The sequence below is a fragment of the Protofrankia sp. CiP1_Cm_nod1 genome (genome assembly GCF_920888515.1).
GTDB lineage: Bacteria > Actinomycetota > Actinomycetes > Frankiales > Frankiaceae > Protofrankia.
This window is the reverse complement of the sequence record NZ_CAKKTM010000355.1, coordinates 1-48,488: the sequence shown is the minus strand read 5'-3', so window position 1 is coordinate 48,488 and position 48,488 is coordinate 1. Positions and strand designations below refer to the sequence as shown.

At 71.2% G+C, this 48,488-nt stretch carries 53 protein-coding genes and 4 pseudogenes; 42 read left to right on the top strand and 15 right to left on the bottom strand.

Features of this window, described 5'->3' with window-relative positions; translation table 11 throughout:
• Positions 1–188 (bottom strand): annotated as a pseudogene (locus NBX02_RS16065) (DUF3043 domain-containing protein); the annotation flags it as partial.
• The gene (nadA, locus tag NBX02_RS16060) at positions 188–1,432 is read right to left on the bottom strand and encodes a quinolinate synthase NadA (protein ID WP_250285803.1); all 1,245 of its coding nucleotides are present in this window, start codon (positions 1,430–1,432) and stop codon (positions 188–190) included. The gene nadA and the pseudogene NBX02_RS16065, both read right to left, overlap by 1 nt.
• Positions 1,433–1,936: 504 nt before the next feature.
• Between nadA and NBX02_RS16055 the strand changes: the two genes are divergently transcribed.
• Positions 1,937–2,320, top strand: a complete 384-nt coding sequence (locus NBX02_RS16055) for a HesB/IscA family protein (RefSeq protein WP_250285802.1) — start codon at positions 1,937–1,939, stop codon at positions 2,318–2,320.
• A 410-nt stretch (positions 2,321–2,730) separates the two neighbouring features.
• Positions 2,731–3,711: a carbohydrate kinase family protein gene (locus NBX02_RS16050; protein WP_250285801.1), complete on the top strand. Its 981-nt coding sequence runs from the start codon at positions 2,731–2,733 to the stop codon at positions 3,709–3,711.
• A gap of 8 nt (positions 3,712–3,719) precedes the next feature.
• On the opposite strand, the gene NBX02_RS16045 is transcribed toward NBX02_RS16050, so the two are convergent.
• Both NBX02_RS16045 and NBX02_RS16040 read right to left on the bottom strand, forming a co-directional pair.
• Positions 3,720–4,001, bottom strand: a complete 282-nt coding sequence (locus tag NBX02_RS16045) for a sulfurtransferase TusA family protein (RefSeq protein ID WP_250285800.1) — start codon at positions 3,999–4,001, stop codon at positions 3,720–3,722.
• A gap of 75 nt (positions 4,002–4,076) precedes the next feature.
• Positions 4,077–5,225 carry a cysteine desulfurase family protein gene (locus tag NBX02_RS16040; protein ID WP_250292017.1) on the bottom strand — a complete coding sequence of 383 codons (1,149 nt, stop codon included), beginning with the start codon at positions 5,223–5,225 and terminating at the stop codon, positions 4,077–4,079.
• Positions 5,226–5,443: 218 nt separating this feature from the next.
• On the opposite strand from NBX02_RS16040, the gene NBX02_RS16035 reads away from it, so the two are divergent.
• The 5 genes from NBX02_RS16035 to NBX02_RS16015 all read left to right on the top strand — a co-directional run bounded on the left by NBX02_RS16035 (position 5,444) and on the right by NBX02_RS16015 (position 9,473).
• Entirely contained in the window at positions 5,444–5,701 is a 258-nt protein-coding gene (locus NBX02_RS16035) for a type II toxin-antitoxin system Phd/YefM family antitoxin (protein WP_250286164.1), read from the top strand.
• A complete protein-coding gene (locus NBX02_RS16030) occupies positions 5,686–6,120 on the top strand; it encodes a PIN domain-containing protein (protein WP_250286166.1) in 435 nt (144 codons plus the stop codon). Before NBX02_RS16035 ends, NBX02_RS16030 begins: the two co-directional genes overlap by 16 nt.
• Before the next feature lie 272 nt (positions 6,121–6,392).
• A complete protein-coding gene (gene ctaC / locus NBX02_RS16025; protein WP_250286168.1) occupies positions 6,393–7,349 on the top strand; it encodes an aa3-type cytochrome oxidase subunit II in 957 nt (318 codons plus the stop codon).
• Positions 7,346–9,022, top strand: a complete 1,677-nt coding sequence (ctaD, locus tag NBX02_RS16020) for an aa3-type cytochrome oxidase subunit I (protein ID WP_250286170.1) — start codon at positions 7,346–7,348, stop codon at positions 9,020–9,022. The genes ctaC and ctaD overlap by 4 nt, the downstream gene beginning before the upstream one ends.
• 49 nt (positions 9,023–9,071) lie before the next feature.
• Positions 9,072–9,473, top strand: a complete 402-nt coding sequence (locus tag NBX02_RS16015) for a cytochrome c oxidase subunit 4 (protein WP_250292015.1) — start codon at positions 9,072–9,074, stop codon at positions 9,471–9,473.
• A 136-nt stretch (positions 9,474–9,609) separates the two neighbouring features.
• On the opposite strand, the gene trpD is transcribed toward NBX02_RS16015, so the two are convergent.
• Together trpD and NBX02_RS16005 are read right to left on the bottom strand one after the other, a co-directional pair.
• Entirely contained in the window at positions 9,610–10,767 is a 1,158-nt protein-coding gene (trpD, locus tag NBX02_RS16010; RefSeq protein ID WP_250292012.1) for an anthranilate phosphoribosyltransferase, read from the bottom strand.
• Between the two features lie 110 nt (positions 10,768–10,877).
• The gene (locus NBX02_RS16005; protein WP_250286177.1) at positions 10,878–11,297 is read right to left on the bottom strand and encodes a hypothetical protein; all 420 of its coding nucleotides are present in this window, start codon (positions 11,295–11,297) and stop codon (positions 10,878–10,880) included.
• Between the two features lie 441 nt (positions 11,298–11,738).
• On the opposite strand from NBX02_RS16005, the gene NBX02_RS16000 reads away from it, so the two are divergent.
• From NBX02_RS16000 to NBX02_RS15990, 3 genes are all read left to right on the top strand, one after another.
• Positions 11,739–12,143 (top strand): Fur family transcriptional regulator, encoded by a 405-nt coding sequence (locus NBX02_RS16000; protein WP_250286184.1) that lies wholly within the window; start codon positions 11,739–11,741, stop codon positions 12,141–12,143.
• Positions 12,144–12,312: 169 nt separating this feature from the next.
• Entirely contained in the window at positions 12,313–12,747 is a 435-nt protein-coding gene (locus tag NBX02_RS15995) for a rubrerythrin family protein (RefSeq protein WP_250286179.1), read from the top strand.
• Between the two features lie 253 nt (positions 12,748–13,000).
• On the top strand, positions 13,001–13,597 hold the full coding sequence (locus tag NBX02_RS15990) for a DUF3501 family protein (RefSeq protein WP_250286181.1): 597 nt from the start codon (positions 13,001–13,003) through the stop codon (positions 13,595–13,597).
• An 88-nt stretch (positions 13,598–13,685) separates the two neighbouring features.
• Here NBX02_RS15990 and NBX02_RS15985 read toward each other — a convergent pair whose 3' ends face one another.
• Positions 13,686–14,846: a cytochrome c oxidase assembly protein gene (locus tag NBX02_RS15985; RefSeq protein WP_250292010.1), complete on the bottom strand. Its 1,161-nt coding sequence runs from the start codon at positions 14,844–14,846 to the stop codon at positions 13,686–13,688.
• 116 nt (positions 14,847–14,962) lie between these two features.
• On the opposite strand from NBX02_RS15985, the gene ctaE reads away from it, so the two are divergent.
• The 6 genes from ctaE to NBX02_RS15955 all read left to right on the top strand — a co-directional run bounded on the left by ctaE (position 14,963) and on the right by NBX02_RS15955 (position 21,211).
• A complete protein-coding gene (ctaE, locus tag NBX02_RS15980) occupies positions 14,963–15,601 on the top strand; it encodes an aa3-type cytochrome oxidase subunit III (RefSeq protein WP_445548468.1) in 639 nt (212 codons plus the stop codon).
• Positions 15,602–15,606: 5 nt separating this feature from the next.
• Positions 15,607–16,410, top strand: coding sequence for a cytochrome bc1 complex diheme cytochrome c subunit (gene qcrC, locus NBX02_RS15975; protein WP_250281702.1), 804 nt, complete (start codon positions 15,607–15,609; stop codon positions 16,408–16,410).
• A complete protein-coding gene (gene qcrA / locus NBX02_RS15970; RefSeq protein ID WP_250281700.1) occupies positions 16,407–17,615 on the top strand; it encodes a cytochrome bc1 complex Rieske iron-sulfur subunit in 1,209 nt (402 codons plus the stop codon). The genes qcrC and qcrA overlap by 4 nt, the downstream gene beginning before the upstream one ends.
• Positions 17,612–19,216, top strand: a complete 1,605-nt coding sequence (qcrB, locus tag NBX02_RS15965) for a cytochrome bc1 complex cytochrome b subunit (protein ID WP_250281698.1) — start codon at positions 17,612–17,614, stop codon at positions 19,214–19,216. The genes qcrA and qcrB overlap by 4 nt, the downstream gene beginning before the upstream one ends.
• A gap of 263 nt (positions 19,217–19,479) precedes the next feature.
• Complete coding sequence (locus NBX02_RS15960; RefSeq protein WP_250281695.1) at positions 19,480–20,346, top strand: ATP-binding cassette domain-containing protein; 867 nt, start codon at positions 19,480–19,482, stop codon at positions 20,344–20,346.
• A 94-nt stretch (positions 20,347–20,440) separates the two neighbouring features.
• Positions 20,441–21,211, top strand: a complete 771-nt coding sequence (locus NBX02_RS15955; RefSeq protein ID WP_445548470.1) for an ABC transporter permease — start codon at positions 20,441–20,443, stop codon at positions 21,209–21,211.
• 168 nt (positions 21,212–21,379) lie between these two features.
• On the opposite strand, the gene NBX02_RS15950 is transcribed toward NBX02_RS15955, so the two are convergent.
• On the bottom strand, positions 21,380–23,059 hold the full coding sequence (locus tag NBX02_RS15950) for a DEDD exonuclease domain-containing protein (RefSeq protein ID WP_250281691.1): 1,680 nt from the start codon (positions 23,057–23,059) through the stop codon (positions 21,380–21,382).
• Positions 23,060–23,306: 247 nt separating this feature from the next.
• A complete protein-coding gene (locus tag NBX02_RS15945) occupies positions 23,307–23,672 on the bottom strand; it encodes a VOC family protein (protein ID WP_250281688.1) in 366 nt (121 codons plus the stop codon).
• A 260-nt stretch (positions 23,673–23,932) separates the two neighbouring features.
• On the opposite strand from NBX02_RS15945, the gene NBX02_RS15940 reads away from it, so the two are divergent.
• Together NBX02_RS15940 and NBX02_RS15935 are read left to right on the top strand one after the other, a co-directional pair.
• On the top strand, positions 23,933–24,331 hold the full coding sequence (locus NBX02_RS15940; RefSeq protein WP_250281686.1) for an HIT family protein: 399 nt from the start codon (positions 23,933–23,935) through the stop codon (positions 24,329–24,331).
• 503 nt (positions 24,332–24,834) lie between these two features.
• On the top strand, positions 24,835–26,154 hold the full coding sequence (locus NBX02_RS15935) for an NYN domain-containing protein (protein WP_250281685.1): 1,320 nt from the start codon (positions 24,835–24,837) through the stop codon (positions 26,152–26,154).
• 397 nt (positions 26,155–26,551) lie between these two features.
• Here NBX02_RS15935 and NBX02_RS15930 read toward each other — a convergent pair whose 3' ends face one another.
• On the bottom strand, positions 26,552–27,151 hold the full coding sequence (locus NBX02_RS15930) for a PIN domain-containing protein (protein WP_250281683.1): 600 nt from the start codon (positions 27,149–27,151) through the stop codon (positions 26,552–26,554).
• Positions 27,152–27,155: 4 nt separating this feature from the next.
• Positions 27,156–27,680, bottom strand: a complete 525-nt coding sequence (locus tag NBX02_RS15925; RefSeq protein WP_250281680.1) for a helix-turn-helix domain-containing protein — start codon at positions 27,678–27,680, stop codon at positions 27,156–27,158.
• A 495-nt stretch (positions 27,681–28,175) separates the two neighbouring features.
• Here NBX02_RS15925 and NBX02_RS15920 point away from each other — a divergent pair, with 495 nt between their 5' ends.
• From NBX02_RS15920 to NBX02_RS15855, 14 genes and pseudogenes are all read left to right on the top strand, one after another.
• Complete coding sequence (locus NBX02_RS15920) at positions 28,176–28,355, top strand: trypco2 family protein (protein WP_250281678.1); 180 nt, start codon at positions 28,176–28,178, stop codon at positions 28,353–28,355.
• A 60-nt stretch (positions 28,356–28,415) separates the two neighbouring features.
• Positions 28,416–29,253, top strand: a pseudogene (locus NBX02_RS15915) (IS5 family transposase).
• A 36-nt stretch (positions 29,254–29,289) separates the two neighbouring features.
• Entirely contained in the window at positions 29,290–29,736 is a 447-nt protein-coding gene (locus NBX02_RS15910; RefSeq protein ID WP_250281676.1) for a hypothetical protein, read from the top strand.
• Entirely contained in the window at positions 29,718–30,695 is a 978-nt protein-coding gene (locus tag NBX02_RS15905) for a hypothetical protein (protein WP_250281675.1), read from the top strand. Before NBX02_RS15910 ends, NBX02_RS15905 begins: the two co-directional genes overlap by 19 nt.
• A gap of 143 nt (positions 30,696–30,838) precedes the next feature.
• Positions 30,839–31,135 carry a helix-turn-helix domain-containing protein gene (locus tag NBX02_RS15900; RefSeq protein ID WP_250292008.1) on the top strand — a complete coding sequence of 99 codons (297 nt, stop codon included), beginning with the start codon at positions 30,839–30,841 and terminating at the stop codon, positions 31,133–31,135.
• A 36-nt stretch (positions 31,136–31,171) separates the two neighbouring features.
• Positions 31,172–31,561 (top strand): annotated as a pseudogene (locus NBX02_RS15895) (NYN domain-containing protein); the annotation flags it as partial.
• Between the two features lie 90 nt (positions 31,562–31,651).
• Positions 31,652–31,852 carry a type II toxin-antitoxin system VapB family antitoxin gene (locus NBX02_RS15890; protein WP_250292006.1) on the top strand — a complete coding sequence of 67 codons (201 nt, stop codon included), beginning with the start codon at positions 31,652–31,654 and terminating at the stop codon, positions 31,850–31,852.
• A complete protein-coding gene (locus tag NBX02_RS15885; RefSeq protein WP_250292004.1) occupies positions 31,849–32,286 on the top strand; it encodes a PIN domain-containing protein in 438 nt (145 codons plus the stop codon). The genes NBX02_RS15890 and NBX02_RS15885 overlap by 4 nt, the downstream gene beginning before the upstream one ends.
• Positions 32,287–32,455: 169 nt before the next feature.
• Positions 32,456–32,983 (top strand): ATP-binding protein, encoded by a 528-nt coding sequence (locus NBX02_RS15880; protein WP_250292003.1) that lies wholly within the window; start codon positions 32,456–32,458, stop codon positions 32,981–32,983.
• Positions 32,984–33,142: 159 nt separating this feature from the next.
• Complete coding sequence (locus tag NBX02_RS15875) at positions 33,143–33,478, top strand: XRE family transcriptional regulator (protein ID WP_250292001.1); 336 nt, start codon at positions 33,143–33,145, stop codon at positions 33,476–33,478.
• Between the two features lie 129 nt (positions 33,479–33,607).
• A complete protein-coding gene (locus NBX02_RS15870; protein WP_250281663.1) occupies positions 33,608–33,904 on the top strand; it encodes a helix-turn-helix domain-containing protein in 297 nt (98 codons plus the stop codon).
• Between the two features lie 323 nt (positions 33,905–34,227).
• Complete coding sequence (locus NBX02_RS15865; RefSeq protein ID WP_250291999.1) at positions 34,228–34,458, top strand: hypothetical protein; 231 nt, start codon at positions 34,228–34,230, stop codon at positions 34,456–34,458.
• A gap of 149 nt (positions 34,459–34,607) precedes the next feature.
• Positions 34,608–34,814 (top strand): helix-turn-helix domain-containing protein, encoded by a 207-nt coding sequence (locus NBX02_RS15860; RefSeq protein ID WP_445548469.1) that lies wholly within the window; start codon positions 34,608–34,610, stop codon positions 34,812–34,814.
• A gap of 395 nt (positions 34,815–35,209) precedes the next feature.
• Positions 35,210–36,250, top strand: coding sequence for a hypothetical protein (locus tag NBX02_RS15855; protein ID WP_250291998.1), 1,041 nt, complete (start codon positions 35,210–35,212; stop codon positions 36,248–36,250).
• Between the two features lie 94 nt (positions 36,251–36,344).
• On the opposite strand, the gene NBX02_RS15850 is transcribed toward NBX02_RS15855, so the two are convergent.
• A complete protein-coding gene (locus NBX02_RS15850; protein ID WP_250281657.1) occupies positions 36,345–36,752 on the bottom strand; it encodes a type II toxin-antitoxin system VapC family toxin in 408 nt (135 codons plus the stop codon).
• Complete coding sequence (locus NBX02_RS15845; protein ID WP_250291996.1) at positions 36,749–36,979, bottom strand: FitA-like ribbon-helix-helix domain-containing protein; 231 nt, start codon at positions 36,977–36,979, stop codon at positions 36,749–36,751. Before NBX02_RS15845 ends, NBX02_RS15850 begins: the two co-directional genes overlap by 4 nt.
• A gap of 196 nt (positions 36,980–37,175) precedes the next feature.
• Between NBX02_RS15845 and NBX02_RS15840 the strand changes: the two genes are divergently transcribed.
• From NBX02_RS15840 to NBX02_RS15795, 10 genes are all read left to right on the top strand, one after another.
• Positions 37,176–37,730: a Uma2 family endonuclease gene (locus tag NBX02_RS15840; protein ID WP_250291993.1), complete on the top strand. Its 555-nt coding sequence runs from the start codon at positions 37,176–37,178 to the stop codon at positions 37,728–37,730.
• A gap of 256 nt (positions 37,731–37,986) precedes the next feature.
• Entirely contained in the window at positions 37,987–38,385 is a 399-nt protein-coding gene (locus tag NBX02_RS15835) for a hypothetical protein (RefSeq protein WP_250291992.1), read from the top strand.
• Positions 38,386–38,683: 298 nt separating this feature from the next.
• Complete coding sequence (locus NBX02_RS15830; protein WP_250291990.1) at positions 38,684–39,610, top strand: hypothetical protein; 927 nt, start codon at positions 38,684–38,686, stop codon at positions 39,608–39,610.
• A 104-nt stretch (positions 39,611–39,714) separates the two neighbouring features.
• The gene (locus NBX02_RS15825; RefSeq protein ID WP_250291988.1) at positions 39,715–40,851 is read left to right on the top strand and encodes a glycosyltransferase family 4 protein; all 1,137 of its coding nucleotides are present in this window, start codon (positions 39,715–39,717) and stop codon (positions 40,849–40,851) included.
• A 184-nt stretch (positions 40,852–41,035) separates the two neighbouring features.
• Complete coding sequence (locus NBX02_RS15820; RefSeq protein WP_250291985.1) at positions 41,036–41,758, top strand: hypothetical protein; 723 nt, start codon at positions 41,036–41,038, stop codon at positions 41,756–41,758.
• A gap of 61 nt (positions 41,759–41,819) precedes the next feature.
• Complete coding sequence (locus NBX02_RS15815; protein WP_250291983.1) at positions 41,820–42,587, top strand: metallophosphoesterase; 768 nt, start codon at positions 41,820–41,822, stop codon at positions 42,585–42,587.
• Positions 42,588–42,954: 367 nt separating this feature from the next.
• Entirely contained in the window at positions 42,955–43,389 is a 435-nt protein-coding gene (locus tag NBX02_RS15810) for an SRPBCC family protein (RefSeq protein ID WP_250281644.1), read from the top strand.
• Positions 43,390–43,395: 6 nt separating this feature from the next.
• Entirely contained in the window at positions 43,396–44,610 is a 1,215-nt protein-coding gene (locus tag NBX02_RS15805) for an ArsA family ATPase (protein ID WP_250291981.1), read from the top strand.
• Positions 44,607–45,326 carry a hypothetical protein gene (locus NBX02_RS15800; RefSeq protein WP_250281640.1) on the top strand — a complete coding sequence of 240 codons (720 nt, stop codon included), beginning with the start codon at positions 44,607–44,609 and terminating at the stop codon, positions 45,324–45,326. Before NBX02_RS15805 ends, NBX02_RS15800 begins: the two co-directional genes overlap by 4 nt.
• Entirely contained in the window at positions 45,323–46,312 is a 990-nt protein-coding gene (locus NBX02_RS15795) for an ROK family glucokinase (protein ID WP_250291979.1), read from the top strand. Before NBX02_RS15800 ends, NBX02_RS15795 begins: the two co-directional genes overlap by 4 nt.
• 65 nt (positions 46,313–46,377) lie before the next feature.
• On the opposite strand, the gene NBX02_RS15790 is transcribed toward NBX02_RS15795, so the two are convergent.
• Complete coding sequence (locus tag NBX02_RS15790) at positions 46,378–47,643, bottom strand: ornithine cyclodeaminase family domain (protein WP_250281635.1); 1,266 nt, start codon at positions 47,641–47,643, stop codon at positions 46,378–46,380.
• Between the two features lie 59 nt (positions 47,644–47,702).
• A pseudogene (locus NBX02_RS15785) lies at positions 47,703–48,488 on the bottom strand (hypothetical protein); the annotation flags it as partial.

The following is a 48,488-nucleotide window of genomic DNA, read 5'->3' as shown; positions in this document are numbered from 1 at the left end:
GCCCGTGCCTGGCTGCGTTTCGGGGTGGGACGGCCTTTCCCCACCCCGCCCCCCGGCCGGTTCCCGGGCTCGGCGTCGGCGGGGGGAGCGGAGCCGGCGGTGGCCACCGGTGTGCCCGCGGTGCCCGCGGTGCCCGCGGTGCCCGCGGGATCGTCGGGGACGGACGTGCGTCGTTTCAACAGGGCCATCAGGGCAGTGCCAGCATCTGGTCGAGGGCCTTCCGGGCGTGTGCCGCGACGTCGGGGTCGACCGTGATGCGGTTGACCGTCTCGCCGCGGACCAGGGACTCAAGGGCCCACACGAGGTGGGGCAGATCGATACGGTTCATGGTGGAGCAGTAGCACACCGTACGATCCAGGAAGACTACGGTCTTGTCAGGGTGCCGGTTGGCCAGCCGCTGCACCAGGTTCAGCTCGGTGCCGACGGCGAACCTGGAGCCGGGCGGGGCGGCATCCACCGCCTTGATGATGTACTCCGTCGAGCCGACCAGGTCCGCGGCGGTGACGACCTCGTGCCGGCACTCGGGATGCACCAGCACGGTGACGCCGGGTATCCGGGCGCGTACCTCGTCCACGCAGCCGAGGCTGAACCGGCCGTGCACCGAGCAGTGCCCCTGCCACAGGATCATCCGGGCGTCCCGCAGCTGTTCGCGGGTGATGCCGCCGCCGGGGCGGTGCGGGCTGTAGACGACGCAGTCGTCCAGCGACATGCCCATCTCCAGCACGGCGGTGTTGCGGCCGAGATGCTGGTCGGGCAGGAACAGCACCCGCTCGCCGCGCCGGTCCGGCCCGAACGCCCAGTCCAGCGCCCGGCGGGCGTTGGAGGACGTGCAGATGGTGCCGCCGTGCCGCCCGGTGAACGCCTTGATGGCGGCGGAGGAGTTCATGTAGCTCACCGGCACGGTGCCGTCGGCGAGGCCGGCGTCTGCGAGCGTCTCCCAGGCCTGTTCGACCTGTTCGGCCGCGGCCATGTCGGCCATGGAGCAGCCGGCGGCGAGATCGGGCAGGATCACCTGCTGGTGGTCGCCGGTGAGAATGTCGGCGCTCTCCGCCATGAAGTGCACGCCGCAGAAGACGATGTGCCCGGCCTCGGGCCGGGCGGCGGCCTGCTGGGCGAGCCTGAACGAGTCGCCGGTGACGTCGGCGAAGGCGATGACCTCGTCCCGCTGGTAGTGGTGGCCGAGGACGAAGACCGAGTCGCCGAGGGCGGCTCTGGCCGCCCTGGCCCGCTCGACGAGCGTCGGGTCGGACGCGGGCGGCAGCGCGCCGGGGCAGTCGACCCCGCGCTCGCTGCCGGGATCCGAGCCGTGCCCGAGCAGCAGCAGCTCGAGCGGCCCGGCCAGGGAGCGGGGGCGCGGCGGGGACGGCGGCGTGACCGGAGGTGTTCCCGGCGCCGCGACGCCGGCGCGCTCGAGCGCGGGATGGGTCGTCATGCTCGCTCCTGAGGTCGACCGGCCGTGGCGTGGCCTGGCCGCACGCATGGGGACGTATGGTCGGTAAGACTCTAACTCGCCGCGGCCCTGTACCGCATCGTCTGGGACCTTCTGCCGTACCGCGCGGGACGAGTTCGTGATCACGCCGCGGGCCGCGTGCTTGGTCATGCGCGGACGATCTGCGTACGATGGGAAGGCAATCGCGGCGGGCGGCGTTCCAGCCAGACGTGTGCAACGGCTTGCTGGTGGCGGCCGCCGCTGGTAGTGACTCTGGTAGTGACTGCTGTCGCGATGGCAGGAACGGCGACCGTGCATGAAGGGTGGCGTCGCAGGCATCCCATGTTGTTGCCTACAGTGATGCGCACATCTCGGATGCGCATGTATTGCGAGTAGCCGAATACCTGGCATCCCTGCACACGTATCCAACCGGCCGAAGGAGGAGCGACAGTGGCTGTCGTCGTGACTCCCCACGCCCCAGGGAATATTCACTAGGGAGCAGCCTCCATGACAGTCCAGGACACGACGACCGATACGGCGACCGGCGTGGACACAGCGACTCGTCCGAACACCGTCATCCTGACCGACGTGGCCGCGCACAAGGTGAAGAGCCTGCTCGAGCAGGAGGGGCGTGAGGACCTCCAGCTGCGGATCGCTGTCCAGCCCGGCGGCTGCTCCGGCATGCGCTACCAGCTCTTCTTCGACGAGCGGCAGCTCGACGGCGACATCGTCCTCGACTTCTCCGGTGTCAAGGTCGCGGTCGACCGGATGAGCGGCCCGTACCTCGGCGGGGCGACGATCGACTTCGTAGACACGATCGAGAAGCAGGGCTTCACGATCGACAACCCGAACGCGGCGGGTTCCTGCGCCTGCGGCGACTCCTTCCACTGATCCCACTGATCCCACTGATCCCTGTGATTCCCGCGGTCCCTGGTGCCCGCTGATTCCAGGGGCCGGGGGCCAGGCGTTGGTCCCTGGGGCCGGCCGGCCGTGTTGTCGCGGTCGCGGCCGGGGTGGCGGTAGGCGTCCGTCGCCGAGGTGACAGCGGACGGACGGGCCGGGGTGCCGGACACCTCCGGGCTACCGACGGTATCCGTTCGGTGCGCCGTTGGTTGTGACGTGTGGCCGGCTGGGCGCTCCCAGCCGGCCACACGCCTGCCGTGCCCACCCGTGCCGGCGGTCGTCCTGGCCTCGTCCTGGCCTGCTGCCCGTGTTTCACCGTGCGGGAACGCCGGCCAGGCACGGGCGGATGCCGGGTGGACCCGGCGGTTTCGGGTGATGGCCAGGTAGAATCACGCATCGTGCCTATTGCCGTTACGGGTTCCATCGCGACCGACCATCTCATGCGCTTTCCGGGCCGGTTCGCCGAGCAGCTGCTGGCCGACCAGCTGGACAGGATCTCCCTGTCGTTCCTTGTCGACGACCTGGTCATCCGGCGCGGGGGAGCGGCCGCCAACATCTGTTACGGGCTCGGACGGCTGGGCCTGCGTCCCGTTCTCGTCGGGGCGGTGGGCGAGGATTTCGCCGGCTACCGGTCCTGGCTCGACCGCAACGGCGTCGACACGAGCTCGGTGTATGTGAGCGAAGTCGCCCACACCGCCCGTTTCGTGTGTACCACCGACGACGATCTCTGCCAGATCGCCTCCTTCTATCCCGGCGCGATGAGCGACGCCCGGCTGATCGAGCTGCGCCCGGTCGCCGACCGCCTGGGCGGCCTGGACCTGGTCCTGATCAGCCCGAACGACCCGGAGGCGATGCTCCGCCACACCGACGAGTGCCGCGAACGGTCCATCCCGTTCGCGGCCGACCCCTCCCAGCAGCTCGCCCGGATGGACGGCCCACAGATCCGCCGGCTGGTGGACGGCGCGGCCTGGCTGCTGTGCAACGAGTACGAGAAGGGCCTGCTGGAGAGCAAGACCGGCTGGTCGGACGCGCAGGTGCTCCAGCGGGTGGGCATCCGGGTCACCACCCACGGCGCGGACGGCGCTGCCATCGAGGCCGTCGGGCAGGCGCCGATCCGGGTGCCGGTCGTGCCCGCCCGGATCACCCCGGATCCGACCGGCGTCGGGGACGCCTTCCGCGCCGGCTTCTTCGCGGGGCGCGCCTGGGAACTGTCCTTGGAGCGCAGCGCGCAGCTTGGCTGCCTGCTCGCCACGCTGGCGCTGGAGACCGTCGGCACCCAGGAGTACGAAACCGTCCCGGCCGAGCTGGTCAAACGCCTGTCGGAGACCTACGGCGCGGACGCCGCCGCGCAGATCGCCTCCCACCTGCCCACGGCCTGACCGGGGGCTCAGGCGAGGCGGCGGACGAGGTAGGCCGTCCCGCCCGTGGGCAGCGGCCGGGTCGCGACCAGCTCGTGGGAGCGCATCCGGCACCAGGCGGGGACGTCGAGGTCCGCGGCCGGGTCGTCCGCCCACAGCACCAGGGTGGTGTCGCGGTCGAGCTCGCCGATGCGGCGGGCCAGCTCGATGACCGGCAGCGGGCATCGGCGGCCCCGCGCGTCCACGGTGAACGCCGCCGTGTCCCAGCGGGCGTCATCCGTGTTACTCGTTCTGTCCGCGTTCTTTGTCATGTTTCCGCTGTTCGGCTGTTCGGCTGTTCGGCTGTTCGGCATGGGCTGGCTTGTCCGGCGCGGGGCGGCCGCGCGTCACAGCCCGGCGGCCCCGGCCCGTTCGCGGACGCGGGCGACCGCGTCCGGCAGGACCGCGAGCAGGGCGTCGACGTCCGCGCTGTCGGACTCCCGGCCGAAGGAGACCCGGACGTTCCCCTGCGTCAACGCGCCCATCGCGGCGAGCACGTGGCTCGGGGTGAGCGTGTCGGAGGTGCAGCTGGAGCCGCTGCTGACCGCGATCCCCGCCCGGTCCAGCTCGTGCAGCAGTGACTCGCCGTCGACGTAGAGGCAGGAGAAGGTGAGCAGGTGCGGCAGCCGGCCGGCCGGGTCGGGGTCGCCGAGCACCTCGACGTCCGGTATCAGCTCGGGCAGCCGGGCCCGCAGCCGCCGCACATAGCCGGCCAGGCGCGGCCCCTCGGTGACGATCTCGTTGGTCCGGGCGTGCAGGGCCGCGGCCGTCGCGACGATCCCCGCGACGTTGGGGAAGCCGGCGACCCGGCCGCCCTCGCGCTCGTCCGCGGGCAGCGGGCTGACCCACCGGCGTCCGGTGCGCACCACCAGGATGCCCACGCCCGCCGGCCCGCCGAACTTGTGCGCGCTGGCGCTGAGCAGGTCGGCGCCCAGCGCCGTGACGTCCACCGGGATCCGGCCGAGCGACATGGCCGCGTCCACGTGCAGCGGGACGCCCGCGGCGTGCAGCACCTCCGCGGCCGCGGCCACCGGCTGGATGGTGGCGACCTCGTGGTTGGCGTGCTGCAGGCTGGCCACCGCCGTGTCCGGCGGGGGGGTGAAGCCGGCCGGGTCGACGCGGCCGAACCCGTCCACCCCGACGGTGCCGACCAGGCCGCCGGCGTGCTCGTGCCACGCGGCGGCGTGCAGGACGCAGGAGTGCTCCACCGCGCTGACCAGGATGCGGCTGCCGGCGCGGCGGCGGGCCCGGGCCGCGCCGAGCAGCGCGAGCTGGGCCGCCTGGGTGCCCGACGCGGTGAAGCTGACCTCGTCAGGCCGGGTGCCGATCACCCCGGCGACCGTCTCCCGGGCGGCGTCGAGCAGCATGCGGGCCCGCCGGGCGTCGCGGTACAGCCGGGCCGGGTCGGCCCACCCCTCGTCGATCGCGGCCAGCAGGGCCGCCCGGGCCGTCGGATGCAGAACGGCCGTAGAAGCATGATCGAGATAGGCCGGCACGCCTCCCACGGTATGCCGAGTGTCGAGGTCGCCGAGGCGTGTCATTGCCCGTAGCCCGTAGCCCGTAGCCCGTAGCCCGTAGCCCGTAGCCCGGCGATCGGTGGGCTCACGTCCGTCGGGCTCAAATGTAACCACGGTCCAGTTGCATTTCCGCGGGTGGTTACGTTTCCTCTCAGCAGCCACGTGCCTGTATCTGATTTTCAGATATGTTGGTGGTCATGCGCACTGTAACGGCGACCGAGGCGTCCCGCGGGTTCTCGGATCTGCTTGACGCGATCGAGGCCGGCGAGACCATCACAATTACGCGAGGTAACCGTACAATCGCGGAAATTAGGCCGGCGCGTCGGCGGACCGGAGCCGACCTTCGAGCCGTGCTTGTCGGCACCACGCCACCGGATGACACCTTCGAGGCGGACATCGCGGAGGCGGTCGGTCACCTGGCCGTGGACGAGGGCGACCCGTGGGCCGCCGCCTGATCCTCGACACCAGCATCCTCATCGCCTACGAGCGGGGAACGGTCGACCGCGCCGCCCTGGACGACGACGAGCTCGCGGCCGCGGCCGTGTCGATCGCCGAGTATCGGGTGGGGATCGAACTGGCCGACACCGCGGCCAGGGCCGCCCAGCGTTCACGGGCGCTGGCCGCCATGACGTCCGTGCTGGACGTGCTGGACTACACGCAGAGCACGGCAGCTCACCACGCCCGTCTCATCGTGGCCGCGCGCCGGATCGGACGGCGTCGCGGCGCCCACGATCTGATCATTGCGGCCCATGCGGCCGAGACCGGACGGATCGTCCTCAGCCATGACGCCAAGGCCCGTTTCGCCGATCTTCCTGGCGTCCTCGCGGTGGAGGCACAGGCGTCCTCCGGCCACGGATTCGGGAAGCCTCCGTAGCCGCGGGCTGCGGCGGGCCGTTTGTCGCACCGCAAGCCGGCGGCGGAGCGAAAAGGTGCTCCGGCGGGTTGTCCGGGATGCCTTCGCCGGCGCGGGAGGCGCTCCGGGCGGCCTTCCTCGGGGCGGAAGGGGTCACCTCCTGAGGCTCTGGCGTGATGCCGGACGGGTAGCTGGGATACGCTCCTGCCGCAGCATCTACAGCTTGTCGAAGAGCCCTGCGCCAGGCCCGGTTGGTTCGCCTGGGCCGGCGCATTCGTGGGAGGCAGGACCTGGTGACCCGATCCTTCGGCCGACCTCGGCCGTTGCCCGCCGATGTCGAGGAAGCGGCCGCCTCCGACGCTGCCCGGGCGGGGAGCACGAACCGCGCGCGAGGTTCTGATCACCGCGCCGCCCGCGCCCGTCCGTGGCGCCGCCGCCTGGCCCTGATGGCCGGGCTCGCGCTGCTTGTCATGACCGCGACCGGGTGTGATGTTCCCAACTTCGGTTTCCCCGACGGAGTGACGGACCAGACACCGCGCATCCTGAACCTGTGGCAGGGCTCCTCGATCGCGGCGCTCGCCGTGGGCGTGTTCACCTGGGGCCTGATCTTCTACGCGATCACCGTGTTCCGGAAGCGGTCGGACGACCTGCCGCGGCAGGTCCGCTACAACCTGCCGGTCGAGATCCTCTACACGGTCGTGCCCCTGGTCATCGTAGCCGGGCTGTTCTACTACACGGCCCGGGACGAGATCGAGATCAACCGGCTGCCACCCGACCCGGACGTCACGATCAATGTGATCGGTTTCCGTTGGAACTGGCAGTTCCGCTATCTCGACACCGGCCGCGACGGCACCGCCCCGATCGAGGTCACCGGCAAGCCCGGGGAGCCGGCCGTCCTGGTGCTCCCGCAGGGCCGGACGATCCGTTTCATCGAGACCTCGACGGACGTGATCCACTCCTTCTGGGTGCCCGACTTCCTGTTCAAGCGGGACGTGATCCCCGGCCGGATCAACCAGTTCCAGCTCACGATCACCAAGACCGGCACCTTTGTGGGCCGTTGCGCGGAACTGTGCGGGGTCGACCACGACCGGATGAACTTCTCCGTCAAGGTGGTCCCCGGTGACGAGTACGACCGGTTCATCGCCGAACGGACCCGCCCGGTCTCGGACGTGACCCCGGCCACAGTCACCGCCGCCGGGGCGCCCGCGCAGACATCCGCCGTACCGAACACCTCCGGGAGCCGACAGTGACACTGGTGCACGAGCCGCCGGCCGGCCACGTCGAGGATCTCCACACCAGGCCGCGGACGAACCTGCTCGGCTACCTGCGGACGACGTCCCACAAGGACATCGCCGTGATGTACGGCGTGACCGCCTTCGCCTTCTTCCTGTTCGCCGGGATCATGGCTGAGCTGATGCGGATCGAGCTCGCCCGGCCCGGTCTGCAGGTCCTGTCGAACGAGCAGTTCAACCAGCTGTTCACGATGCACGGCACGCTGATGCTGCTGATGTTCGCCACGCCTATGGCGTTCGCGTTCGCGAACTTCCTGATACCGCTGCAGATCGGCTCGCCGGACGTGGCCTTCCCCCGGCTGAACGCGCTGTCCTACTGGTTCTTCCTTTTCGGCAGCCTGACCGTCGTCGCGGGATTCCTGACCCCGGGTGGCGCGGCGGACTTCGGCTGGTTCGCCTACGCGCCGCTGAACAACTCGGTCTATTCACCGGGGGCCGGTGCCGACCTGTGGATTCTCGGCCTGGCGCTGTCGGGCCTGGGCACCATCCTCGGCGCGGTCAACATGATCACGACGATCCTCTGCCTGCGGGCGCCTGGGATGACGATGTTCCGGCTGCCCATCTTCTGCTGGAACTTCCTGATCACCTCGATCCTGGTGCTGGTAGCCTTCCCGGTCCTCACCGGCGCGCTGCTCGGGCTTGAGGCGGACCGCCGGCTGGGCGCGCACATATTCGACGCGGCCAACGGCGGCGCGATCCTGTGGCAGCACCTGTTCTGGTTCTTCGGCCATCCCGAGGTCTACATCATCGCCCTGCCGTTCTTCGGCATCATCAGCGAGGTGCTGCCGGTCTTCTCCCGCAAGCCGCTGTTCGGGTACAAGGGCCTGGTCTTCGCGACGGTCGGTATCGGCGCGCTGTCGGTGGCGGTGTGGGCACACCACATGTTCGCCACCGGCGCCGTCCTGCTGCCGTTCTTCGCCTTCCTCTCCTTCCTCATCGCGGTGCCGACCGGCATGAAGTACTTCAACTGGATCGGCACCCTGTGGCGCGGGCAGATCACCTTCGAGACGCCGATGCTGTTCGCGCTGGGCTTCCTCGTGACATTCCTCTTCGGCGGTCTCACCGGTGTGCTGCTGGCCAGCCCGCCGATCGACTTCCACGTCAGCGACAGCTACTTCGTGGTCGCGCACTTCCATTACGTCGTCTTCGGCTCGGTGGTCTTCGCCGCGTACGCCGGGATCTACTTCTGGTTCCCCAAGGTCACCGGGCGGCTGCTCGACGAGAAGCTCGGGAAGATCCATTTCTGGACGTTGTTCTTCGGCTTCCACCTCACCTTCCTGATCCAGCACTGGCTGGGTGTGAAGGGCATGCCGCGCCGGGTCGCCGACTACGCGCCCACCGACGGTTTCACCACCTACAACACGATCTCCACGGCCGGCGCGCTCCTGCTGGCCACCTCGACCCTGCCGTTCATCTACAACGTCTGGCGTTCGTACAAGAAGGGCGAGCTGGCCGTCGTGGACGACCCGTGGGGCTACGGGAACTCCCTGGAATGGGCGACGTCCTGCCCGCCGCCGCGCCACAACTTCCGCTCGCTGCCGCGTATCCGCTCGGAACGGCCGGCCTTCGACCTGCACTATCCGCAGGCGGCGGGCCGAGTCGACTACCACGCCACACCCGAAATCAGATAGCCGGCCCGTGGGCCGGCGGGAAAGCAGCTGAAAGGGAGGAGCAGTAGCCATGAAGATCGAAGGCGTGGTCTTCCTCGTGTTCACGATTTTCTGCGCGGTGGTCGACGTGGTCTACTGGTTCACGTCACAGGATCCGACCGGCACCGTCGCGTTGGCGCTGTGCGGCGGCCTCGGCCTGCTGGTCGGTGGCTACCTGCTGTTCACCGCCCGCCGGATCGGGGCGCGCCCGCAGGACCTGCCCGACGCCGAGGTCGCCGACGGGGCCGGGGAGCTCGGGCACTTCACCCCGGGCAGCTACTACCCGGTCTTCATCGCCCTCAGTGCCAGCCTGGTCGGCCTCGGCATCGTCTTCGGTGTCTGGCTCGCTCTGATCGGCGGGCTGCTGACGCTGTTCTTCGTCACAGGCCTGCTGTTCGAGAACCTGTGGCAGCCACCCGTCCCCGAGGACTGATCGACAGGTTCCCGGTGGGCCGGACAGCGGCTCACCGGGCCCACCGGGAACAGGGCCCGGGTGCCGGTCGCGCCCACGCGCGGACGGCGACGAAGCTGCGACAGGGCCGGCCCGCCCTGTCCTGTGGGCGCTGGCCTCAGGCGCTGGTGGACGCGGCGGCGACAGCCGCCTGGCTCGTCCTGACCCAGCGTCCCAGCGCGGCTTCTGCCGCGCCGGAATCCAGCGACCACGCGGCCCGGCCGAGCTGACGCTGGATCTGCTCGCCCACCGGGGCGGCGGTCGGCCCGGTGGCGGCGACCAGAGCCGCCGCGGCGGCCAGCAGGACGGCGTCGCGCACCAGCCCGCGACGCCCGGCCAGCAGGACACGGGCGACCTCGGCGTTGTGGGCGGCGTCACCACCCCGCAGTTCCGCGGGGTCGCCGGGCTGGATGCCCACCGTCCGTGGGTCGAAGATCTCCTGCCGGACCGTGCCGCCCCTGACCACCCACACCGTCGACGTGGTCGCCGGCGTGAGCTCGTCGAGCCCGTCGTCGCCCCGGAACACCAGGCCACGGGTGCCACGCGCGGCGAGCACGCCCGCGACGACCGGGGCCAGCCGCGGGTCGGCGACCCCGATGGCCTGGGACGCGGGCCGGCCCGGGTTGGTCAGCGGCCCGAGGATGTTGAAGAAGGTGGGCACGCCGAGCTCGCTGCGCGTCCCGGCCGCGTGGCGCATGGCCGGATGGAAGACCGGGGCGAAGCAGAAGGCCGCGCCGGCCCGGGCCAGGCAGGTGCCGACGGCGGCCGGCGGCAGGTCGATGACGACGCCGAGCTCCTCCAGCAGGTCGGCCGTTCCGCACAGCGAGGACGCGGCCCGGTTGCCGTGTTTGATCACGGGGATGCCGGATCCGGCGACCAGGAGCGCCGCCATGGTCGATATGTTCACCGAATGTGACCGGTCTCCGCCGGTACCGCAGGTGTCCACCGCGCGTTCCCGGACGTCGTCGGAGACCTCCAGCGGCGCGGCGTGCTCGAGCATCGCCTCGACCAGGCCGCGGACCTCCTCGGCGGTCTCACCCTTGGCCCGTAGCGCCACCGCGAAGCCGGCGATCCGGGCGGGTGACGCCGCGCCGGACATGATCTGCCGCATCGCCCAGCCGGTCTCCTCGGCGCCCAGTGCCTCCCCGCGCAGGAGCGCCGTGAGAAGCTCGGCCCAGCTCGGCGGGCCAGCGGGTGTGGGGCTGGCCGGCTCGTCGCTGTTCGTGCCCGTTGGCTGCGTGCCTGCTGGCTGCGTGCCCGTTGGCGTGGCCGTCATCCCTGTCTTTCCCCGCTGTGGTCGTATCCGGTTGCTTCCGGCGTCTGGTTGTTCCCGATGGCCCGGCCGCTCCCGGGCCGTTCCGGGCGCGGCCGCCGGGGCGGGCCGCGTCAGTGGTGGGCGGGGGAGGACTGCGCGCGGGGTGCCGGCGCGTGCCGGCGGCGCAGCAGTGTGACGACGGCCTCGGTGAGCTCGGCGGGGTCGACCGGGTGGGTGACCACCGCGTCCGCCAGGGACCAGCTCGCCAGCCAGCGGTCGTCACGGCGGGCGACCAGCAGGACGGTGGGCGGGCAGTCGGGGACCTCGTTCTTGAGCTGCCGGGACAGGCCCATGCCACCGCTGGGGGCGGCCTCGGCGTCCAGGACGCAGATGTCGGCCTCCCCGTGGTCGACCGCGTCGATCACGGACGGGCCGTCCGCGGCGTCCAGGAACTCCAGGATGCCGAGCTCGCGGTCGGGAAGCGGGCCGATGGCGAGCTTCACCCGCTCCCGGACCTCGGGCTTGTCCGCGTACACGAGAACGGTACTCATGCGGCCGCAGGCCTTTCACTCGAAGCGGCCGTCGGCGGGATGGCGCCCGAGGGGAGCGTCAAGGAGCCGCGCACCGCGACCGCGGCGGTGTGCGCCCATGGCGGGTGTGCGCCCATGGTGCGATGCGCACCTGTGGCAGCAGCCCGCCCGCAGGGTATCCGATCGTGCCGACGGGTGACGCCCACGGCCGCGGCACCGATGCTGTGCGGGACACGCAGGGAGGATGCCGATGTGTCATCGCCCGCGCCGCCAGCGCGGGCGTGGCGGGTTTACGGGAGCCGCCTTCTCTGGTAGATAATGAGACTCGTTCTCAAAGTTGTCGATCATGACAGAACTCGTCGCGACCGGCTGTGACCAAACGTGACAAGACAATCGCGGATGGCCGGGCGGGGCGGGGGCGGGCGTACCGACAACATCGGGCGTGACAACATCGGACGTGACATGGACGGCCAGCAGGATCTCCGCCTCACCCCCCAGCGCCGTGCGGTGCTGGAGGTGCTTCGGGCCGTCCACAGCCACCCGACGGCGGCCGAGGTCTACGACCGCGTCCGGGAAGTCGCGCCAGGTATCGGCGCTGCCACCGTCTATCGGTCCCTGGGGCTGCTCGTCCAGGCCGGGCAGGCCCGTGAGCTCAGCCTCGGCAACGGTACGGCAGCCCGCTACGACGGGAACACCAGCCGTCACGACCATCTGGTCTGTGACCGCTGCGGACGAGCCGTGGACATCGATCTGCCAAGCCCGGTAGAGATGATCGTCAACGAGCTCGCGCACAGCACCGGCTTCGCGATCACAGGCTACGACCTGCAGTTGCGTGGCCTGTGTCCGTCCTGTCGACCGGGTGGCTGATCACCGGTAGCCCTGAAGACCATCGGCTGTCGCGCGGCCGGTGTCCCACCCGGGGTTTCCCGCGCCGCCACGAGCCACTCAATCCGAGCGGTCGCCGTCATCCCGGACGGCCGCACCCGAAGGACTCGCCTCGTTACCAGAGGTGACCGTACTCGAAGAAGGAGCACCCATGTCCAAGCTGGACGGCACGAAGACGCACGACAACCTCAAGGAGGCGTTCGCCGGCGAGAGCCAGGCGAACCGCCGCTACCTCTACTTCGCCCGGGTGGCTGACATCGAGGGCCTGACCGACGTCAGCTCGCTCTTCCGCGACACCGCCGAGGGCGAGACCGGCCACGCCTTCGGCCACCTGGACTTCCTCGCCAAGGTCGGCGACCCGGCGACGGGGAGCCCGATCGGCGACACCGCCAAGAACCTCGCCAGCGCCGTGGCGGGGGAGACCTACGAGTTCACCGCGATGTACCCGGGCTTTGCCAAGACCGCCCGCGAGGAGGGCTTCGAGGAGATCGCCGACTGGTTCGCCACTCTCGCGCGGGCCGAGAAGACCCACGCCGGCCGGTTCCAGAAGGCCCTGGACTCGCTGGAGACAGTCGCGGCGGAATAGCTCCGGCGGGCCGCACCGCTTCGGGCCGTCACCGGGGCGGGGCCGCCTGCCGCCGAGAGGGTATCCGGCCGGGGTGGACGCACGAGTCGCGTCCGCCCCGGCCGGTCCACGTTGTCGGCACGTGATGTCGCCGGTCCACGTTGCCGGCGTGCGCCCGGCGGACGGCCTCCCGGCCGCTTCACGATCTGGCGGATGCCGGCGTAAGATCCGGCGCGCCGCCCATGCCTTCGATGATCGTCAGGGAGTCCCAACGATGGCGCTCAGTGTTGCCGACATCATCACCGACCCCGAGGCCTACTCCGCCCAACGGCCGAGCCTGCGCGCCCGCATCCTGCCCGTGCGGGCGGAGCGCCGAATCCGGGTCGGCGACATGCTCCTGTTCGAGTTCGAGAACGAGCAGACCCTGCGCTACCAGGTGCAGGAGATGGTCTACACCGAACGGCTGCGCGACCCCTCGGAGGTCGCCCATGAGATCGACATCTATTCCCGCCTGCTGCCCTCCAGCCACACGCTGACCGCCACCCTGTTCATCGAGCTCGACGTCCTGGACACCGTGCGCGCGGAGCTGGAGCGGCTGGCCGGTGTGCAGCGCAGCATCCGGCTGGAGATCGGCGGCGTACCGGCGCCGGCCGAGGAGGTCCTCAGCCCCGACGAGGACCCGGACGTCCCGAGCCAGACCGTGTCCGTGCACATGCTGCGGTTCCTCCTCAACGACGCCACCCGGGACGCCTTCCGGGATCCGGCCGTGCCGGTCGAGCTGGTGGTTGACCACCCCGCGTACAACGAGGCGACACCGGTCACCGGCGCGACCAGGACGTCCCTGATCGCGGACCTCTCGCTACGCGGTTAGCCGCCCCGCCGGCTGGCGGCGGGACGGCTGGCGGCGGGACGGCTGGCGGCGAGGCGGATGCCGCGGCCCGGACCCGGCAGCGGCCTCGTCAGCCCTGTTCCGTCCCCCGCGTCTGGTCACGGACGGTCGCGGGCCGGCGCGGGGCGGCGGTGTCGCTCGCGGCGAGCCGGGCCAGCCAGGCGTTGTAGGCCGCCTCCCGGGCGAGCAGCTCGGCTTCGGGGTCGCTCTGCGGCGCGGGCCCGGGCCCCTCTTCCGCATCCCGTTCCCGCCCCGCATCCCGCGGCTGCCCGGGCGCGTCCGGGCGGGGCCGGGCAGGGCCGGTGGCGGCGTCGAGCAGCCGGTCCAGGCGGCGGTCCTCGCGGGCGGCCTCCCGGTCGTCCGCCCGCGACCACTGGATGAACAGCGCGATGAACACCAGAGCGCCGACGATCTCGCCGGCGGCCCACATCAGCCCGGCGCCGGTCTGCTGGTCGCTGAGCGGGCTGGACCCCCAGGTCCGGCCGAGCGCGGTGTACCAGTCCGCGGCGAAGACCTCGTCGGTGGTGAACATCGCCAGCGCCCACAGCGCGTGCATCGGGAAGGTCACGAACAGCAGGAGCAGCCGCCCCCAGTACGGCAGCCGTCCCGGCATCGGGTCGAGCCCGATGATCGGCCAGTAGAACAGGCAGCCGACGGCCAGGAAGTGCGCGTGCAGGAACAGGTGGAGCACCGGGTGCCGCAGCGACGCCTCGTACAGGCTGGTGAAGTACAGCCCGTAGAGGCTCACGATGAACACGGCGAAGCCGACCAGCGGGAAGGCGGCCACCCGCGCCACCCGGCTGTGCAGCAGCCTCACCAGCAGCCGGCGGGGGCGCAGCGGCAGGGCCCGCAGCGCCAGTGTCACGGGGGCGCCCAGCGCGAGCGGGATGGGCGCGACCGTGCCGAGCAACATGTGCTGGACGGCGTGTGCGCTGAACAGGGCGGTGTCGTAGGCGGCTATCCCGCCGACGAGCGCATAGGCGACCACCAGCAGGCCGGCCAGCCAGGAGGCGGTCCGCCAGCGGCTCCAGGCGTCTCCGCGATCTGTGAGTCTGCTCACGCCGAACAGGTACAGCCCGCCCATGAGGGCGACCAGCAGCAGCGGGCCGGGTTCCGGCGAGAGGTGCAGCAGCATCCGTCCGACGGTCGGTGGCGGTGGAAGTTCTCCCTGCCCGGACGATGCGAGCAGGCTTCCCGCGCCTGCCGCGGCAAGGGCACCGGGACTGGTCACAGGCCCTTTCACCTCACTCCGATCGGGGCTGGACGGGGGTTCGGCCGAACCCTCGACAGCTCGTAGTCCTACCGAATGTCGAACCTACGGTGGCGCCTGGCGGATCGCGTGCCAGAATGACCGACGTGGCCTCCGCCTCCGTCCTTGAGAAAGCTCCGCCGCCGCACCCCACGGCCAACCGTCCCTCGATGGTTTCCGTGGGGACGATCGTGTGGCTGTCATCGGAGCTGATGTTCTTCGCGGCCCTGTTCGCGATGTACTACACGATCCGGTCGGTCGACAGCGACAACTGGCCGCCGGTCACCGGCGTTCCCGCGGGGTCCGAGTACGGCCCGGTCCACCTGCACGTCGGCTTCGCGCTCTTCTTCACGACGATCCTGGTGCTCTCCAGCCTGACCTGCCAGCTCGGCGTGTTCGCGGCCGAGCGCGGTGACGTCTACGGGCTGCGCCGCTGGTACGTCATCACCCTGCTCATGGGCCTGGTGTTCGTCGGCGGCCAGGCGTGGGAGTACTTCCGCGAGAACGAGTTCTCGATCTCGTCCCATGCCTACGGGTCCGTGTACTACCTCACGACCGGCTTCCACGGCCTGCATGTCATCGGCGGGCTCGTCGCCTTCGTGATCGTGCTCGCCCGGTCGACCTACGGCAGGTTCACGCCCGAGAAGGCGACGTCCGCGATCGTGACGTCGTACTACTGGCACTTCGTCGACGTCGTCTGGATCGGCCTGTACGCGACCATCTACCTCCTCCAGTGAGCGACATGACTGCATCTACGGGCGCTGCCCGCGCATCCGTACGCCGGCGTCGGCGTTCCTCGGCCGTGGTCCTGCTGGTGGCGCTCGCGGCCACCGGCGTGCTGTGGACGGCGTTCGCTCCGCGCGGGACGGCCGAGGACACCGCGGCGACCAACGAGGCCGTCCGGGCGGGCCGCGCCCTCTACCTCCAGGGCTGCTCAAGCTGCCACGGCCTGCAGGGCCAGGGCGGCAACCAGGCCCCGAGCCTGATCGGCGTCGGGTCGGCCGCGGTCGACTTCCAGGTCAGCACCGGGCGGATGCCGCTGGCCGCGCCGGGCGCGCAGGCCAAGCGCAAGGACCCGATCTACAGCCAGACGCAGATCGACCAGCTGGCCGCCTACATCGACAGCCTCGGCGGCGGCCCGAAGAAGCCGGTCATCGACGAGGCCGAGTGGGACGACGCCGACCTGGCCCACGGCGGGGAGCTGTACCGGGCGAACTGCGCCCAGTGCCACCAGGCGGCGGGCGCGGGCGCGCCGCTGACCTACGGCAAGTACGCGCCGGACCTCAGCCACGCCACCCCGACCCAGATCATCGAGGCGATGCGGACCGGTCCGGAGTCGATGCCCCTGTTCGGCCCGGGGCAGATCGACGAGGCCGACGCGGTCGCGATCGCCAAGTACGTCCGGCACGTCAGCGAGGCCTCGGGCGCCGGTGGCCACGACCTCGGCAAGTACGGCCCGGTCCCCGAAGGGCTGCTGGCCTGGCTGGTCGGGATCGGCGGCCTGCTCGCGGTGTGCCTGTGGATCGGAGCGAGGCAGAAGGTATGAGCAAGCAGGACGACGACAACGCCGGCCCGGGCCCGTCCGGCGACGGCGGCAGCATCTTCGACCGGGCCAAGCACCCGGTGAAGCCGTCGGGGGAGCCCGCGTCCGGGTCCGGCGCCGGCGCCGGCGCTGGCGGGCCCGAGCTGCGGCAGGGCCGTGACGACGGTCCCGAGCGTCTCGGCACCCCGCCGCACCAGACCGACTCGACCCGCGCGGGGTCGACGGTCCTGCTGGCCGAGCCGCCCGAGCGGGGCGTGAGCGTACGCGATCCCCACGCCGAGGCGGTCGACCGCCGGGCCGAACGCCGGGCCGAGCGGCTGGCCGCGTTCTGGTTCGTGGTCTCGATCATCGGGACGGTCGGGTTCGTCGTCACTAACTTCGTCGGTGACAAGCACAAGGAGTACTACACCCCGGCCCTGGGCGCCGCGCTCGCCCTGGCCGTGGGCGGCATCGGGTTCGGGGTCATCATCTGGGCCAAGCGGCTCATGCCGCACGAGGAGGCCGTCCAGGAGCGGCATCCCTTCAGGTCCGCGGACGAGGAGATCGCCGCCACCGAGGAGACGGTCGCCCTCGGCTACGCCGACACCGGGCTGGCCCGCCGGCCGCTGATCCGCCGGACCCTGCTCGGCGCGGGCACGGTGCTCGGCGCCCTGCTGGTGGTACCGCTGCTGAACCTGACCAACCGCAAGCCGGGCAAGCAGCTCAACCACACCCACTGGGTGAAGGGCGCCCGGCTGGTCACCGGCGAGGGCACCCCGGTCAGGCTCGGTGACATCTCCATCGGCGGCATCGAGACGGTGTTCCCGGCGGTCCCGGTCACCGAGCCGGACGGCAGGGTCCGCTACGAGCCCCAGCTCACCCTGCACCAGAAGGCCGACAGCGCCACCGTCCTGATCAGGCTCGGCCCGGACGAGAATCGGCCGCGGCCGGGCCGGGAGAACTGGGCCTACGACGGCCACGTCGCCTACTCCAAGATCTGCACCCACGCGGGCTGCCCGGTCAGCCTCTACGAGGCGCAGACCCACCACCTGCTCTGCCCCTGCCACCAGTCCGTGTTCGATGTGCTGGACGGATGTCGAGCGATCTTCGGGCCGGCCAGCCGGTCCCTGCCGCAGCTGGCGATCGGCGTTGACGCGGACGGATATTTCATCGCACGAGACGGCGACTACACCGAGCCCGTCGGTCCCGCCTTCTGGGAGCGCTCATGACCACCGTCCCACCACCGCCCCTGGTCAAGAGGCCGGGCCCCGTCCGCGCGCTCAACCGGGCGGCCGACGAACGGTTCGGCACGCAGGAGGCGCTGCGGCGCAACCTGAACAAGGTGTTCCCCGGCCACTGGTCCTTCATGATCGGGGAGATCGCCCTCTACAGCTTCGTCATCCTGGTGCTGACCGGCATCTACCTGACGCTGTTCTTCGACCCGAGCAACACCGAGGTCGTCTACGACGGCTCGTACGTGCCGCTCAAGGGCGTCGAGATGAGCCGCGCCTACGCGTCGACCCTGGAGATCAGTTTCGACACCCGCGCGGGCCTGGTCTTCCGCCAGATCCACCACTGGGCCGCGCTGCTGTTCGTCGCGTCCATCCTGGTGCACCTGATGCGGGTGTTCTTCACCGGCGCCTTCCGCAAGCCCCGCGAGGTCAACTGGCTGATCGGCGTCGGCCTGTTCGTGCTGGGCATCCTGGAGGGCTTCGCCGGCTACTCGCTGCCGGACGACCTGCTCTCCGGCACCGGGCTGCGGATCGCCGCGTCCATCGCGCAGTCGATCCCGGTCGTCGGCACCTGGGCGTCCTTCCTCGTCTTCAACGGTGAGTGGCCGGGCGAGAACTTCATCCCCCGGCTGTACGTCGTCCACATCCTGCTGGTGCCGGGCATCCTGCTGGCGCTGATCGGCGCCCATCTGGGCATCCTCTGGCACCAGAAGCACACCGACTTCCCCGGGCCGGGCAAGACCGAGCACAACGTCGTCGGGCACCGGGTCTTCCCGGTCTTCGCGGCGAAGTCCAGCGGCTTCTTCATGCTGGTGTTCGCGATGCTCGCCCTGCTCGGGGGCCTTGCCCAGATCAACCCGATCTGGGCCTTCGGGCCGTACGACCCGGCGAACGTCAGCTCCGCCTCCCAGCCGGACTGGTACATCGGCTTCCTGGACGGATCGACCCGGCTGTTCCCGCCGTGGGAGTTCCGTGGGCTCGGGCACACCGTCCCGGCGGTGTTCTGGCCGACGCTGATCCTGCCCGGCATCCTGTTCACCCTGCTCGCCGTGTACCCGTTCATCGAGGCGAAGGTCACCGGTGACAAGGAGTCGCACAACCTGCTGCAGCGCCCGCGCGAGGCGCCCACCCGCACCGCCCTCGGCGTCTTCGCCATCGCGTTCTACCTGGTGCTGTGGATCTCGGGTGGCAACGACGTCATCGCCAAGACGTTCGACATCTCGCTGAACGCGATGACCTGGGCGGGACGTGTCGGCGCCATCGTCCTGCCGCCGATCGCCTTCTACCTCACCAGGAAGCTGTGCATCCACCTGCAGGAGCGTGACCGCGAGATCGCCGCGCACGGCATCGAGACCGGGATCATCCAGCAGCTGCCCAACGGGGAGTTCATCGAGGAGCACCGGCCGAAGCTGCCGCCGGTGCCCGACCACCCCCGGGTGCCGACCGACCGGGTGGCCCTGCCGCCCGCGGGGGAGGGGCACGGCAAGGGCGACCTCGTGCGCCGTGCGGGACGGGCTGTCAGCGGCTTCTTCGTCGAGGACGAGGAACGCCAGCCGGAGCCGACCGGCTCCCCGCAGCGTCCCGAGGGCGGGCACTGACCGGCTGAGCTCTTCCCGGTTCTTCCCGCCGCACGGCCTACCTGGGGCCTTCCGCTTCCGTCATCCGGAGGTGGGAGGCTCCAGGCCGTTTACGGGCTGTTCGGGCGGATGTCCGATGGTTTGGCCGGCCGGCTGGCCGGCTGGCCGGCCGCCGCTGGGCGGAGGAAGGCGGGCCGGCGTGCGGGTGGCCGGCCCGGGGCAGGTGACGCGGCAGCCGTGGAGGTGGATAGTTAGTTGTAGAAAGAAAAAGATATGGAGGCCGGATGTCCATCGATCACTCCGTGTCCCCGGCCGCGTCCGCGCCGGCCCGGGACGACCCGCCGGCGCTGGACGTCCGGGGGCTGACCTACCGCTTCGGTGCGAAGACCGCGGTCGACTCCCTCGACCTCACCCTCGCCCCCGGGGAGATCGTCGGCCTGCTCGGGCCGAACGGCGCCGGCAAGACCACGGCGATCCGCGTCATCGTGACGCTGCTGCGGCCGGCGGCCGGCTCGGCTGCCGTCTTCGGGGTGGACGCGGCCCGCCAGCCGATCCGGGCCCGGCGGCTGATCGGCTACGTCCCGCAGATGCTCTCCGCGGACAGCGGGCTGACCGGACGCGAGAACGTCGCGCTGTTCGCCGGCCTGTTCGACGTCCCGCGCCGGCACCGCCGGGCCAGGGTCGACCAGGCGCTGGCGGCCATGGGCCTGACCGACGTCGCCGACCGGCTGGCGCGCACCTACTCGGGCGGGATGGTCCGCCGCCTGGAACTGGCCCAGGCCCTGGTCAACGCGCCACGGCTGCTCATCCTCGACGAGCCGACCGTCGGCCTCGACCCGATCGCCCGCGACAGCGTCTGGGAGCACGTCCTGCGCCTGCGCGAGGAGTACGGCATGGCGGTGCTGCTGACCACCCACTACATGGAGGAGGCCGACGTCCTCTGCGACCGGGTCGCGCTGATGCACGCCGGCCGGGTACGGGCCACCGGTGTGCCCGGCGAGCTGAAGGCCGCGCTGGGCCCGCGGGCCAGCCTGGAGGACGTCTTCCGGCACCACACCGGCGGCGCGCTCGCCGGCAACGGCAACGGCAACGAGGCAGGTGATTTCCGTGGCGTCCAGCACACCCGCCGTGCCGCCAGCCGGGTTGGCTAGCCCTCCCGGGGAGCGGGATTCCCGGAGCACCGGGAGCGCGGCCGGCAGGGCCTGGCCCGGCGGCCTCATCGACGACGACTTCGACGCCAGCAGGCTGGGCGCGGCCCGGCTGCTGCTGCGCCGGCTGGCCACGCTGTCCCTGGTGGAGCTGCAGAAGCTGCGCCACGACCGGGTGGAGCTCTACACCAGGGCCGTCCAGCCCGCGCTGTGGCTGCTGGTCTTCGGCGTGACGTTCAACCGCATCCACGCCATCCCGACCGGGTCCGTTCCGTATCTGGACTACCTGGCACCGGGGATCCTCGCCCAGTCCGCGCTGTTCATCTCGATCTTCTACGGTATCCAGATCATCTGGGACCGGGACGCGGGCGTGCTGGCCAAGCTCATGGTCACGCCCACGCCACGCACCGCGCTGGTCACGGGCAAGGCCTTCGCAGCCGGGGTGCGCGCGCTGATCCAGGTGTTCGTCGTCGTGCTGCTCGCGGCGGTGCTCGGCGTCGGGCTGACCGCCAACCCGCTGAAGCTGCTGGGCGCCGCGGTGGCGGTGGTGATCGGCGCGGCGTTCTTCGCCTGCCTGTCCATCGTGATCGCGGGGCTGGTGCTCTCCCGGGACCGGCTGATGGGTATCGGTCAGGCGATCATGATGCCGATGTTCTTCGCCAGCAACGCCCTCTACCCGGTCGACATCATGCCGTCCTGGGTGCGTGTGGTCAGCTACCTCAACCCGCTGAGCTACCTGGTCGACGCGCTGCGTGGCCTGCTGATCGGCGCGCATGCCCACCTGCCGCTCGACTTCGCCGTCCTGATCGGCTCCGCCGGCGTGACGATCCTGGCGGCGAGCGCACTGCTCGGCCGGCTCGCGCGGTAGCGGCTTCCGGTACGGCCGGCGCGGCCGGGGTTTCCGGCGCGGCCGGGGTGGCAGGGGTGGCCGGGTCGCAGGGGTGGCCGGATGCCCGGCTATCGGGGCGCCCGGCCGCCCCGGGCATCCTGGCCGCCTGGCCGCGCCAGTGGGCCTGCGGCGCTGGCCGGGTGGCGGTCAGCCGCCCAGCAGGGCGATCTGCCTGGCCGCCGCGGTCACCGGGGAGGCCCACTGGCCGTCGAGGCCGACCAGGCGCACGCCCGGGCCGGTCAGCCAGCGCTGGATCAGCTCGGTCTCCTCGGCGCTCGCGCAGGGCGTGGGGCCCGGCCCCGGCCGCACGGTCTCGGCGCTGGCCCGGGCCGCCGTCACCCAGGGCCACGGATCGGTGCGTGCCGGTGCGCTGGCCGCCCCAGCGAGCCGGCCGTGGCGGATCACCGCGATGTCCCACCCGCCCTCCTCGCCGGGCGCGGCGGCGGTCATCTCGGCCACGCCGGTCAGCGCCGACAGGTGCTGGAGCCGCCGCGCGGCGCGCAGGAAGGCCAGCAGCCGGTCGCGGACGACGGCCGCGTCCTCGTAGCGTCGCTCGGCGGCGAGGACGGCGATGCGGGCCCGCGCGGCGTCCACGACCACCTGGGGGTCGGTGGTGATGGCCGTCACGGCCGCCGCCACGTGCCGCGCATACTGCTGCGGGCTCTCCCGGCCGTCGCAGGGCGCCCCGCAGCGGTCCAGCTCCGCCAGCGCGCACGCGGCGGTGGGCCGGCGCGGGGACAGCCGGGTGGCGCACTGGCGCAGCGGGATCGCCTCGTGGATCGCGGCCGCGGCGAGGTCCGCCGCGGCCATGCTGGGGAAGGGGCCGAGGTAGGTGGCGTCGTCCCGGGCCGCGCGCACCCGGGACAGCCGCGGGTACGGCTCGTCGGTGATCTTCAGGTAGACCGCCCGTTCCGGATTGCGGGAGCGCCGGTTGTACGGGGGCTTGTGCTCGGCGATCAGCCGGACCTCCCGGACCTGCGCCTCCAGCGCGTGCGCGCACGTGACCGCGTCCACCCGTTCGGCCGAGGCGACCATCGCGGCCATCCGCTGCCGCGGCTCACCGGCGGTGAAGTACGACCGGACGCGGGCCCGCACCGACCGGGACGTCCCGACGTAGAGCGGCCGGTCGGCGCTGTCCCGGAAGATGTACACCCCCGGGCCGGTCGGCAGGTCGTCCGCCAGGTGCCGCTTGCGCCGCCGGGCGGGGGAGACCTTGCGGGAGAACCCGTGCACCTCCTCCAGCGTGGTCACGCCGAAGCCGGCCAGACGCTCGAACAGCCCGTGCAGCACGGCGACGGTCGCCCGCGCGTCCGCCAGCGCCCGGTGGCAGGGCCCGGCGTCCGCGGGGAAGAGCCGGGCCAGCGAGGCGAGCTTGTGGTCCGGGGTCTCGTCCCGGCCCAGCACCTGCCTGGCGATACGGAGCGTGTCCAGATGTTCCCAGGCGGGGACGGGCTGGCCGCAGCGTACGCACGCCTCCCGCAGGAAGCCGAGGTCGAAGGGCGCGTTGTGCGCGACCAGCACGCCGCCGTGGGCGAACTCCAGGAAGGCCGGCAGGACGGCGTCGATGCGCGGCGCGGTGGCGACCATCGCGTCGGTGATCCCGGTGAGGACCGAGATGAACGGCGGGATCGGCGCGGCCGGCCGCACCAGCGTCGCCAGCTCCCCGAGGACATCCCCGCCGCGGATCTTCACCGCGCCGATCTCGGTGATCTCACTGTCGGCCGCCTGGCTGCCGGTGGTCTCCAGGTCCACCACGACGAAGGTGACCTCCCGCAGGGGACGGCCGAGCTCCGCCGGCGGCTCGGGCAGCTGGGGTGCCGGCAGCACGGGACGGACATGATCGTTTAACTGGCGGCCCGCCGGAACGCCCTGGTGGAGCGGGGGCTGGGGCCCGGCAGGCGAGGTGGGCGGCGTGTCCGGGTGGCCGCCGCCCGGCACGGAGGGGAACCGGCGCATGTACGGGTACGCTAGTCCCCGCTCACGACAGTTTTCCCGTCCCGTTCCCGCCTCGTTCCCGGACCGGCTCCCGCCCCGCCCGCCGGTCACCGGCTGGTCGCCAGGTGTCGCCGGCCCGTTACGCGAACGGCCGGGCGAACCCGTCCTGACCCGCCGTGGTGACCCGGAACTCGTTGCCCTCCGGGTCGGCGAGGATGAAGCCGCTGTCGGCGCCGTCGGTGTAGTGCCCGACCTCGCGGGCGCCCAGCGACGACAGCCAGCCGACGACGCGCGCGGCGTCCACCGCGTACAGGTCCAGGTGCAGCCGGCCCGGGCTCGGCACCGATCCGGACACGCGCCGTAAGCGCAGCTTGGGGCCGGCGCCGGCCGGGTGGCGCAGGACGGCCGAGCCGCCATCATGACGCGCGACCTCGTAGCCGAGCGCCGACGACCAGAACCTGACCATCAGCTCCACGTCGACGCAGTCCAGGCTTACCTGGGCCATGCGGATGCCATTCGTTTCAAACCAGGCCACAGGCGCATGATTCCGTATGGCTGACCGGTCTGCGCCGGTGCGTCACCCATGGGCCCGCCGGCCCGTCCGCGCCGGCGTCCCCGCCGCCGCCAGCGCGGGTGGGGCGGAGCGGTACGGTCACTGTCGGGCCTCACCCGGCTACGGTCCGGATGCAGACGCCGTCCAGATGACGCCGTCCGGATACGGATACCGTCCAGATACAGCCACCGTCCGACATGTACTGTCCGGGCATGGCCAGCATCTTCACCCGGATCATCAAGAGGGAGCTGCCCGGACGGATCGTCCACGAGGACGACCACAGCGCGGCGTTCCTGACCATCGCCCCGATCCGGCCGGGGCACACCCTGGTGGTGCCACGACTGGAGGTCGACCACTGGATCGACCTGCCGCCCGACGTCCTGCGGGAGCTGTGGGGCACCGCGGCCCTGGTCGGGCGGGCCATCGACACCGCCTTCCGCCCCCGCAAGGTGGCCGCGCTGCTGGCCGGGCTGGAGGTGCCACACGTGCACGTGCACCTCATCCCGATCGACTCCGAGGCCGACATCTCGTTCGAGGCGGCCGATCACAGCCCTGACCCGGATGCGCTCGACGACGCCGCCGAGCGCATCCGGGCCGCCCTCGCCCGGTAGCGCCTGTCAGGACGGGCCCGGCCGGCCGGGCGGGCCTGGCCGGGCGGGGCTGGCGCTGTGGCCTGGACGAAACGGCCGAGAACCCATGCGATCCGGAGGGATCGGGCTGGCCCGATACGCTGGGGTGTCGTCGTCGTTGTTCCCAACGTGCCCCGGAGTCTGGCCGTGTCCCTCGATCTTCCCGAACCCCCTGCCCGCATCCGGTGGGGGACACGCGCGGATCCGGTCCGCTGCGCCGTGGCGGGGAGGCCGTGGCACCAGGGGCGGGCCCGTGCCCAGGCCGTTCCCGGCGGCCCTGGCGGGCTCGGCTGTCCCGGCCGGGGCGGGGGGCGAGGGGCGGCGGCCGGGCATACCGCGGGCCTCCGGCATTGTCACCCTGGTGGGCCGAACGGCACCACGGCGACCAGTATCGCGGTGGCCGGCGGCAGGCCGTCGGACGGCGGCTCGCCAGGTGGCGGTGGCAGGCTGGGCGACGCGCCGTGCGCGCCTGCACGGGCGTCCGGGTGAGCGAGCCGCTTCCGTCCAGCGTCCGGGCACAGATCGTGGCGTTCGCGGCCGACACCCTCGCCGATCTCCCGGAACAGGACGTGCCGGCCACGCTCGTGGCTGTCCGCCGCTTCATCCCGTCCCGACGGTCCCGGCTCGGAGCGACGCCGCTGGCGGCGGCCATGGCCAACGACGCGGTCTTTCGCGGCCGGGTCGCCGAGCGGCTGCGGCTGGCCCTGCCCGAGCTCGTGGCGTCGCTGGAGTCCGACGAGGGGCCGCCCGAGGCGGCGCCGCCCGAGGAGATCGCGGCCGTCGCCTACGTCCTGCGGCTGCCCGGCTGGGAACGGATGCTCGAGGCCGCCGCCCATGAGGTGGCCGAGGCCGCGGCGTCGGCCCGCGCGGTCGACGCCACCGAGACGGTCACACGTCTGCATGAACAGCTCGACACGCTCCGGCAGAGCGCCAAGGCCGAGAACGACCAGTTGCGGGAACGTCTGGCGGCCGCCCGCTCCGAGGTGGAGGACGCCCGCCGCCGGCTGCGCTCCTCCTCCGACCGGCTCCGCCGGACCGAGAGCACGGCGAACGAGGCCGTCGAGACGGCGGAGAAGGCCCGTGACGAGGCGGTCGCCGCCGCCCGGGACGCCGAGGCCGAGACCCGCCGGCTACGGCAGCGGGTCGCCGAGCTCGAAGCCGCCGCGACCGCGTCCCGGCGGGGCAGCCGGGAGGCCCGCTCCGCCGAGGACGTGCGCCTGCGGGTCCTGCTCGACACGCTGATGGCCGCGGCCAACGGCTTCCGCAAGGAGCTCGCGCTGCCGACCGCCGTGCTGCACCCGGCGGACATCGTCGGCCGTGGTGAGGATGACGCCGCGCCTCTCGACCCGTTCTGCGGGGTCAGCGCCCGCGGCCTGGCCGAGGACGACCCGGCCGTGATCGACGAGGTGCTCGCCGTCCCCGGGGTGCATCTCATCGTGGACGGTTACAACGTCACCAAGCGTGGGTACGGCTCGTTGACGCTGCAGGCGCAGCGCGCCCGGCTGCTGTCCGGGCTCGGCGCGCTGGCCGGCCGCGCGTCCGAGAGCGAGATCACGGTCGTGTTCGACGCGACCGCGGTCACCGCCAGGCCGGTCGGGGTGGCGGCGCCCCGCGGGGTGCGGGTGCTCTTCAGCCGCTCCGGCCAGCTGGCCGACGAGGAGATCGTCCGCCTGGTGCGGGCCGAGCCGGTGGGGCGTCCCGTCGTCGTCGTCACCTCGGACCGCGAGGTGGCCGACACCAGCCGCCGCTCGGGCGCGCGCCCGGTCCCCTCCGCCGCCCTCCTGGCCCGCCTCGACCGCTCCTGACCGCCGGCGGCATCAGGGCTCGTGGTCGTTTCAACAACCCCGTATTGTTGATCATAGTGTTCGGATCGCATGGTTGGACGCGTGAAAACGATGATCGATCCGGAGGACGTCAAGCAGGCCAGAAGCATGATCAGAAAATGAGCGGACCTAACGCAGCGGCATGAGAACCGATCGATCTTGGTGGAGAGTTCCGAAATCGCGGTCCGCTCGGTCGCCGCATGTGTCCCGATCAGGAACGACGCCCAGCGACTGCCACAGTAGGCAGGTCGCCTGCCGGGTCGAACGTGCGTTCTGTAGATCTGGTAGTTTCTGGCGCTTCCGCCCGTCTGGTGACCGCTGTTGCGGGGATTGTGGTGCGGGCGAACGACCAGACCTGCGCCGAGCCGGGGCCGCGTCACTACGGAGCCGGTGCTGCCGTTTGACCGAGTGCGACAAGAAGGCGTTCGCCGAATGCCGGGGTGCCGTGGGCATGCAGGTAGGTAGCGATGTCGTAGGCGGTCAGCGTGGGGCCGGATCTGCCGGTCCTGGCGGCGATGGCACGAACGGCCTTGACAACGAGGTCTGGGTGGAGGTCGAGTTCGTCGAGGAGGAAGTCGTCGAGGGACTGGCGGGTCAGGGGCGCGGGCAGCGCAGCGGGTGGAAAGTCCGCGAGGTTGTCGGTGATGATCACGTCGGCTCGGCTGGCCACGGCGGCGGCGACCACGTGTCGGTCGTCGGGATCGGGGAGTTCGATGGTCGGCACGAGCCGTTCCCAGCCGGTCACGGGCGCTTCCGGGAAGGCGGTCTTCATCTGCCGGAAGAGGCGGGTGAGGTAGGCGTCGGTTTCTTCTGGCGCGGTTCCGCGTTTGCCGAGCAGCACGCGCAGGGTACGTTCGAGCTCGTCCAGGATCTCGGTGGACCACAGCGGCCGGTAGGCACCGGTGCTGGCGATCTCAAGCAGCACGTCGCGGGCCCTGCTGGGCACTAGAACACAGGTGTCGAGCAGCGCGGAGAACATCTGGTCAGCCTTCGGCGTTCTTGCGGGCGGCTTTCAGCGCAGCCCGGGTCTCGTCGGGGCTGACGTCGTAGAGGCCGAGACGCTCGGTGTCGGCGACCATGTCAGCGAAGGCGAGATCAGCGGCATGGCGTTGGCGCCGCCGGTACTCAAGAAGGTCGTCGAGGCGGACCTTGCGGTGACGGCTGGGCTTCTCGAACGGGATGGCGCCGTTCTCCAGCAGCCGGACCAGGGTGGTGCGGGAGATACGGAGCAGATCCGCGGCTTCCTGGGTGGACATCGTCAGATGGTGCGGAGCCACCGTGACGCCCAGGCCCGCCTTCATCGCCGCGGCGACCTGTAGAAGGACGTTGAACATCGGCTCGGGGAGCTCGACGCTGTGCCCGTCCGGGCCGGTGAGCCGAGGCCGTGAGCCGGCGGTCCGCCGGTCGCGGTCGCGAAGCGCGGCCAGGAAGTCAATGATCTCACCGGTGTCCTCATCCGGCAGGTACGTCTCGTCGTGGAGCGGTTCAGGTCGGACGGACGAGGTCATGAACGGCCTCCAAGACGATCGGAGCGATCGACATACTCGTTTCACTCGATTCTACGCCGACCGCTTGATGGTAGCCGTCCGCTGACGGACACCGCGCCCATCCCCAGCTCGAACGGGCACCCGACACTCGACCGCCATCGGATCAGTGCGCCGGAGCTCTCAGGCCCGGAGCCCAGGAGCGGGTGCATAGTCGCGGCGGCGACTCGGTCGGGTGAGGATCTCGACGCTGTCGATGGCCTGGTCGATCGCGCCAGGCAGATGGCCAAGGGGGCCGTCGGTGCGGTGTCCGAGGCGGGTGAGGAGAGCTCGCAGCTGTGGATCGCTGATCGCATCGGTCAGCGCACGGGTGAGGCGCTGCGCGCCGAGTACCTGTTGCTGTCAGCGGCTGCTGTCCGACGCGCGGCCAGATGTCGTCGGTGTGGTCGGCCGGGTCGGGGTGTCGGGGTCGCGGTCGTTCGATGGGTTCGGAACGTTCCGCACGATAGGGGGGCTGGGATGGCTGACGAGCCGTGGGTGGAGCTGTCGGACGCGATCGGGGCGTTGCGCCGGGAGCTGGCGGCGGCGCGGCTGGCGGGTGCCGGTGAGCCGGCGCGGTTCGCTTTGGGGCCGGTGGAGCTGGAGTTCGCCCTTGAGAGGGTGTTCTGCAGGCTTTTGCCGGTTCTCGACTTGGGTTGATCTTTGGGGTGTGGGGCTGATCGTCTTGCGTTCGGTGGCGGGTGCGTTGTGCTGGAAGGCATGACAGAACGCAGGCCGTATCCCAGTGATCTGTCCGATGAGGCGTGGGAACTGATCTGTCCGGTCGTCACCGCGTGGAAGGCGCGGCATCCGTCGGTCAGTGGGCATGAGGGCCGTTACGCGCTGCGGGAGATCGTGAACGCGGTCCTCTACCAGGCCCGGACCGGCTGCCAGTGGCGTTACCTCCCCCACGACCTGCCACCGGTCAGCGCGGTCTACTACTATTTCGGTGCCTGGCGTGACGACGGCACCACCGAGACCGTGCATGATCTGCTGCGCTGGCAGGTCCGTGAGCAGCACCGCCGCCACGCCGATCCGAGCGCGGTCGTGCTGGACTCCCAGACGGTGCGGGCCTCGACCAACGCCTCGGCGGACACCACCGGCCTGGACCCGGGGAAGAAAAGCCCAGGCCGTAAACGTGGGATCGCCACCGATACCCTTGGTCTGCAGGCTCGCGGTGACCGTGGTCGCCGCGAGCGTGCACGACAACACCCTCGGCGCCGCTCTGCTGGACCGGGTGGCCGCCGCCGTCCCATCGGTGCGCAAGGCGTGGGTGGACGCCGGGTTCAAGACCACGGTCGTCGAGCATGGGGCCGGCCTGGGGAGCGACGTGGAGGTCGTCGGCCGCCCGCCGGGAGCGCGGGGGTTCACCCGGCTGCCGAAACGGTGGGTAGTCGAGCAGACGTTCGGCACGTTGATGTTGCACCGGCGTCTGGCCCGGGGCTACGAAGCGAAACCGTCGAGTGCGGTCGCGATGATCCGCTGGTCGATGGTGGACGTGATGGCACGCCGGCTGACGCGTGCTGCCACGGCGACCTGGCGTGACCCGCGGGTCTGACCCGCGGGATGCACCGGGAAAGGTGCCACAGTGTCGATGAACGAGTTGCTGGAGCAGAGCGAGGCCCGGCGGGTGCGGGTCGGGCGGACCATCGACGCACTCCAGCAGGAGATCGCCGGGCTCGGTGAGCAGCTCGCCGCCGCGCGCCAGGCCCTGGAACGCCTGGAGATCACCCGCCGGACAGTGCTGGAACTGACCGCCGAGGACACCACACCGGCCGAGCCTCTCCCACCCGGCTACCGCGACGTGCTGGCCCTGTTCACCCAGGACGACGGCGACGGGCTCCACGCCAAGGACGCCTGCCGGGCACTGGGCCACGGCACCGGACCCCGCCACGTCGAGAACATGCGAGCCAAACTGAAAAGGCTGGTAGACCGGGGTGTTCTCACCGAACCCGAACCCGGCCTGTTCACCCGGCCCCACCCCACCCCAGAGATCAACCCAAACTGGGAACCGGCAAAAGCGTGCAGAACACCCTCTTAGAACAGGGACACGGCCCGCCTCCCGGCGGGGATGCCGGGACGGTCGAGGACCGTATTCTGGCCCGTGAGGCCGACTATTGGGATCGGTTCGCCCGGACCCGTGGCCTGCGCTACGAGCCGGCCACGTTGCGTTCGTCCGTGCTCACCTCGACGTTGTGCGGGGCCGCGGACGCGGCGGAAGCGGTCGCCACGATCGGGCGGGTTCCGCTGCTCGCCGGGATCCGCGGCGATCCTGATCGCCGGCTCGCGGTGGCGTCCTGGCTGCATGAGCTGCATCCGCCCGACACCGGCGACGGGGTGGGTGCGGCGTACTGGGCGGGGTTGACACCCGACCGGCTCGGGGAACACCTGGTCGCGGTTGATCTCGCCGCGGACCGTCCGGACCTGGCGGGCACGCTGCTGGCCGATGCCTCGCCCGGGCAGGCTGTCCAGGCGCTGACCGTGCTCATGCGCGCCCGGGCCCATCAGCCGCGCGCTGCCGGCGAGGTACACCGGCTTGTGCGCGCTCACCCCGGCCTGCTCGGTGCCGCGGCGCTGGTGGTGGCGCGGCAGGTCGATGACCCGTCGGTGCTGCTCGACGCCGTCGCCGATGTGGCGCCCCACCTCACCGTCGATCATGTTCGGCTGCTGGTGAGTGTGCCCCCGGAGCGCAGTCTGATCCTCGACGGTCTCGCCGTAAAGATCACCAATCGCGCTGTTGATCTTTTTCGGGAATGTGCCGTCGCCGATCCCGACGCCTTTCTGCCCAACCTGGCCACGTCGCTGAACAACCTGTCACTGCGGCTGGCTGATCTGGGGCGGCGGGAAGAGGCCCTGGCGGCTGAACAAGGACGAGATGCAATCCTCAGGAACGTCAACAGACGGGATAACGCTCCGCGGGGAGATGCCGGTACGGCAAGCGCACGTAGGCTGACGACGTGGCGCGACCGACTCCGCGATCGGAGACGGCGATGCGGATAACTCGTCGTGCCATCGCTGGGGACGGATGTAGCTGTTCGCCAGGACGCGGATGCGGGAGGCCGCCGAGGTGTCTCGGGCGAGGCGTGTGCTGGCGCGCTGCCTGGCCGAGTCACGCACGGTGGGCGGGGGCGAGGAGGACGGCGATGGCTGAGCGGGCGGACTGGGCGGAGCTGAGGGAACGGCGGATGGGCGAGCCGGGCGCGCGGGAGGCGTACCAGGCGGCCAGGCTGGCGTTCGAGCTGGGCCGGGCGGTGCGGGAGCTGCGCCTGCGGCGTGTCTGGAGCCAGGCTGAGCTGGCTCGGACGGCAGGCATGACCCAGTCGGCGGTGGCCCGGTTCGAGGCCGGCGGGACAGTACCCACACTCCCCGTGCTGGGTCGGCTGGCCGAGGCTCTCGACGCTGACCTCGACGTTCGCGTCACCCCGCGCTCCGCGGCGTAGGCGACAGCGGTGGCCACGGGATTCGCCGGGGACGTGGTCCCCGGCGTGCACGTCATCGTGGACGGTTACAACGTCACCAAGCGTGGGTACGGTTCGTTGACGCTGCAGGCGCAGCGCGCCCGGCTGCTGTCCGGGCTCGGCGCGCTGGCCGGCCGCGCGCCCGAGAGCGAGATCACGGTCGTGTTCGACGCGACCGCGGTCACCGCCAGGCCGGTCGGGGTGGCGGCGCCCCGCGGGGTGCGGGTGCTCTTCAGCCGCTCCGGCCAGCTGGCCGACGAGGAGATCGTCCGCCTGGTGCGGGCCGAGCCGGTGGGACGTCCCGTCGTCGTCGTCACCTCGGACCGCGAGGTGGCCGACACCAGCCGCCGCTCGGGCGCGCGCCCGGTCCCCTCCGCCGCCCTCCTGGCCCGCCTCGACCGCTCCTGACCGCCAGAGACGTCGTAAGTCATGATCGTCATAGCGATCCAGTATTGTTGATCGTATTGCTCGTGCTATACGATCGGATATATGAAAACGATGATCGATCTGGACGATGCCATGCTGGTGCTGGCTGCCAAAGAGCTGGGCACCACGACGAAGAAGGACACCGTCAACGCCGCGCTCGCGTTTGTGGCCAACCGCCGCCGCCGCATCGAGCAGTTGCTTGACGACCCGTATGCCCTCGGGGTCGGTCCGGACATCGCGGATCCGGAGATCATGCGGCAGGCTCGTCGGTGACCCTCCCGGTCGGTTCCGGCCAGCTCTATCTGATCGACACGTCGGCACACGCGCGGACCGGCCACCCGGCGGTCCGCAACGTCATCGCCGGGCTCATCGCCGACCGGGCCGCGGCCACCTGTGTGACTGTCGACCTGGAGGCCGGCTACTCCGGCCGTGACCTCATCGATGTACGTACGATCGCCGAGCGACGCAGGACTCTCTACGTGACGCTGCCGATCAGCGAGGCTGTCGCCGAGCGGGCACGTGATGTCCAGGTCCGGATGGCCGCCCGGGGCCACCACCGTGCCGCTGGAGTGATCGATCTGCTTACCGCCGCGGTGGCCGAACATCATCGTGCGGTCATCCTGCACTACGACGCCGACTTCGAGCACATCGCGGCCACCACCGGGCAGCCGCACGCGTGGATCGCACCACGCGGCACTCTCTCCTGACATTCAGCCTTTTAGGGGGCGTTCTACTCGTTGTCGCCGAGCCTCAGCTTGAGTTGATCTTTGGGGTGGTCGGTGGAGCGGGCTGGGGCAGGACGAACAAGCCGGTATCGGGCTCGGTGAGAACACCCCGTTCCACCAGCCGTTCCAACCGGGCTCGCATGCTCTCGACATGCCGGGGCCCAGCGTCCCCACTCAGCGTCCGGCACACCACCGCCTCGTCGTGTCGAACCCCGGGGGGCTGTATGGAATCACCGTTGACCGGCTGGGCCGCGACTATGTGACCTCAGCGCGCAACGCACGCCTCGTCGATATCTGCCAGTATGTGCGGTCCCCGAGTACCGGAGCGCGGGTTATCGAGGCCCTCGCGACCGGCATCCCCGCGGTCACGGAGGCACTCGCCACCCAGGGCCTCCCGCCGGCGCACTACGTTGACAACGGCATCCGATTCACCGTGGTCCTTCATCAGGCTCAGGCTCAGGCTCAGGCACGGCCGGTGCTCACCCACGTCGAACAGCGGGTCCTCGACGCCGTCAACAACGGCATCGAGACCGCCAACGACCTGGCCGCCGAGCTCGATGTAACCGCGCAGTATGTGCGCAAGATCCTCCGCGGCCTGCGCGAGCGCGGAATGATCACTCAGCAGGGCGGAAGGGGACGGCGCACCGTTTACCACCCTACGGGCCGTTCGGGATCTTAGCGGCCGGTAGGCGTCGGCGCTGGCAGTAGATCGGAGACAGCGTTCCCCGTCGGAGACAAGTCCGGCAACCGGCAGGGGTGGTACGAGGTGGCGGTCCCGCTCGCCGAGGCACGCCACGCCGAACATCTGGTAGCGCTGGAAGAGGGAGGCTGATCGACGATGAGCGGACGAACCGCCGCCGGCTGGCACACCTACGAGGACACCGGCGAACTGCTCGCTGAACTCGACCTCGACGACGCCGACATGACCCGGGCACGTGAGGTCGCCGAAGATCACATCCGGGCGTGGCATCTCGCCCAGGTCCGTGCCGAGCAGGACCGCACCCAGTCCGACCTCGCCGCCGCGATGGGGGTCTCCCAGCCGCGCGTCTCCGCCCTCGAACGGGGCGAACTCGACAGCGTCACCATCTCTACCCTGCGTGCCTACGTCAGTGCCCTCGGCGGCAAGCTCCGCATCGTCGCTGACTTCGGCGATCGGGAGTACCGCCTGACCTGACGCCAACGACCGGTAGCGTGGCACAAAGGCCGGTAACCGTTGCCGACCTGGGACAGGTGACGGTTCGCGCGTCCGGCGGTCAAGCTGTCCGGTCTCGGCCGGCATGCCGGTCAACTTCAGAGGACGGCGGTGGCTGAGCGGGCGGACTGGGCGGAGCTGAGGGAACGGCGGATGGGCGAGCCGGGCGCGCGGGAGGCGTACCAGGCGGCCAGGCTGGCGTTCGAGCTGGGCCGAGCGGTGCGGGAGCTGCGCCTGCGGCGTGCCTGGAGCCAGGCTGAGCTGGCTCGGACGGCAGGTATGACCCAGTCGGCGGTGGCCCGGTTCGAGGCCGGCGGGACGGTACCCGCACTCCCCGTGCTGGGGCGGCTGGCCGAGGCTCTCGACGCTGACCTCGACGTTCGCGTCACCCCTCGTTCCGCGGCGTAGGCGACAGCGGTGGCCACGGGATTCGCCGGGGGCGTGGTCTCGCCAGGTTCACGGAACGTACGTTCGACGACATCGACATCGACATCGACATCGAGCCGTGCCACTGGCGGAAACATCCACCCAACTCGATGAGTGCAATCAATGCGCCTTCGCCGACAGCCGCCAGCGATCAAGGAAAGTGTGAAAGTCGAGCACGTGATGACAGCTTCCGCATCTACCACGCCGGTTGAGGCGTGCCGTGCAGATCTTCTTGTGTCGCCCGACGATTTCAAACGAGTCTGTCGCGTTCACCGGGTCCTTGGTTGGCAAGCATGATGTCTTGTATGCGGACCACCTTGACCATCGATGATGACGTCGCCCGGCTGATCGAGGAGGCTGTCCACCGCGAGCGTCGCCCCATGAAGCAGATCGTCAACGACGCGTTGTGGCGCGCCTTGGCGCCGCCCGATGCCAGACAGGAGCCATACCGTCTGACACCGCACGAGTCGGCTGTACGGCCGGGATTCGATCCGTCTGGTTTCAACCGGCTCGCCGACGAACTGGAGGACGAGTAGATCATGGATAATGTGCGGCAGCCTCGTGATCGTCCTCGACGTCAATCTGCTGCTTTGCACGGTCATCTCAGGCTTCCCGCAGCACTCGCGGGCGCACGCGTGGTGGGAACAGGCTGTCAACAGACCTGCCCGTGTTGGTCTGACCCAGCCTGACGCTGTCTGCTCAGGAGGCGGCAGACCTGCTGGGCATCTCGCGCACCACGCTGGTCCGGCTGTTGGAGAGCGGCGTCATTCCGTTCGAGAAACCGAGCCGCCACCGCGAGGTCCGGCTCGACGACCTGCTCGAATACCGCAGGCGTCAGCGCAACGCGGCCGTAGATCACCTGAAAGCACCCAGGGTGCCTACCGGCCCGTAGGCGCGCCAGCGGCGCACATCGCACAGGGTGTCGTCCATTGTCTTCCGGTAGTTATTTTGTTAACTGTGCCGCGTCTGGCGGATTCGTGGCCGCATGGGTGGCGCCCAGGTGCCGTTCGCGGTCTTGTCGCCACCACCAACGGTTCCTGTCTGGTGATCCGAGCGGCCACGCGGCGGCGAAGCGGACAAGGCCCAGTTCGTCGAGCTGGGCATCGCCGTGGTCTCGAGTCTGTTCGACGAGGTCCTCTATGCCAGCCTTCGACAGTTCCGGCTACGGAAAGTCGTGTCTACCTCCCCACTTCTGTGGTGTGCCATCTAGCAGAACCCCCTACCTTCTGTGGTGAGACAAGGGCGAAAACCCCTACCTTCTGTGGTGCCGGCAGGTAGCCGCGGTCCATGCGAGACGACGAGCTGCGCCGCGTCCTCGCCGATGCGAACCCGTGGTGGGCAAGCGCGGCAGCCGGTACGGACCCGACGGCGTGGGCTCGCGCCAACCGCGTCCTGCGCGGCCGGGCCGGTTCCGGGGCCGGGCACCGCATCCGCCAGCTCCTCCCGATGGGTTTCCGTGACTACCTCACCGCCACCCACCCCCGGCTGCCTCTCCCACCGGTCAGCCATCCCGGTGAGCTCGACAGCACATCGGCGGCCGGCGCGCTGTCCGCCCTCGCGTTCAGCGTCGACGACTTCGACCTCGCCTGGCAGGACTACCTGACCTGCGGCGGTTTCCCCCGCGCGGTCGCCGAGCACCACCGCGCCGGCGCCGTCAGCCCCACCTACCTGCGCGACCTGCTCGCCTGGCTGCGCGCGGACGTCGATCCAGAGGCGTCCACCGACTCCGTCCCGCTCCTGCTCACCGGAATCGCCGCGCGCATGACCAGCCCGCTGAACCTCACCGCCACCGCCGCCGAACTCGGCTACCCCAACCGCGACCTGTTCGAACGCCGCATCATCCGCCTGGTCAACTCACACGCCGCCCTGCGCTGCCGCCAGCGCACCGACGACGGCCGGGCCGTCGCCGGGACCCGGCACAAGCTGTATCTCACCGACCCGCTCCTCGCCTGGCTGCCGGCACTGACCAGCCTCGGCCTGCCCCGCCCGGAGTTCCCCGCACTGAGCGAGATGGCCCTCGCCGTCGCCCTCGCCCGTGCCGTCGACCAGCACGACGAAGGACGCTGGATCGCCGACGACACCATCGGCTATGCCCGCACCGGCTCCGGTGGCGAGATCGACCTCAGCCCTGTCCGTATCCCCGGCACCGCCGGCCCCATGGCGACCACCCCCATCGAATCCAAGTGGATCGACACCGGCTGGCGCGCCGAAGCCCGCCGCATCGACGCCAGGTACGGCCACGGCATCCTCGCCACCAAATCCATCCTCGACCTCGACCACCCGGTCAGGGCCGTCCCGGCGCCCATGCTCGCCAGCCTCCTCGGCTGAGGCCGGGTGGTACTTCAGGCGACGGCCTTCGGCGAGCGCCTGCTGACGGCACGCGGCAGTCCACGCACAGCCTGATGACCGTTCTGACGCAACGTCAGGCGAAGAGCTCGACAGCGCATGTGGCCGCGCCGCTGCGCGCGATGCGGGCGTCGCTGGTGATCAGGGGAAGTCCCAGCGCCTCGGCGAGGGCCACGTACTGCGCGTCGTACGCGCTGAGGTTGTGATGCAGTTCGCGGACCCGCCGCCAGAGGATCAGTGTCTCGTGCCGCACGAGCGGCAGTATCTGGTAATCGGCGACGGCCTTCGTCGTCTCTCGTTCGGTGATCTTGTTGCCTCGAAGCATCCCGAACAGCGCCGAGACCACTTCGTAGTCGAGCAGGCCAGGTGCCGCGAGCGACTCGAGGCTGGCGAGCCGGCGGCGTACGGCGGCTCCACCCGCACCCTGGTCTGTCAGCGTCCGTACCAGCGCCGAACAGTCGATCACGGCCGCTACATCGCTCAACGGCGTTGCCTGCCGTCGTCGATCGCGGCAAGGATGTCCGAGGTGCTGACGTCGGACCGTGTCTCGCGGTCGAGGCGGGTCATCATGTCCGCCAGGGACGGCGTCCGTGCGTCGCGCGTGACCAGGTCGAGCAGGTACGTCTGTAGGCTGCGTCCCCCCTTCGCTGCCTTGATTTTCAACGCTTCGAGGGTGGACTCGGAGACGTCGCGGATAGTGATCGCAGTCATGCCTGCATTTTACCTACAGTGCCTGCGATACGCCATCGAGATCGTTAGTGGCGGACGAAGAGCGTGTCCGAGATCGTTCCATCCGTGGGCAATGATCGTTGAGGACCGGTCCGGCTACCCGAGACGGCGGCGTTACGCTGGCTCGGGAGGATCAGGCCGTCGGGTCGCCTGGAGGAGGTGTGCCATCGCCACGGAGATGATTGCTCCCGCCTGGATGCACCAGCAGATCACGGTGGAGCAGTACGACTCCTGGTCCGAGGAGCAGTGCGCGGGCATCGAGATCGTGGACGGGACGGTCGTCGTGAGCCCTCGTGCGTTCAAGCGCCACAACCGGCTGGTCAAGATTCTTGCGGTCGCGCTGGAGGCAGCTGCCGGGCCGGGCTGGAACGCGGATTTCGGCTTCGATGTTCGGCTACAGGAGGTGCCGCTGACGAACCGGCGCCCGGACGTCGTCGTGTACCGCGCCGACACGATCGACATCATGCCGGCCCGTCCCGAGCACATCCTGCTTGTCGTCGAGGTCGTCTCACCGGGCTCGGAGACGACCGACCGGGTCGTCAAGGCCGAGCAGTACGCACGGGCCGGGATCTCGTACTACTGGCGGGTCGAGCAGCCCCCCGCGGGCGTCCCGGTCGTCCGCACCTACGTCATCGATCCGGCGACCAGGGCATACCGTGACGATGAGGTCTTCACGGGTGTCGTTGACGCCGTCGCGCCTTTCCCCGTCAAGATCGACCTTGCTCGGCTGTAGCGGCGTCAAGCCTGGGCTTTCTGGTGGGGTCAGGGGCTGGGTGGCCAGGTCTCGTTCTTCGTCCGGGCTGTGCTGGGTTCTCCTGCTGGTCCCGGCATCCTTCCTCTGGCGGCCTCGGCATCATTCCTGATTCATGCTTTCGGTCTGGTCGTCGCGCTGTCCGGTGGACCGCTGGGGGTGTCGGGGCGGAAAAGTTGTCGGACCTGGTGCCTACGGTGGGTCCCGACGCGATCGCGTCACCCGTGGCGGTCATGTCATGACCGTTCGGGTCGGCTCGAGGCGGCCGGTTCCGGCCGGGGAGGCGGAGACGATGCTGATCGACTGTGGCACCTGCGTGGTGCGCGGGGCCGCGTGTGGGGACTGCGTGGTGCGTGTTCTGCTGGAGCCCGCCGGCGGTGTCGTCGACTGGGACGACAACGAGCAGCGGGCCGTGGACGCTCTCGCCGCCGGTGGCCTGATCCCACGCTCCCGGTTCGTCCCCCCGGTGGCGTCCGCGACGCCCAGGAAGGCCAGGAAGGCCAGGAAGGCCAGGGAGACCGGGAACGCCGAGGACGCCGGGAACGCCGGGAGCGCGGCGCCGGTGCCGATGGCGCAGGTGCTGCCGTTGCCCCGTCCCGTGAACGGCCCCCGTGAACGCGCCCGCCGGACCGGTTAGCCCACATCCTTCCCCCGCGGCGGCGCGTCACGGCCGGGCCGGCCGGGTGAGCCGGGCCGGGCGGTGGCTCCGGCGGCGCGTGCTGGTGGTGATGGTGGCTGTCTGCGTGGCGGCCGCCGTCGGGATGGTGCCAGCTGTCACCGGCCAGGCAGGTCAGGAGCGTGACGGTCAGGCAGTTGCCGGTCGGGGAAATGCCGTTCTCGGGGACGCGGCGGGTGCGGCCCGGCCACAGCCCGTGCCGCGCCCGGCCGGTCGGGGCCTGGCTGGGCAGGGGGCGGCTGGGCAGCCGGCCGGGCGTTTGCTGGTCGTCGGGGGCGCGCCGTCGTCGCGGCTGGACCAGGTGCGCCGTGACGCCGACGAGGCGCTGCGTTATGTGCGCGGTGTCTGGGACGGGCCGTGGGCCGACCGGGTCGTGGTGGAGGTTCCCGCGGACGGCGCCGGCTTCCGTGCCGCGTCGGGGCGGGCAGGCGGTGAGGCCGCGGTCGCGGTGCTCCCGTGGAAGGCCGGGGGAGCCGGTGCTCCCGGGCCGTCGTCCGATGGCATCGGGGGCGGTGCTCCGCCGCCGGGGTGCCCATCGGGTGGATGCCCTTCCGGAGCGTTGCCCGATGGCGGCACCGGCAGTGGTACCAGTAGTGGCACCGGAGGTGGTATCAGTAGTGGTACCGGCAGTGGCGTCGGCAGTGGCACCGGCCATGGTGCCGGCGGCGGGAGCGGGGATGACGGGCCGGGTGCTGGTCGTGTGATCGTCGATCCGGAGGTCTACGACCGGTTGAGCGTCGAGGGACGGCAGGTGGTGCTGCGGCACGAGTTCACCCACCTGGCCAGCGCGGACGTGACCGGGGCGGGCACCCCGACGTGGCTGGTGGAGGGGCTCGCCGAGACCGTGGGCCACGCCGGGGTACGGCTGGCGGTGGCCCGGGCGGCCACGGAACTGGCCGCCGAGGTACGCGCGGGCCGGCTACCGGACGCGCTGCCCGACGACGCGGCGTTCTCCGCGACGGACGGGAGCGTCCCCGTCCGCTACCAGCAGGCGTGGCTGGCCTGCCGGCTGATCGCGGACCGGGCCGGCCTGGACGGGCTGGTCAGGTTCTACCGGCAGGCCGGGACCGGCGCCGGCGACCCGCAGGCGCGGCTGGCCGATGCGCTGCGGGCGGTCCTGGGCGTCACCGAGGCCGATTTCGTCGCACAGTGGAGATCATATATGGACGTACAGTTACGCCCCTGACCGCTTGCGGTCGCTGGGGGAGCCGTCCCGCTCCGGTCGGGATGTCTCCTGTCACGGGCTGCCTGCCGTCGGGGCGTTCTGGCGGGATGCTGGAGGATGGCCCGATGCGGGTGCTGGTCGTAAGCAATGACTTTCCGCCGCGTCCCGGTGGGATTCAGGCATATGTGTACAACTTCGCCAGCCGGTTACCCGCCGCGGAGGTGATCGTCTACGCTCCCGCGTGGCGGGGCGCGGGCGCGTTCGACGCGGCCGCGCCGTTCCCCGTGGTGCGGCATCCGACGACCCTGATGCTGCCCGTCCCGGACGTGCAGCGCCGGGCCCGGGCGATCGCCCGTTCGGAGAAGTGCGACGTCGTCTGGTTCGGGGCGGCCGCGCCGCTGGGCCTGCTCGCGGCCGGCCTGCGCCGCGACCCGGGGGTGGACCGGATCGTCGCGAGCACGCACGGTCACGAGGTGGGCTGGGCGGTGCTGCCGGGCCCGCGGCAGGTGCTGCGCCGCATCGGGCGGACGGTCGACGCCGTCACCTACCTGACCGACTACACCAGGACGCGGCTCGCGCCGGCCCTCGGCCACCGGCCGGCCCTCGCCCGGCTGCCCGGCGGCGTCGACACCGGGTTCTTCCGGCCGGGTGTGGGACGCGACGACATCCGCCGGCGGCACGGCCTCGCCGACCGTCCGGTCGTGGTGTGCGTGAGCAGGCTGGTCGAGCGCAAGGGGCAGGACATGCTGATCAGGGCACTGCCGGCCTGGCGCCGCCGGGCGCCCGGGACGGCGCTGCTGCTCGTCGGCGGGGGCCCGCACCGGCCGGCGCTGCAACGGCTGGCCCGGGACGCCGGGGTGGCCGAGCACGTGGTGATGACCGGTTCGGTCCCCTGGGAGGAACTGCCCGCCCACTACGCCGCCGGTGACGTCTTCGCGATGCCGTGCCGGACGCGGCGGGCGGGCCTGGAGGTCGAAGGCCTCGGGATCGTCTACCTGGAGGCGTCGGCCACGGGGCTGCCGGTCGTCGCCGGGCGCAGCGGCGGGGCGCCGGACGCGGTGCTCGACGGCCGGACCGGGACCGTCGTCGACGGCGGCGACCCGCGGGCGGTGACCGATGCCGTCGGCGCACTGCTGGCCGATCCCGACCGGGCCCGGGCCATGGGCGCGGCCGGCCGCGCCTGGGTCGAGGAGGCCTGGCGCTGGGACGTCCTCGCGGCCCGGCTGCGCGACCTGCTGCTCCCGGACGCCGCCCAGGCGTGATCCGGCAGGCATGACCACGACAGGCCTGACCGCGCCAGGTCTGATTACCGACAGGCATGTTTTATGTCGTGGCCCGCACGCCGTGTCACGCTCCTCGTGGTCCGGCCGACGCGCCGGCCGCGCGCGCCGGCCGCCGCGGCCGTGTCCCGCCCAGCGGCGCCCGCCGTCTGACATGATCCCGGACGTGAGTCCCTCGCCCGTGCAGATCGATCTGGTCGACGAGGTCTTCCTGGCCGTCGACCCGGCTGTGGTGTCCACGGCCGTCCACGACCCGGCATGGTGGCGCGCGCTGTGGCCGGATCTCGAGCTCACCGTCTTCCAGGACCGGGGTGCCGAGGGGCTGCGCTTCACGGTGACCGGCGCGCTGGTCGGGACCAGCGAGATCTGGCTCGAGCCGTGGGGCGACGGGGCCGTCGCGCACGTCTTCCTGCGGGCGGACGCCACCCACCGGGGACGGCCGGCCGAGGCCCGCCGGCTGCGTCCACGCGCCGCGACACGGTGGGCGCGCCGCCGCTCGCTGCACACCAAGCGCCAGCTCAACGTGCTCAAGGATGTCCTTGAGGCGGGCCGCGCGCCCGGCGAGCCGGCGGTGGCGCCTCCACCGCAGCCCACGGCATCCACCGGGCCCACTTCCACCGAGCCTGCTTCTACTGGGCCTGAGGCCAGCGTGGGCGCAGCGGGACCCGCCGGGCAGCCCGGGCGGTTCGCGGCACCCGGCACGCAGGCCGCGGAACCGGCGGAACTCGCCGGGCAGCCCACGGACGCCACGAGAGCCGCGGTGCCTACCGTGGAACTCGTGGAATCCGCGGCACCGGTCATACACCCCGTGAAACCGGCGGAACCCGCGGGGCCCGCCGTGCCACGGGCACCATCCGCCGATTCCCCGGGACGGCCGGTATCCCGTTGAGCCGGGCGGGGGGCTGCGTACGGCGGGTTTTTCGGGCGGGGTGACCGTAGGCTTGGCCGGTATGAGGGTCCATGTGGTCAGTGATGTTCATGGCCGCGCAGACGCGCTTGCCGCCGCCGGGCAGGGGGCCGACGCCCTCATCTGTCTCGGGGACCTTCTTCTCTACGTGGACTACCGGGACCACAGCCGTGGGATCATGGGCGACCTGTTCGGCCCGGAGGCGGTCGGGAAAATGATTCGGCTGCGGACCGAGCAGCGTTTCGACGAAGCCCGTGAATGGTCCCACGGGTTGTGGGCCACCTTGGGTGACGACCGCCAGGCGATCATCGAGCGGGCGATCCGCCGGCAGTACGAACAGTTGTTCGCAGCCTTTCCCACGCCGACTTTCCTGACCTATGGCAACGTCGATCTCCCACATCTCTACCTGGACTATCTGCGGGACGGCGTCACGCTGCTCGACGGCGAGACGACCGAGATCGGCGGGCTGCGGTTCGGTTTCGTCGGCGGAGGTTTACGCACCCCCATGCGCACCCCGTACGAGATCGACGACGAGACCTATGCCGCGAAGGTCGCGGCGGTCGGGGCGGTGGACGTCCTGTGCTGTCACATCCCGCCGCACCTGCCCGAGCTCGTGTACGACACGGTGGCCCGGCGTTACGAACGGGGCAGTGTCGCGGTGCTGGAGGCCATTCACGACGTGAAGCCTCGCTACGTGTTGTTCGGACATGTTCACCAGCCGTATCGTGATGTGCTCGACATCGGGTCGACGCGCTGCGTCAACGTCGGACATTTCAATGCCCGGGGAACGCCTTTCGTACTCGAGTGGTAGGCGGCCCGCCGTGGGTGCTCGCGTGGTGGGCGGCCTGGCCGCAGGCGCTGGTAGCCCGGGTATCGGGCTGTGCTGTCGGCGGCCCGTCGACGGTCTCCCGGCGATTTGTCGGTGTTCCACGGATGCTCCACGGATGCTCCACAGACGGTCTACTGATGGCCCGCGGATGACGTGCGGATGTCCTGTGGACGACTCGCCAGCCACGGACGCGCCCGCCGTGTCCGTGCCTGGTCCGGTAGCCTCGTCGACTGGTCAGGATGATTATCCTGACGTGTGGAGAGATCCTGGATGCCTCAGTAGCCAGGATGTAACCGGGATGCCAGCAGTGTCGGGTATGCCCGGGCGAGTTGTGGAGGCAGTGTCACCAATGGCGGAGCACGCCCGAGCCAGTACCACGATCAATGCCAAGCCCGCGGCTGTGATGGCGGCGATTGCTGATATAAGCGCATATTCGACCTGGTCAGGGCCGGTGGAACGGGCCGAGGTCGTCGTGCCCGGCCCGGACGGCCGTCCTCGACGGGCCCGTTTCCTGGTCAACGCCGTGGTGGCGAAGGAGGAATTCGTCACCGAGTACACCTGGTGCGGTGACGACTCGGTGAGCTGGACTCTCGTCGAGGGGAAAAACCTGGTCGCGCAGAACGGCAGCTACGTTCTGCGCGACCTCGGTGACGGCCGGACCGAGGTCACCTACGACCTCACCGTCGAGCTGAAGGTCAAGATTCCGAGCCTGATCCGGCGCAAGGTACAAAGCGGTGTCGTCGACGCCGCGCTGAGGGATCTCAAGAAACACCTCGAGAGCTGACCACGCGTGCGATGCGTGCTCTTCGCGGGCAAAGGGGGCGTCGGGACGACCACGGTCGCCGCGGCCACGGCCACGCTGGCCGCCCAGCGTGGTAACCGGACGCTGGTGATGTCCGCGGACCCGGCGGGAGGCCTCGCGGCGGTTCTCGACCATCCGCTGGACACGGCCCCCGTTGAGATCGAAGCCGGCCTGTTCGCCCAGCGTGTGGACACCCAGCGTGCCTTCGAGGACCGCTGGTGGACGATACAGGCCGCCCTGGGCCGGCTGTGGGAGGTCACCGGAGCGGACCCGATCGAGCCCGGTGAACTGACGGTGCTGCCCGGCGCCGGGGAGGTGCTGGCCCTGCTGCACCTGCTCGACCAGATCAGGTCCGGGGACTACGACGTCGTCGTGGTCGACGCCGGCCCGATCGCCCGCTTACTGCGCCTGCTGACCCTGCCGGAGACACTGCTGTGGTACCTGCGCCGGGTCGTTCCGATCGACGGCCGGCTCGCCCACCTGCTGCGCGGCAGCCCGTGGCGGCTGGGCCGTCCCACCTGGCCGGACGCCGTGGCCGGGCCGCTCGCCGGGGCCGCCGCGCGGCTTCAGCAGATCATGGACGAGGTCCGTGACGTCCTGTCCGACCCGTCGCGCTCCAGCGTGCGGCTCGTACTGACCCCCGAGACCGTCGTGGCCTCCCGGACCAGGGCCGCGGTGGGCGCGCTGGCGCTGTACGGGTTCGGGGTGGACGCCATGGTGGCCAACCGGGTGCACGTCGCCACCGGGGGAGATGCCTGGCGGGCCGGCTGGGCGGCCGCCCACCGTGAGCAGTTAGCGGCCGTCGAGCGCTCCTTCGCGCCGATCCCGGTCCTGCGCGCGGCCTACCGGGCCGGTGAGCCGGTCGGCCTGGAAGAGCTCGCGGCCTTTGCCGCGGGCACCTACTCGGCCCTCGACCCGGTCGCCGTCCTCGGCGGTGGCGGGTGGGCCGGGATCGGCCCGCTGCGGGTCGAGCGGGCCGGGAACGGCTTCTCGATCTCGATCACCCTGCCGTTCGTGGAGCGTTCCGAGATCGCTCTCGCCCGCGTCGGCGCGGACGAGCTGATGGTCTCGGTCGGGTCGCAGCGGCGGATGCTCACCCTGCCATCCGCGCTGCGCCGGTGCGACGTCACCGGCGCGGTGCTGCGCGACGATCGGCTGGTGGTCTCCTTCGTGCCGGACCCGGACCTGTGGGTCCGTACATGACCATGCCAGCGCCGGGCCCGCTCGCCCAGGAGGCCGCCCTGCTCGCCGCGGCCGTGCGTGACCTGCTGCTGACGAACCCGGCGGCCCAGGCCCACGCCACCCACACCGGCGGCCACGCCACCCACACTGAAGGTAACGCCACACACGCCAGCGGTCACATCGGCCACGCCGGCGGCCACACCGGCCACACCGGCCACACCGACGGCCACGCCGGTCACAGCGGCTATGCCACCCATACCGGCTACACCGGTCACAACGGCCGTCCTGGTGACGACACCCACGTCGGCAATAACGATCATATCGGTCATGCCGGGGCTGCCGGCCCCGGCTGGACGGGATCCGGGCGCCGCGCCGCCGCACCGCCCGGCGGGGCCGGTGACGCGGGCGGCGGTGCCGGCTGCGACTGCGGCCTGCGCCCGGAGGGCCATCACAACGCCCGTCCGGACGCCGCGGCGATGACCATGTGCCAGGTGTGTCCGCTCTGCCGGGTGGTCAACACCCTGGCCGCGGGCCGGCCGGAGGTGGCCGGGCATCTGTTCGCCGCGGCCACCGCGCTGGCCGCGGCGGTGCGGGCGGTCCTCGCCGGCCGTCCGGACGCCGGCACGGACAGCGCCGCTACGGCCGGTACCGGCCCCGTCGAGGACACTGCTGTGAGGGGATGGCCAACCGAGCGGCCGGGGCCTGGGCCGCGTGTTCAGAGGATCGATGTCGAGTGACCATCACAACGTCGTCGGACAGGGACAGCGCGCGCCCCGATCTGGTGATCGGCGTGGACGTCGGTGGCACGAAGGTCGCCGCCGGCGTCGTCGACGGGTCCGGGACGGTCCTGTCGTCGCTGCGGCGGCCGACGCCGAGCCAGCAGCCGGCGGCGGTGGCCGATCTGATCGGCGAGGTGGTCGACGAGCTGCGGGCGGCCGTGGCGCCGCGGCCGGTGCAGGCGGTCGGCATCGGGGCGGCGGGCCTGATCGACCGTGACCGCTCGCGGGTGCTGTTCGCGCCGAACCTCGCCTGGCGTGACGAGCCGCTACGGGACGAGGTCAGTGCTCGCACCGGCCTGCCGGTCGTCGTGGAGAACGACGCGAACGCGATGGCCTGGGGGGAGTACCGCTTCGGTGCCGGCCGCGGCGAGCCGGACCTGGTGTGCGTGACGGTGGGGACCGGCGTCGGCGGCGGGATCGTGCTCGACGGCCGGCTGTACCGGGGGCGGTTCGGGCTCGGTGGGGAGATCGGGCACATGCAGCTGGTGGCCGGCGGCCGTCTGTGCGGGTGCGGGAACAGGGGCTGCCTGGAGGCGTACGGCAGCGGCAACGCGCTGGTGGCCAAGGCCCGTGAGCTGGTCACGACCTCGCCGGCGGCGGGCCGGCGCCTGCTGGAGCTCGCCGGCGGCGAGGTGGGCGTTCTTCGCGGCCCGTCGGTCACCGAGGCGGCCCTGGAGGGCGATCCGCTCGCGGTGAAGTGCTTCGAGGACGTCGGTACCTGGCTGGGCCGGGCGATGGCCAGCCTGGCCTCGATCCTCGATCCCGGCCTCTTCGTGCTCGGCGGCGGGGTGGCGGAGGCTGGTGATCTTCTTCTCGCCCCGGCCCGCGCGGAGTTCGCCAACAGCCTGTCGGCCCGCCGGCACCGTCCCGAGGCGCGGATCGTCACCGCCCAGCTCGCCGCGCGGGGCGGCATCATCGGCGCCGCCGACCTGGCCCGTAGCTGACCGGGCTGACCGTGCCGGTCGGGCCGTGGCCGAGCGGGCCGGCCGGGCCAGCGGGGCCAGCGGGGTCAGCGAGTGGTGTCCGGACGGTAGTCGGCGACCAGCTCCTGGGCCAGCTGCTCCAGGAACAGCCCGGCGTCCGTGACCACGCCGACCGCCTGGGAGAACCCGCGGTCGGCGATCCTGCTGACGCTGCTGGGGTCGATGTCCACACAGGCCACCGGGATGGACGCCGGCAGGATGTTGCCCGTGGCCACCGAGTGCAGCATCGAGGCGACCATGAGCGCGAGCCCGATCCCGCGCAGGGCGTCGCGCATGGCCCGCTGGCCGGCCAGCACGTCGGTGTGGACGTCCGGCAGCGGGCCGTCGTCACGCACCGAGCCGACCAGGACGAACTTCTTGCCCGCCTTGACGATGGCATGCATGATCCCGCTGGTCAGGATGCCGTCGTCGACGGCGGCGACGATGGATCCGGCGCGCCGGATCGTGTTGATCGCCCGGATGTACTGCTCGTGCCCGCGCTCGGCCCCCTTGCCGCGGCTCGGCTCGTTGCCGAACGCCGCCCCGTACAGGGCCGCCTCGATGTCGATGGCGGCGAAGGCGTTGCCGGAGAAGAGCACGTCGACGTAGCCGGCCTCGATCAGCGCGACCATGGCCGGGGTGGCCCCGGACTGCACGACGGCGGGCCCGGCCACCCACAGCACCCCGAAGCCCTCCGCCTTGAGCTCACGGATCTGGCGGGCGATCGCGCGGACCAGCACGGCCTGCCGCTGCGGCGCCAGCAGCGTGGTGGACGACGAGACGGACTGCGACGACAGGGCCTGGAAGGTGCCGTACAGCCGGGTCGAGTGGTCGGTCACCGGCAGCACGGCCTTCACCCCGGACACGCCGCACACGATCATGTCGCCGGCCCGGACCTCGGAGACCGGGACGGTGCGCACCCGCCCGTCGCAGACGACGAGGCCGCAGTCCATCTCGGGATGTTCCACCGGCACCCACTGGCCGCCGAGGCGGACCACGGTTTCCAGGTTGGTGGTCGAGTAGAAGTCGGGCGGGAAGACCCCGTCACGGTCGGCCGCCCGCAGCAGCACCGTGCCCGGCTCCACGCTGTTGACGCCGTACGCCTTGATCCTCATGAGGATGCGGGTCAGCTGCTCCGCCGAGTCGGCCCCGACGACGATCGTCGCGTGCGACTCGTCGTCATGGGTCGTGCCGAGATCGATGCTCCTGATCTCGTAGTCGCCCCCGTAGCTGAGAACGTCGTCGAGTACCCGGGCGAGAATGCCGGTGTCCATCAGGTGACCGTGTATCTCGACCTTCTCGTGGAACTCCACGCAGCCGCCCCTTCCGTGCCCTGACGCGGGTGCCCGGTCCGCCTGCCGGCGGACCGGGATCAGACGACCGCACCGTCGTCACCGTCCGCTGAGTCGGTGGGCGGCCGATCCGCCATTCGGAACACCAGTGTGGCGACTCCGCCCAGCACAAGCATGACTCCTCCGACGTCGTAGGGCCTGCCATGGTCGATCCCGGCAATCGTGGGGACCAACAGGATCGCGACGCCGACGGCAATAGAGCACAACGCCCACCGGGTAGTGGGTTTCATGCGGGGTGCCGGCAGTGGGGGCGGTGGGTCGTAGTGGTCGGACAGGTCATTGGACGGGTCACCGGAGGGGTCATCAGGGTCGTCGTAGCCGCCGGCATCATTCGGGACGCCCGGCGGATCGACGTCCGGCCGTTCACCGGCCGGGCCGGTGGTCGCGCTGTCGTCCACGGGAAGGAAAATATGATCTTTTTGCCGGTCCGGGTCGAGCGGTAAGCGCCAGACCGGGCGCACGGCCACGCCCGGAGGCTCCGTGCGCGTCGTGACGTCCTCGCTGGACGGCCAGGTCCGTTCCACGGGCTCGGCGTTGAAACGGGCCACGAGCGAGGCGAAGACCGCGTCCTGGTCCGTCTCCTGGCCCGTGTCCCGCGCCGTGGGCGCACCGCCGCCGCCGTCCCCGTCGGGGCTGCCCGCCGCCGGTGGCCCGGCGATGGCTGCGTCCTCCTTCGGCCGCTCCTTCGGCCGCTCCTTCGGCCTGCCGTCTCCGGACGGCGGATCGCCGCGGCGTGTCCCACGGTGGCCGGTGGGGCCGGGCGCGCCGGCGCCACTCGCTTCGGCGCCGGGCGGGCTGGCCTGCGG

Bases quoted from the DNA above. Each gene is read 5' to 3' on its own strand.
- NBX02_RS15810 (WP_250281644.1), top strand. From the start codon at position 42,955: ATGGCGGAGCACGCCCGAGCCAGTACCACGATCAATGCCAAGCCCGCG.
- qcrB (WP_250281698.1), top strand. From the start codon at position 17,612: ATGACCACCGTCCCACCACCGCCCCTGGTCAAGAGGCCGGGCCCCGTC.
- NBX02_RS15880 (WP_250292003.1), top strand. From the start codon at position 32,456: ATGCCGGGGCCCAGCGTCCCCACTCAGCGTCCGGCACACCACCGCCTC.
- qcrA (WP_250281700.1), top strand. From the start codon at position 16,407: ATGAGCAAGCAGGACGACGACAACGCCGGCCCGGGCCCGTCCGGCGAC.
- NBX02_RS16015 (WP_250292015.1), top strand. From the start codon at position 9,072: ATGAAGATCGAAGGCGTGGTCTTCCTCGTGTTCACGATTTTCTGCGCG.
- NBX02_RS15815 (WP_250291983.1), top strand. From the start codon at position 41,820: ATGAGGGTCCATGTGGTCAGTGATGTTCATGGCCGCGCAGACGCGCTT.
- NBX02_RS15900 (WP_250292008.1), top strand. From the start codon at position 30,839: ATGGCTGAGCGGGCGGACTGGGCGGAGCTGAGGGAACGGCGGATGGGC.
- NBX02_RS15800 (WP_250281640.1), top strand. From the start codon at position 44,607: ATGACCATGCCAGCGCCGGGCCCGCTCGCCCAGGAGGCCGCCCTGCTC.
- NBX02_RS15890 (WP_250292006.1), top strand. From the start codon at position 31,652: ATGATCGATCTGGACGATGCCATGCTGGTGCTGGCTGCCAAAGAGCTG.
- NBX02_RS15920 (WP_250281678.1), top strand. From the start codon at position 28,176: ATGGCTGACGAGCCGTGGGTGGAGCTGTCGGACGCGATCGGGGCGTTG.
- NBX02_RS15930 (WP_250281683.1), bottom strand. From the start codon at position 27,151: ATGTTCTCCGCGCTGCTCGACACCTGTGTTCTAGTGCCCAGCAGGGCC.
- NBX02_RS15875 (WP_250292001.1), top strand. From the start codon at position 33,143: ATGAGCGGACGAACCGCCGCCGGCTGGCACACCTACGAGGACACCGGC.
- NBX02_RS16035 (WP_250286164.1), top strand. From the start codon at position 5,444: ATGCGCACTGTAACGGCGACCGAGGCGTCCCGCGGGTTCTCGGATCTG.
- NBX02_RS16005 (WP_250286177.1), bottom strand. From the start codon at position 11,297: ATGAGTACCGTTCTCGTGTACGCGGACAAGCCCGAGGTCCGGGAGCGG.
- NBX02_RS15840 (WP_250291993.1), top strand. From the start codon at position 37,176: ATGATTGCTCCCGCCTGGATGCACCAGCAGATCACGGTGGAGCAGTAC.
- NBX02_RS15945 (WP_250281688.1), bottom strand. From the start codon at position 23,672: ATGGCCCAGGTAAGCCTGGACTGCGTCGACGTGGAGCTGATGGTCAGG.
- qcrC (WP_250281702.1), top strand. From the start codon at position 15,607: ATGACTGCATCTACGGGCGCTGCCCGCGCATCCGTACGCCGGCGTCGG.
- NBX02_RS16045 (WP_250285800.1), bottom strand. From the start codon at position 4,001: ATGACAAAGAACGCGGACAGAACGAGTAACACGGATGACGCCCGCTGG.
- NBX02_RS15865 (WP_250291999.1), top strand. From the start codon at position 34,228: ATGCGGACCACCTTGACCATCGATGATGACGTCGCCCGGCTGATCGAG.
- nadA (WP_250285803.1), bottom strand. From the start codon at position 1,432: ATGACGACCCATCCCGCGCTCGAGCGCGCCGGCGTCGCGGCGCCGGGA.
- ctaE (WP_445548468.1), top strand. From the start codon at position 14,963: ATGACCGACGTGGCCTCCGCCTCCGTCCTTGAGAAAGCTCCGCCGCCG.
- NBX02_RS15835 (WP_250291992.1), top strand. From the start codon at position 37,987: ATGACCGTTCGGGTCGGCTCGAGGCGGCCGGTTCCGGCCGGGGAGGCG.
- trpD (WP_250292012.1), bottom strand. From the start codon at position 10,767: ATGACGGCCACGCCAACGGGCACGCAGCCAGCAGGCACGCAGCCAACG.
- NBX02_RS15990 (WP_250286181.1), top strand. From the start codon at position 13,001: ATGGCGCTCAGTGTTGCCGACATCATCACCGACCCCGAGGCCTACTCC.
- NBX02_RS16055 (WP_250285802.1), top strand. From the start codon at position 1,937: ATGACAGTCCAGGACACGACGACCGATACGGCGACCGGCGTGGACACA.
- NBX02_RS15960 (WP_250281695.1), top strand. From the start codon at position 19,480: ATGTCCATCGATCACTCCGTGTCCCCGGCCGCGTCCGCGCCGGCCCGG.
- NBX02_RS15910 (WP_250281676.1), top strand. From the start codon at position 29,290: ATGAACGAGTTGCTGGAGCAGAGCGAGGCCCGGCGGGTGCGGGTCGGG.
- NBX02_RS15845 (WP_250291996.1), bottom strand. From the start codon at position 36,979: ATGACTGCGATCACTATCCGCGACGTCTCCGAGTCCACCCTCGAAGCG.
- NBX02_RS15925 (WP_250281680.1), bottom strand. From the start codon at position 27,680: ATGACCTCGTCCGTCCGACCTGAACCGCTCCACGACGAGACGTACCTG.
- NBX02_RS15995 (WP_250286179.1), top strand. From the start codon at position 12,313: ATGTCCAAGCTGGACGGCACGAAGACGCACGACAACCTCAAGGAGGCG.
- NBX02_RS15855 (WP_250291998.1), top strand. From the start codon at position 35,210: ATGCGAGACGACGAGCTGCGCCGCGTCCTCGCCGATGCGAACCCGTGG.
- NBX02_RS15940 (WP_250281686.1), top strand. From the start codon at position 23,933: ATGGCCAGCATCTTCACCCGGATCATCAAGAGGGAGCTGCCCGGACGG.
- NBX02_RS16000 (WP_250286184.1), top strand. From the start codon at position 11,739: ATGGACGGCCAGCAGGATCTCCGCCTCACCCCCCAGCGCCGTGCGGTG.
- NBX02_RS15825 (WP_250291988.1), top strand. From the start codon at position 39,715: ATGCGGGTGCTGGTCGTAAGCAATGACTTTCCGCCGCGTCCCGGTGGG.